This window comes from Ruminococcus sp. 5_1_39BFAA, from assembly GCF_964240875.1.
In the GTDB taxonomy this organism is placed as follows: Bacteria; Bacillota; Clostridia; order Lachnospirales; family Lachnospiraceae; genus Blautia_A.
Window position 1 is genome coordinate 346,028 of sequence record NZ_CAXSVO010000003.1, and the last position, 56,448, is coordinate 402,475.

The following is a 56,448-nucleotide window of genomic DNA, read 5'->3' on the forward strand; positions in this document are numbered from 1 at the left end:
TGTAATATAGGAATCAATATTCTGATTCATCTGATGGATGATGGTCCGTGTGTACACCACTGCATTATCGTAGATGGAGGACTGTGTATACCGGATCGATACCATGGTCACAATTATCACAGCGCATAGTACCAGCAGGGAAATTGCTGCAAAGATGGAGCTTTGTATACTTTTAAAGCGCCCCAGGACTCCGGTTCTTTTTTTTGTTTGATTCATTTACGTTTCTCCCTGGCATATTCCGTGGGTGTTTTTCCGGTCATCTTTTTAAAAGATATCCCGAAGTAGTGAGGATCGGAAAAGCCTACCTTTTCTGCAATCTCATAGTTTTTCAAAGTTGTGTTTTCCAGAAGCTCCTTTGCCTTTTCCATCCTGGTCCGGCTCAGCGCTTCAATAAAGGTTTCTCCCGTCATCTCTTTAAAAATGGTACTGAAATAGCTGGTACTGATATTCAGGTACGAACAGATTCCATTCAGGCTCAGATCCGGATCCATATAATTGTTCTGAATATAATCGATTGCCAGCGCTGCCTGCCGCTGTCCGCTGGAGCTGTTCATCTGGGACAGCTCATCAAAAACCTCTCCGACATACTCCTTCACAAGAGCGATTGCCCGCTGGAACACCTTCTGCTCCGTGATCTGCCGGATCAGATCGTCTCTTTTGTCTGCTCTTTCCTCATTTTCAGAAGAAATGCTCTCCCGGCAGCTTTCCGCAGCACGGACGATCTGCTGAAGGCAGACACACGCCTGCGTCTTTTCCACCATGGCATCCTTGATATCCTTCTCCATTCGGGCAAGGGCTAAATTCATGCCCTCACGGTTTCCTGTTTTCAAAGCTGTTGTCAGGCTGTTCAGGGAATCTTCCAGGGATATTCTGCGATCCGTGCGCTTTTCTTCCATGTCGATCAGCAGGTTGCCTCCCAGAAGATAACGATACCGGATGGCTTTTTCCGCAAGATTGTGGGAATGCAAAAGCTCTGTGGGGCTTTTTACCCAGCCTCCGATGCCGGCAGATACCTCTATGCCAATCACCTCCCGGACTTTCTGCTGGATTTCCCGGCAAATATTCATGATCTTGTCCGAAAAATCCCTGGAATGGTTTCCCATAAAAAGGATACATACCCTGTTATTCCCTTCCTGATAGGCGATTCCTGCATTTTCCCGGGTAACGATCTCATTTGTCACATTAAAAAGTACAAACGCCATAAGTGCGCTCTCCTGACGTTTCTCCACATCCACCTGGTAAATGTCTGAGTAAAGGTCCATATCAAAAACTGCCACGCGGTAGGAGGGAGCATCCAGAACGATCCCCATTTCCCCAAGCTGGTCCAGACTCTCCTGTATATCCCGTGTACAGCTTACCAGGGCTTCAATGGCCTTGGAACGGATAATGTGCGCATTTTTCCGGTAATCCTGTGAGGTTCTGGTAAGGGTTTCCAGCTTTTTCTTTTCCTTCCGCCGCTGGTCAACCTTTTCCTTCATTTTTTCGATCACACCACGAAGCTCCATGGCTGTAATCGGCTTCAGCATGTATTCGCTAACATTGTACTGGATCGCCTTTTTGGCATATTCAAATTCCCCAAAACCGCTGAAGATCACGATCACAATATCCGGATAATTGTCATGGAGAAAATGGCTCAGCTCCATTCCATCCATGTAAGGCATACAGATATCAGTCAGAACAATATCCACGTGATGATTTTTCACAAATTCCGCAGCCTGCTGCCCGTTCTCGCAGTCTCCCACCAGCTCGCAGTCCATTCCCTTCCAGTCTATATTTTCTCTGATCGCATCACGCACCAGAATCTCGTCATCTACCAGTAAAATATGATACATCGGCTGTAATCCTCTTTTCTTTTGATGTTTTTATGGTATCATGCTTTGACCTAATTTACAATGAAAATTCATATTGTCCCCCTGCCCCTCATGGGGTATAATGGGTAAAAACCAAACATGGAAAGGGGAATTCCTATGAAAATCAGCGAATTTGCAACGGGCGTACAGCATCTCGGCATTCCTACAAAGGATATGGCGGAAACCCTGCTTTTCTATACAGAGCTTGGCTTTGAGATCGCCCATGCAACACAAAACGAGGGAAAAGCCGTAAACTTTTTAAAGCTTGGAAATCTGGTGATCGAAGCCTATGAGAGCGATGATGCCGCTATGTGCTACGGCGCAATTGAACATGTGGCTCTTGATGTGACAGACATTGAAAAGGTTTATGACATTATCTGCAAACGTGATCTGAACACCCTGAATGACGAGATCCATTTCCTTCCGTTCTGGGAAAATGGCGTGAAGTTTTTCACCATTGAGGGGCCTAATAAAGAAAAAGTGGAATTCAGCCAGTATCTGTAATACCAGCAGGACCGTGCGCCTGACCGCGTACGAAAAGGAATCTCCGCGGAGCTTTCTTTCCCATGCTTGACAACTGGCAAACGCCCGGGAACTGACCTCAGCCCCGGGCGTTTGTAACCTGTTATTTTATTTTACGATCACACCGTCTTCATCCCAAAGGTCGTGCCAGTCTCCTGCGCCTTCCCACAGGAACACGTGACCTTTGATCAGACGGTTATTTTTATCTAAGGATCTGATGGTTTCCATCTCTTCAGCAGTCAGCGGATCCTCGGTGACGCACTTCAGATTCATGGTATAATTTTTCTCCTTCAATGAGAAGGGAATCGGGCTCTGCCCTCTCTGGACAGCCCACTTGATGCAGATCACTGCCGGATGTACACCATGAGCCTTTGCAATCTCCTTCAGCTCTGGCAGCTCTATATCCGCAACATCCTCCGGCATCTTATCTCGCTCCGGTCTTTCCGGGGAACCGATGGGGCAGAAGCCTACCACTTCGATTCCTTTCTCTCTGCAGTATTCAAACAGCTCCGGCTGCTGGAAGCAGGGATGAAGCTCCATCTCAATGGCTGCCGGCTTGATCCTGCAAAGAGGCAGAACAGCTTCCAGCTTCGGAATGGTCATGTTCGACATTCCGATATGCTTTGTCAGACCCATGTCCACCAGACGTTCCATCTGTCTCCAGGTCTTCATAAAACGCTCCACTGTAAATGGCTTGGAATCCGGATTTCTGGCATCCACATCACAATGGGGTGCATGGTAATTTGGGAATGGCCAGTGTACATAGTACATGTCCAGATAGTCAAGCTGAAGATCCTTCAGCGTTTTTGCACAGGCAATGAGAACATCCCCGTCCCCGTGCATGTCGTTCCACACTTTGGAAGCAATAAACAGCTCCTCTCTTTTTACGATTCCTTCCCGGAAAGCATCCTGGAATACCCTTCCGATCATATCCTCGTTTCCATAGCAGGCTGCACAGTCAAAAGAACGGTAGCCTACACGGATGGCTCCCGCCACGGAAGCGGCGACCGCATCCGGATCCGCATGGTCGCTTCCAAAGGTTCCCATTCCTACAGCCGGCATCTTTGCCCCTGTGTAAAGTGTTCTCTGTGGAACTGAACTGGGCTCAATAAATGTCATAACAAAACCCTCCTGTTTTTTATTATCTGATTTTTTTAATCTGTATCTGAGGAAGCAGTGCTTCCATATCTTCTTTCACAAAAAAACCTGTTTCCATTCTCATGGCATTTGCCGCTGAGACAGCGCTTGCCAAACGGATGGTGTCTTCCATGGAAAGTCCTCTGGACATACCAACAGCAAAGCCTGCGATCATGGAGTCTCCGCATCCCACCGTGTTCACAGCTTCAATTTTTGGCACCTTCACATCGTACACGCCCTCCTGACAAGATACAAGTGAGCCTTCCCCGCCAAGGGAAATTGCCACGATTTCAATTCCGTCGTCATGGAGATCTCTGGCTGCCCTCATAAGCCCCTCACGGCTGTTCATGGGTTTTCCTGTCAAAGCCCGTATCTCATCGATATTCGGTTTTATCATAGTAGGCCGCTCCAGCAGGCAATCCTCCAAAAGCTGTCCACTGGTATCCAGAATCACCGGCTTACCCGCCTCCCTGGCAGCATGGATCATTCTCTTGTATAGATCTGATCCCGCCCCCTTCGGAGCACTGCCGGAAATGGTCACCACCCTGCATTCCGGCAAAATGGATGTAAACTTTTCCACCAGCCTGTCGCAGTCTTCCTTTGTCACGGAAAATCCCGGTTCCAGAAATTCTGTCTGCTGCTGGTTTACCTCGTCCCAGATGTTGATGCAGGTCCTGCTTTCTCCCTCGCACCACACGAAATCGCTCTTGATGCCTCTGGCCTCCACGCGCTCGGAAATAAATTTCCCCGCATGGCCGCCCAGAAAACCGGTCGCGGTCATTTTTTCCCCGGCAATGGACGCTACACGCGCCACGTTGATTCCCTTGCCTCCTGCGTTGGCTGCGCAGGATTTTACACGGTTTACATTACCCACGCCATAACGCTCCACCACATAACGCTTATCGATGGCCGCGTTAGCTGTTACTGTCAAGATCATATTTCCTGCTCCTTAATCCTCATTTACCAGCAGAATCTTTCCTTTTACAAGACCAGGTGTCTTATAAAGCTGGAATGCCTCCTGCGCCTGGCTCATGGGAATCTTTTTGTAGATAAAGCCCGGATCAAATTTTAACTGTCCTGTTGCAAAATAATGCGCGGTCAGACTCCACTCCTTTCCCGGGAACGGAGAGCTGTAGGACATCCAGGACCCGGTAAGCTTAAACTCCTTGCGGTTCATATTTTCCCACTGCTTCGGCGTAAAGGACAGATCAACATGGGGCGTGCCGATGAAGCACACATGCGCCTTGTTTGCTGCAAGCTCAAATGCCATGTGCATGGTAGGTACCTGCCCTGCTGTCTCGTATACGAATTCATAGCCCTTGCCGTCTGTAAGAGCCATTGCCTCTTCCATGTAATTCTCTTTTGTGGTGTCGATCACTTCGTCAGCCCCAAGACGTTTTGCCAGTTCCAGACGTTCCTGGCTGATGTCAAACACAACTACCTTTTTGGAGCCGAAAATTTTTGCCCACTGCATGGTAAACATACCGATGGTTCCGCCGCCCAGGATCGCCACACATCTGCCGCCCTGGTAATCGTTCTGCAAAAGTCCGTGAAGAGCCACAGTAGACGGCTCAAACATAGCGCCCTGCTCGTAGGAAACAGATGGGTCAAAGGGAATCACATTCTGCTCCGGCACTACTACATAGTCTGCATTGCTGCCCTGCTGCCTGGAACCGATGAAGCTGTAATGCTTGCACAGGGAAAAGTTTCCGTTCTGGCAGTCATCGCATTTCATACAGGGAAGAAGTGGCGCAGCGGTAACTCTCTGTCCTACCTTCACTTTAGTAAGGCCTTCTCCAACCTCTGCCACATCACCGGAAAATTCATGGCCCAGCACGATAGGGTAAAAATGTACGCCGTGGTTTAAAACACGGGGAATGTCAGAACCGCAGATACCGGATGCTTTTACCTTTATCTTCACCCAGCCCGGCTTTGCCTGCGGCTCTTCTACTTCCTGATATCTGACATCTTCGTTTGCTACTACAACTGCTGCTTTCATGTCTTGTCTTTCCTCCTGAACTATTTTTTCACCATCAAAGTTTTTAATCTCTTGTATAACTGAAGATATGTATTGTAATTTTTTTCATAAATTTCTCTGTTTTCAGGATTTGGCTCATGGCGTCTTGTTTCCTTTACCGTAAGTGCCACTGCCTCCTCATAGCTTTCATAAAAGCCAACGCCCACTCCTGCCAAAATCGCTGCACCCAGAGTGGTAGCCGTATCAGAAGACGGCACTACGATTGGTTTTCCTGTCACGTCCGCCTTGATCTGTGTCCACAAAAGTGAGTTGGCAGAGCCGCCCATGGCGCGGAGAACCTCGGCCTCCGCCCCGGCTTCCTCCGCAGCATCCAGATTATGGCGCAGTGCAAATGCTACGCCTTCCATGCAGGCACGTACCATATGGCCCTTTGTTTTTGCAAAATCCAGCCCATAGAATACGCCTTTCGCATATGGATTCCACACTGGTGAACGCTCTCCTGACATGTAAGGCAGAAAAACAAGGCCGTCGCTTCCCGGACTGACCGCCTCTGCGATCTGGTTTAACTGAACCAGAGAGGATTCCCCGATCTCTTCTTCCCGGGTTCTCTCATAGTCTGCGAATTCCTGCTCAAACCAGCGCATAACCCCTCCGCCGCCTGTGGTTCCCCCCTGTAAAAGCCACTGGTCCGGCACCACGTGGTAGCCCAGGATCAGTCTTGGGTCCGCCTTGTAGGTATCCATGCAGATGCTCATGCCTCCTGCCTGTCCGCCCTGCTCCTGGGTTTCACCCGGATGGATCACCCCTGCGCCAAGTGTCCCGCAGGCTGCGTCAAGTCCTCCTGCCACCACCGGGGTTCCCTCTGCAAGCCCACACTGGAAGGCAGCTTCCTTTGTCACCGCTCCCACTACCTTGTCGCAGGATACGATATCCGGCAAGAATTCCAGCGGAATACCAAGCTTTGTGCACATCTCTTCATTCCACGTCCCAGTTCTCATGTCAAAGCAATGAAGCCCGTATCCCTGAGATACATCCTGGGTTATAGCTCCTGTCAGTCGGTATACAATGTAACTGTTTGACTGCAGGATCTTATGTATTTTTTTGTAGATTTCCGGAAAATTTTCCCGATACCAGATGATCTTTGCCGTTGTGTAGGATGGCTGGAGTGAATTTCCCGCCACCTGGAAAATCGCCTCTGCTCCCACTTCCTCATTGATCCTGTCGCAGATATCCTGTGCCCTGGTATCCATCCAGATCGGGGTGTTGGCAAGCACCTTTCCCGTTTTGTCAATGGCAATGGCTGACCAGCTCTGTCCGTCAATTCCCACTCCGGCAATCTCATCAGCCGGGATATCCCCGTTTTCCAGGCATTTTTTTGTGGCAAGACACACAGCCTCCCACCATTCGTCCGGGTTCTGCTCTGCCCAGCCTTCCTGGGGGTAATAGACCGGGTAGTCTCCGCTTGCAGTTGCTACAGCCTGTCCCTCCCGGTTGAAAACCGCTATCTTGCAGGCACTGGTTCCAATATCGATTCCCAGTAAATACTTTTTGCTCATATTCTCCTCCCTCAGATTCTTCCTATGGATCTTCCCATAAAAATCTCCGTCTGAAGCTTCTCTGCAACTCTTTCCCCATTCTCCCGGCCATCTTTGCCGCTCTCCAGCCGTTCCAGAATGATCCGCGCCACTTCCTTTGCGATTTTTTCCGTTGGCTGGGAAATGATGGTGAGCTTTGGGCTGCACGCCCGGGCAAACTGCAGATTGTCAAAACCGATCATGGACAGCTCTTCCGGCAGATGGATTCCCATTTCATTGATGCCGATCACAGCTCCCATGGTCATTTCGTAATTGGTCACAAATACAGCCGTCATGTCCGGATTTTTCTTTACCAGTTTTTCCAATGCACGGACACCGCCCTGAATGGTGTAGTCTCCGTGGCAGATTAGATCCGGCTCCACAGAAAGTCCGTGCTTTTCCAGGGCTTTACAGTATCCGGAAAGTCTCTCCTGGGCAGTAAAGATATCCCTGGGGCCTCCGATGATGCCGATGCGTCTATGTCCGTTTGCAAAAAACAGCTCCATGGCATCCTCCGCCGCCTTTTCGTTATCCACCAGCACACAGTCGCAGGGAATCCCTGTGATCTGACGGTCAATGAGCACAATAGGCTTTCCCGTTTTCCGAAAGCTCTCCAGATGCCTTCCGCTTCCGTCCACAGGCATATTGATCAGGCCGTCCACTCTTTTCCTTACAAGGAAATCAACGGCTTCCTTTTCCAGCCGTTTGTCTGTCCGGCAGTCACATACAATGGTCGCATAGCCGTGGTTCCGCAGAATGTCTTCCATTCCGCTGATAATTTCCGTACAGAAGATGTTGTTAAGCTCCGGGATCACCACACCCACAGTCTTTGTCGCGTTGGTCTTCAGACCGCGGGCAACCTCATTCACCTCATAATGAAGCTCCTCAATGGCTTCCTCGATCTTTATCCTGTTTTTTTCCCGAACATTTCCTCCGTTAAAGTAGGAGGAAATGGTTGCCAGGCCAAGTCCTGTGCGCCTGGCAATATCCTTCATGGTCGCCGCCATATTGTCACTCAGCTTTTCCGTCGCAGCCGCACACCTTCATACGTGCCATTACCAGCTCCTTCACAGCTGCGATTCCGGCTTTTCCGTATGCTTTCGGATCAAATACTGCTTCATCGGCAAGGGTTTCTCTCACTGCCTTTGAGTATGCAGCGCGAAGCTCTGTGGCAAAATTCACTTTGCAGATACCCCGTTTTACGCAGTCCATAACATCCTCGTCTGTCAGACCGGATGCGCCGTGAAGTACCAACGGAATATCCACAACCTCACGGATCTCGCTCAAACGCTCCTTGTCAAGGACCGGAGTTCCCACATAAAAGCCATGCGCAGTACCGATGGCTACTGCCAGGGAGGTAACGCCTGTGCGCTCTACAAATTCCTTTGCCTGCTGCGGATCTGTGTTTGTGTCTGCCTCTGCCTCCAGGTCATCCTCTTTGCCGCCTACTTTTCCCAATTCGGCTTCGCATGGAATTCCCATAGCCGCTGCCACATCTGCCACTTTTTTGCTCACTTCTATATTGCCCTCAAAATCCAGCTTGGAGCCGTCCATCATAACAGAAGTGTAGCCTGCTTTTAAAGCCTTCATAGCCAGGTCAAAGCTGCTGCCGTGGTCAAGGTGCAGGCAGACCGGAACGGATGCTTTTTCAGCCTCTGCTGCAACAATAGCGCTGTAGGTTTCCAGAGTGCCGTATTTGATCGTGGATGGTGTGGTCTGGATCATGACCGGAGCCTTCAGCTCCTCTGCTGCCTGAATGATCGCCTTTACCATCTCCATATTCTCTGCATTGAATGCGCCTACTGCATAACCGCCTTCCTGGGCTTTTAATAACATTTCTTTTGATGTAACAAGTGGCATCTTTTTATCCTCCTCAGGTATTTTTTCTCCGAAACCGAAACGTTTCTGTTTTAGATTATCATACCCTCTCTACAGGTATCTGTCAACCGTAAATTTTTCATCTTTTATCGAAAAAAATTCCCTTGAAAATCATTGCTTACTAAGGTATTCTGTAGGATAAGATCATCTTATTTAGAAGGGAGACAAATTATGTTAAAAGGAATTCCTGAAATATTATCACCTGAGCTTCTGAAGGTTTTATGCGAGATGGGACACAGTGACCGCATCGTGATCGCAGACGGCAATTTCCCGGTTGAATCCATGGGAAAAAACTGCAAGGTTGTACGCTGCGACGGACACGGCGTACCGGAGCTTCTGGATGCCATTCTTACCGTTATCCCGTTGGATACATATGTGGAAAAACCAGTAAACCTGATGGAGGTTATGCCTGGTGATAATGTTGCAACTCCGATCTGGGACACCTACAAAGAGATCATCGCAAAGCACGACGAGCGCGGCGCGGCTGCTGTAGGAAACATTGAGCGCTTTTCATTCTACGATGAAGCAAAGACTGCTTACTGCATCATTGCTACCGGCGAGAAAGCCGTTTACGCAAACGTTATGCTGCAGAAGGGTGTTGTAATCAACGACTAACGACTAATAAAAAAGAATCCTGCTACGCAGGATGGAGTACGTTCCTATGAAATAAAAATGGGGCTGGCGCATCTGGTGCGCTGCCCCGTTTTTTTATTTGCTGCGACTCTGCATGATATGTCCCAGACCTTCAGCTGACAGCAACAGATAAATCGGCACAAACATAAACAGATACTTAGCCCTGCCTTCAAACAGCAGTGTATAAACGGAAACTCCCAGAATAACCAGCCTCAGAAACAAAAGATGCTTATTTCCCCAAAGAGACCGCACTGCCCCGTACAATACCAGGGTAAGCACAAGCAGCCACATAGTCTGTTCCATCAGCGCATAGAGGTGGTAATAGGGTTTTCCCATAATAAATATTTTCTCTATAAACGAATCCCCGTACTCCTCCTCCTTGACTGTCTTCTGCATAGCGGCGAAACAGCCGTCATCATAATTTTGGAAGTTTTTATATGTATAAAACAGAATGTTATTCCGGATTCCTCTGTTTATGATTCTTTTGATTCCTTCCGCCCGGTTTGCAGCATTGCGTTCCGCAAGGGTTTCAAATCCTGAAGAATAGTCCCTGTCTTTTCCCCATCCTCCGCCGAGGGTTTCTTCATTTTGCCCCATCATGAAATAGTGCCAGGCTCCCCACTTTGTGTCAGTATCGTCCACAAAGCCCGCATTTTTCAGGCACACGCTTCTCCCCGCAGTCAGACCTCCGAACACACAGGCAAAAACCAGTACAGACAGCAGGCTGTCCTTCAGAAACTTCTTTTTTTCAGAAGGCTGATACAGAATGACCGCGAGAATCCCTGCAATCAGAAGAATGGCACATGTGATTTTTATAAAACAGCCCACCGCTATAGCGGCTGCGCTGATAACCTTCCATTGCTTTGACTCCTTTTGGTTAAAATATACATACAAAGGAATCATCAGCCACAATACTGAATAATTATCCGTATACGGCACAAACGTGCGGTAGGAAAAGTCAAACAACAGGATTCCGATGACCAGCTGTCCTGCCAGCAATACACTGATATTTACCATCAGGATTCCATCTCTCCTTTACCTCCAGGTATGCTTTTGACAGATAGACTCCTAAAATGCCTGTGCAAAAAAGCTGAAGCCCGCCCATCAAAAGTATGATGCACACCATAGAGGGCCACCCAAAAGCGGAGCCGCCAAACAGAAGCTGACGCACAATGATAAACAGAATTGCAATCCCTCCTACTCCCAGCATCAGCACTCCCAGCACAGAGGCGATTGCCAGCGGCCCGGTAGAAAATGCCACAATTCCCTCAATCGAATACAGGAACAGCTTCCAGAATGACCATTTCGTTTTTCCTGCCACCCGCTCCTTGTTTTCATATTCCAGCCATTTTGTCTTGAAACCCACCCAGCCGTACAATCCCTTGGAAAAGCGGCTGTACTCTCTTATATCCAGAAGGGCGTTTATAAACTTCCGGTTCATCATACGGTAATCCCTGGCGCCGTCCACAATCTCGGTCTTTGATATTTTGTTGATGATCCTATAGAACATCCGCGCAAAAAAAGAACGTACAGGCGGCTCTCCCTGTCTTGTAACACGCCTTGTTGCTACAGAATCGAATCCCTCCTGCGTAATAGCACGGTACATTTCCGGCAAAAGGGAGGGTGGATCCTGCAGATCCGCATCCATGATGACCGCTATGTCTCCGGAAGCATTTTTTAATCCGGCATACATGGCCGCTTCTTTTCCAAAATTTCTGGAAAACGATATGTATTTCACCTTTTCATCTTTTACCGCCAAATCTTTCACGACCTCCAGTGTCCGGTCCCCGGAACCGTCGTCGATAAATATCAGTTCAAATTCTGCATATGGCATGGCTGCCTCCGTCTTTTTTATTTCCTCATAGAAAAAAGGGAGTGCCTCCTCCTCGTTGTAGCAGGGGACAATTACCGTCAGCTTCATCAAAATCTTCCTCCATCGTATCACAGTTCCTTTTGATTATACTCCCGGAATAATCCTAAGTCAATTCTATAGAATATATTTATATACTCTATAGAATATTTTTATTAATGCTATATTTGCTACACTTAAATCACAGTGAAAGGAACAGGTGTATTGATGGAACTTGACAAAGATTACAATCTGACAGTAGGGTTACGGATACGGGAAGTAAGAGAAGTCCTAAATATGACACGTGAAGAGTTCAGTGAGAAATGTGATATATCCAGCAGCTTTCTGGCAGCTGTGGAAAATGGCAAAAAAGCTGTTACTTCTAAAACATTATATAAAATATGCACGGTTTTTAATATTTCTGCGGACTATATCATACGAGGCAATAAAGATACGTTTGAGACAGATATGATTCTGGAGATGCTGAATTCTATGGATGCCAAAGCGCGTGAACATGCGCTGCGCATACTTCGGGAATATATTGAAGCGATCCATACTTTTTCCCAATAAAAAAATTTCCAGAAAATATACAAGGGCATTGTAAAATTAACTTTACAATGCCCTGTTTCTTTAATTCTCCTGATTCTTCTTTTTCACCAGATAAATTACAACGCCAAGTGCGATCAGAACTAACACGATGAGAACCCAGATTACCGGATTTTGGATCCAGGATGCACTTTCTACTTCTGTGCTGGAAGCTTCTTTCTCCTCTGCTTCCTCGGTAGGTGTCGCCTCTGCCGTAGGAGTAGCCTCCTCGGTAGGTGTCACCTCCTCAGTCGGAGTAGCTGTTGGTTCTTCAGTCGGTGCCTCTGTCGCTTCTGCTGCCGCCTCCTCTGTTGGAGTGGCTGTTGCCTCTGCTGGCTCCTCTGTCGGAGTGGCCGTTGCTTCTGCTGTTGGAGTCGCGGTAGGCTCCTCTGTCGGAGTAGCTGTCGGCTCCTTGGTAGGTTCTGCGGTCGGGGTCGCAGTGGCTGTCGGCTCCGCTGTTTCCGTTGCCGTCGCAGCAGGTGTTGGTGTTACAGTAGGTTTGGCAGTCGGAGTCGCCGTAGGTTTCGGGGTCGGAGTTGCGGTTGCAACAGCCTTTCCTGTATTTCCTGCCGTACCTTCCTGTGTACCGGCCTCCGCTGTATCTACCAGTTCTTCTGTATCTGTCACCATCTCAACAGGACTGCTGTCTTTGCCAGTTGCCTCCGTGATATTTACCCATCCGGAAATACCGTTATAGGTCGTCTCGCCCCAGACACCGCCTTTACCAGTATCAACCTCGCTGGTAACTGCAAGCTTCTGTCCATTGGCAATGTTTGTAGCGCCAGATACGGTGCCGTATTTTTTGCCCGGTCCTTTATACAAAGAAACAGAACCTTCTTTTGCGTTTACATCAATGTCATATTCCACATCTTTTCCGTTGAAAAGGTTGTACTCAGACTGAATGGCTTCTGTAAGCGTGGCAGGCTTTAAGTCATCCATGGGGATAAAACCGTACATTCCCTGATACTGACCATATGCCCAAAGCTTGCCATCATCCGTTTTGCGCTCTCCCTCTACGTGAATGGCTGTACCGTTCGGTATCAGCTCATCATTGAGCTTGGAGCTGTCCAGCCTCGGCTCAGAGTACATATCCACTCCTCCCGCACTGGATTCCACGATCATATAATAATCTGTCTTATAATCCACATTTTGCGGCATACCTGCATCCGCCCATACACCAATTGTCATACATAAGCTTAAAACCAGCGCCAGCAAGACGCCTAATTTATTTTTCATAATCTTCCCCTTCAACTACTGCTACAAATCGCGCAATATACCTATTTTTAATGCTATATTTCCTATTGTACCACGCATTTTGAAAGTTGCAATCATTTTTTTGATTTTTTTGTTAAAAAATAGCCATCCGGATCTTGAATAAGATAGATTTCCTTCTCCTTTTTGCTCCGGCATGATATCATAGCTTGTCACTGGTTTATCGCCGTAATATATGTTAAAAAATTTGTCGAATGATTTTTCTTTACCTTTTATTTATGCTGTGTTACCATAGATTTACCAAAATCTATAAGCGAACAGTTAGCTTCTCTCTTTATCTTTAAGCATCTCATTTCCCGCTCCCAGTCGGAGCAGATATTCAAGTAAAACATTTCAGTCAGGAGGATTCGTATGCAGAACAAACTACAACAGATATTTCCAATGATTAAAAACCGTCAGGAAGTGATGGAAGAAATCCGGAATGATCCAAATTTAATGAAAATATTTAAAGAATGGTCGAACCAACAACAGGAATATTTTCTGAATTTTGTCACAGGCGCCAGGGCGTAAAGTTGCTCTATGACTCCTTTTTCAAAGAAATCATGAACCCGGAAACAGTACCGGAGCGGATGAACCGGCTACTTTCCTTAATTCTGAAAAAGGACGTAAAAATACTACAGGTCCTACCCGTTGACAATACCCGTCTGGGAGATGAGGCATCCCTGGTCATCATGGATATCGTCGTGAAACTGGAGGACGGCAGCATCGTCAATGTAGAGGTACAAAAAATCGGCTACCTTTTTTTTCGAAAAAAGTCCCAAGGAATTTCACTCTTTCCCCAATATATATCTGCACAATTCCAGTCAAAAAACCGATACCGGTCTAAAACTTGAACTACTTCAGAACTTCGTCTTTATTCCCCTTGACATTTTCCGCAAGAATCTGCACAATAAACATATTACAAACGATTTGGACGCATGGCTTGCATTCCTGAGTATGGACGATCCGGAAATAATTCTGGAATTGATCCATTACCACCCGAATTTTAAAGCCATGTACAGCCACCTGTATGATATATGCCGGAATATTGAAAGGGTGATGGATATGTTTTCAAAGGAATTACAGGAATTAGACAAAAATACCGTTCAGCTTATGATCGATGAAATGCAGGATACCATTGATGCTCAGAAGGGCACCATTGACGTTCAGAAAGACACCATTGATGCTCAAAAAAAAGCCCTTGATGATAAGGACAAATTAATCCATGACTTACAGCAAAAATTAAAAGCTTTGTAGCCGGGCAGCCTGCATTGTAAAAACTAAAAAAGGGGGCGTGTCGCACGAGGGATAAAATCCCCCGTGCGATACGCCCCTTGCTGTAATAGGAATCTTTATTTGTAAAGAGGTCCGTAGTTCTTGCAAGCTCTGAAATCTGCGCCTTCTTTGTCCATTCCGAAAGCGTTCCATGCTGCCGGACGGAAGATCTTCTCTTCCGGTACGTTGTGCATGCAAACCGGGATACGAAGCATGGAGCACATGGTAATCAGGTCAGCTCCGATATGTCCGTAGGAGATTGCGCCGTGGTTAGCGCCCCAGTTGTTCATTACATCGTAAGCAGTCTTGAATGCACCTTCGCCATTGCATCTTGGTGCAAACCAGGTACATGGCCATGTATAGTCAGTACGTTTCCAAAGTTTATCAGAAACTTCCTCTGGAAGATGTACAGTCCAGCCCTCTGCGATCTGCAGAACCGGTCCAAGTCCTTTAACAAGGTTCAGACGGATCATAGTTGCAGGCATTTCTGCTTTTGTCTCAAATCTGGAGGAGAATCCGCCGCCACGGAAGTATCCGATATCAGCGAAGTTCCAGGTTGTATTTTCCATAATTGCATTCTGATCTTCTTCTGTTACTTCATACCATGGTTTCATAACAGGATTTCCGTCAGCATCCTTTGCTGCGCCGTTAGCGTCCAGACAGCATGCGCCGGAGTTGATCAGATGGATAAATCCGCCTGCTTCTTTTGCAACGCCTTCCAGATCATAGCCTGTAGCTTTCTTAACAGCCTCTGGGCTCCAGTATGTACGAACGTCTGCGAACATCTGTGCACGGTTGGTCAGAAGCTTCATGAACATCATGCCAAGTCCGTTAAGAACGTCATTCTCGGTAGCCAGGATGTATGGCTCTCTTGCTCCGTTCCAGTCAAAGGAAGTATTCAGCATAGCTTCCGGGAAGTCACAGTTCGGATAGAAGTCTGTCCACTGTCTCTGGCCCTGGAAACCTGCAGCGATGGCATTGTGTCCAACCATCTCTTCTTCTCTTCCTTCCGGAAGGTTCTTATTTCCGTTCATCAGGTCTTTGATGATAACTGCCATCTTAACTACAAACTCAAACTGCTCTTCTTTCTTCTCATCGCTCATCTGAAGCTCAGCCGGGTTCTTGTCAAAGCCCATAACACATTTTTCTTTTGCCCAAGCAAGTGCTTTCTGATATTCTGCCTCATCATAGATGCCTTCTGTCATACGACGGATGATCTCTACCTCGTCAACAGACTCTACACGCATTCCAAGATAGGACTCGATAAAGTCAGAATCAATGATAGATCCGCCGATACCCATACAGATGGAACCGATCTGCAGATAGGATTTGCCTCTCATAGAAGCTGCTGCAACTGCTGCACGTCCGAATCTTAACAGTTTTTCCTGAACGTCTGCCGGAATGGATGTGTCGTCTGCTTCGCAAACGTCATGTCCGTAAATACCAAATGCCGGAAGGCCCTTCTGTGCGTGTGTAGCAAGAACGGATGCAAGGTAAACTGCGCCAGGTCTTTCTGTTCCGTTGAAGCCCCATACTGCTTTGATGGTCTGCGGATCCATATCCATGGTCTCAGAGCCATAGCACCAGCAAGGAGTTACGGTTACAGTAATGTCAACGCCTTCTCTTCTGAATTTGTCTGCACAAGCTGCGGATTCTGCAACACGTCCGATGGTTGTATCTGCGATTACTACCTTAACCGGCTCTCCATTGGAATATCTGATGTTGTCTTCAAATAATTTTGCAGCGGATCTTGCCATGTTCATTGTCTGGTCTTCCAGAGACTCACGAACCTTTAATGCTCCGCGGCGTCCGTCGATTGTAGGTCTGATACCAATTACTGGATAGCTTCCGATTAATCTGCTCTCTGCCATAATTACAAATTACCTCCTAATAAATTATAAGTTTTCGTTTCATGCTGTGGGGTTTCTGTTACTTTTTCCCACCCCTATGTTTGTATTATACGATTGAAAACCGGAAATTACTTGTGTTATAATAGCAAATAACAGGACAATATTCACTTTTTCTGACATGTTTCATAAATTCATGCAAATTTTTTAAAGGAGGGGATTTTTTTGCACGATTTAGATCGAAACGAAGACCGCCGCCGTGGAACCTATGAATTTCCTTTTGAATTTCACCACATAGACACCACACACCCCAGATATGTCATGTCTTATCACTGGCACGTAGAATATGAAATAATTCGCATCCTAAAGGGCCGCCTTACTGTCACTTTAGACGAAAAAAGTTTTACGGCAGACCCCGGCGATGTTATTTTTGTCCATAGCGGAATCCTCCATTCCGGAATCCCTGATGATTGTGTGTACCAGTGCATTGTTTTTGACATCAATGCTTTTTTGAAATTAAATTCTGTCTGTGCTGATTACATGCAGAAGATCATTCATCAGGAAATTATGGTGTATCATCACTTTACGGAAAAACAACAGGAAATCATTCAGGCTGCCACCGCTTTTTTCGATGCTATGTGGAAGCATCCCGACGGCTATGAAATGATTGTGATTGGACAATTTTACCACTTTTTTGGTATTGTTTTTGGTAATCATTACTATCTGGACAGTATACCCAAGGCACGCCGCGACTATAAGCGTATTTTGCAGCTCAAACAAGTGGTGGAATTTATAGAGAAAAACTACAGCAGCCCCCTTACTCTCCAGCAGCTTTCCTCCTCCGTATCCATGTCACCTAAGTATTTCTGCCGTTTCTTTTCGGAAATGACGCACCAGACTCCAATGGATTACCTGAACCGCCAGCGGATCGAACAGGCATGCTTTCAACTTTCCACAACGGACGATTCTATCACGGAAATCGCATACCGGAACGGCTTTAATGACCTGAGCTATTTTATCCGTACCTTCAAAAAATATAAAGGTATCACACCTGGGAAATATAAAAAGCACTGATCCATGAATGAAAAAGATGAATGCTTTAAAGAGCAGAAGCCTCTGCATTTTCCTGCAGGGGCTTCCCATATGGATTTTAGAATCGCAATAGATCGATAATTCGCCACAGCGAATTATACATTTCTTGTCAGCAGGAATCGCCGACAGATAAGAATTTTCTGCAAAACTTCTCTTTTGTTTACTATATTCTATCAAATAAATCAATAAAATACAATAATAACAAAAACAATAAATCTTGCATATTTCGACACCTATATTCTGTTTTTTCGCTAAATTGTATAATTAATAAGTTTCATAGAGGTATTATATACTAAAGTATACTGCACTTTTTCTTTTTCGTGCTCTGCAACAAGGACCACGATCGCATAATCCGCTCCATCCTTTGACTGTCCTGCCACAGCGCATTTTCCAAATTCCGTAAAGCTGCCCTTTTCCTCCAATAGTGCCAGATAGCTGTTGTAAGTGTCCTCTGTGAGAGATGCCTGAAGCGAAGGGTCAAATCTCTCTTTCCACGCCTCATAGTCACCGCTCTCCCCTGTCGCCACATCCTCCATAGCCTGCTGTTCTACGGTGTCCTTATCAAAGCTTCCTGAAAGCTTGCTTCCGCAGCCGCCCATTGTCAGCATCGCCATTACCAGCAAAAAAATCACACCTGCAAATTTTCTTTTTTTCATAGTCCTTCCTCCTTTAGATCCAATCTCTCTTTTTTGTCTGACCATTGCTTTTTCAGCCGCAAAACATAGATCAAAGCCGCCACTCCTTCCGCTGCTATCAATCCCTCCAGAATCCATACGTTTCCGATGATGATCAGAAAATCTACTGCCGTATGAAGCCCGATTGCCAGGAACAGATAGGTTCGCTTCTTTTTCCTCAAGCTCTGCAGTACCACAAATGTCAGCCCAAGCTGCACCAGCATGGTAAAAATACGCTCAAAAGCCCCTAACGCTGCTCCCATTGTCTGAAGCTGCCCTGCCATAGCCGCCGGAAAGATTTGTGTAAAGAAAAGCCACGCCGCCTCACAGCCTCCATGCCCCAGCCCATATGCCAGTCCATCCATCCATGACATTCTGCCCTTTCTAAAAAATCTCATGCCAAACCATCTTGCGCTCTCCTCAAACAGTCCTGCGGTAAATGCCAGAAACAGGAAATACAATCCCCTGTTTGTGTAAGGCAGCACAGCGAACCACTCAGCCTGTGTCCGCAGCAGGCTCAAAAGAGGAAGCCTCAGAACCGGCTGTGAAATATAGAATCCCAGCACGCCCACCAGAAAGCCCCAAAAGGTTCCGTCCCTCCTCCTCCAAAAATAAACTGCTGCTCCAAGCGGGATTCCAACCTCCACAATAAAAGCAACCGCTGCCATCTCTCTCACTCCTTTCCCGGAATCATCAGATTGACTCTATACTCCTTCTCCGTCATAGACACTTCCAGTGTTCCGTGATATTTTTCCAGTGTCTGTCGTACATTTGGAAGCCCCAGGCCCATATGCCGTTTTTTCTTTGGAGCAGGTACTTCCCCCGAGCTTACCTTTCTGGAATTGCAAAGCTGTACCACACGGAAATCCTGGATCCTGTCAATCTTAATCTCCAAAAACGCATCTTTCCCACAATCTCTGCACGCCTCCACCGCGTTATCCAGAAGATTGCCAAAAATGATGGTGATATCCATATCCTTCATGTCATCGAATCCCACCTCTCCCACCTGGACCTTTACCTGGATTCCAAGACTTTGAGCCAGCGAAAGCTTCTCATTTAGAATAATATTCAGCATATGATTGGAACTGTAATATTTTTCCCCAAGTACATTGATCATGTGATACAGATCCTTTACATACGTGTCTCCCGCCTCTTCCTTCTGCTCCTGGTAAAGCTGCTCTACTGCTGCCAGATGGTTTTTCATGTCATGCAGGATTTTTCGGGATTCCCGGTATTTTCTCTCCAATACCTCATAGTAACGGTACTGCACCTCATTTTTTACCTCTGCCATCCTCATCTCCTGTTCCAGTTTATTTGCCTTAAACAGATACCGGAACAGGTAAAGGAAATATACATTTAAAAGTACCAGAGCGCCAATATTTGCCAAGATCAGCCAAAGCCCCTGGAGCTGATAATACAGGCTGCTGACTTCAAGAAAGGAATATAGGAAAAACAGGGAAAACACGGGCAGCACCAACACAGTAAAGGTCTGGCGCAGGGTCAGCGGTCCTTCCGAATGGCTTTTTCTCCACTTTATCATAGGCAGGGCGAGAACCAGCATCAGTATGATCTTCAGTGCCATCGCCATACAACCAAAACATGCCGGATATGGGAAACTGTTGATTTCCACCTGAACCACGACCACATTAGAAATAAAGATCCCGCATTCCATTCCCAGAAAGAGCATGGTTTCAAATACCAGATCCATGATCAGCGCCAGCCATTCCCTGTGAAACAAAGTTACGCCCCCGATCAGGGTCATGACTACCTGAACCGCCACGCTTCCCCAACTGTTTGGGTGGTACAAAGCATAAAGATATGCCGTCCCTCCTGCCAACAGCGCGCCCAGAATATACCAGATCCTTTTTCGGTAAATGGTCCTGCTGTTCACACTCATGAAATGCCAGATCAAAACCCATACAATAGTTGTTTCGGCTATAGACATCAGTAAATTTAAAATTGCCCAGATCATTTTTCCCTCCTGCTGCTTCCCCTATCACATTGTGCAGCTAAATCTGCGATGCCAGATAGGATGCCAGTTTCTTGCGGAATTCCGCTGATTTTTTCTGCGACAGCGGAAGGGTGCTTCCCTCTGTCAGAAAAATATCATACCCCTTCAGGTTCCGGATATGGTAAAGATTCACAACAAAACTTTTATGAGGCATGAGAAACCCGTAAGGCTCCATGCGCATTGCAACCTGTGCGATAGTGCCCTTCTGCCACACCTCTCCTGCTTTTGTCACCATACGGATGCGCCGTGACTGGTATTCGAAATAATAGATATCCCGGGTATCCATTTCCAAAAGGCCATTCTCTGTCTCAAACACCACCTTTTGTCCGGTATCCTTTTCCTCAGTATATGCCAGCGCCTCTTTCAGGATCTTCTGGATGATCTCCTTATTGACTGGCTTCACCAGATAACCAAAGGCGTGAACGGAAAATGCGTAATCCTTGAAGTCATCATACGCCGTGACGTAAATGATCTTCACCTTTTTATCTTTCCGGCGCAGATACCTTGCGGTGTCAATACCAGACATTCCCTTCATATCAATATCAAGAAAGATAAAATCATAGTTTTCCCCGGAATCCAGCAATGCTTCCCCGCTTCCGTAACTCTCCACCTGGAAAAGCTTTTCAAAGTCCTTCAGATAGGACTGCATCTGAAGCCTCATAATTTTATCATCCTCGCAAATCGCTATTTTTAACATACCCCGCTCCTCCTTGGATAAACCCAGTATATAGCTGGTTTTCCAAAGGTGCAAGAAAGTTGGAATGAAAGACAGATTTTTTGTCTGAAAGACAGATAAAAGACATGCTCCTGAAGCATGCAGAAAGGGACTGCCGCACCAATGATTGAACAATCAACGGTGCGACAGCCCCTAAAACCATTTCTGTATTACAAATTCGCAGCTATTACAGTACCTCATTCAGCACGGAAAGCCCGTACTCAGCCAGACTGTGATCCTCCTCGCCTGTGCCGCCGCTGACACCCAATCCGCCGATGATCGTATCACCGACTTTAATGGGAACACCGCCGCCAAAGATGACGATCTTTCCGCCATCCATCTTATCCACGCCATAGAAGGTGCCGCCGGGCTGTGCCAGCTTGGACAGCTCCATGGTGGACATTTTCACAGCCACAGAGGTATATGCTTTTTTCAGTGCAACATCGAAGCTTACCAGAAAAGCGCCGTCCATAACGTGAACTGCAATCGGATTGCCGTCCGGTCCGCAAATAGCGATAACTGCTTTTTTGCCCCGGCGGTTCGCCTCCTGCTCAATCTTCTCAGTCAGACGTTTTGCGCTTTCCAGAGTGATTCTTCCCTGGATGCCCATACGCTTTAATACTTCCTGGATCACGGCCTCATCGGCTGCCCCTTCCCTGTTATGCTCCATTGCTGCAGTCCTTCCTGAAGCCTGTGCCTGCGCAGGAGATGCCTGGACTGCCCCGCCGATAGCGGCAGCGGCCTCTGTCTCCTTATTTGCGCCGATCCCGGCTTCCTTTGCATCCGTAAATCTGGCAAGTACATATAAATAGTCAGCCAGACGGTTCATGTATTTCTTTGTTCCGGTGTCTGTGCCAAACTTCACGCTGACAACGGCCAATGCGCGCTCAGCTCTTCTCGCTACAGTGCGGGCCACGTCTATTTCCGCGGAAAGCCTGCAGGCACCCGGAAGGATGAATTTCTTTGGACGGTCAAACAGGCCTTCCAGACGGTCAATTTCCTTTTCCAGAAGCTCTGTTTTGTCATCGTTTATTTTGTACTCTCTGTTGTATGGGTCAGCCACTCCTGCCATTACAGTAATGAGAGTTGCCTGGATTTTCTCCAGAAAATGGATGGTATCTCCGTCGCTCAGCATGGTTTTCACCAGGCCGATATGGCTGGTCAGCTCATCTATAGTCCCAACAAGCTGGATTCTGTCATCCGACTTGGAGACATTTTTCGTATGAACAAGGCTTGTCGTGCCTTTATCACCGCCCTTTGTGTAAACATTCATAACGGCATGTCCTCCATTTTAAATGGCATTTTCTTAATGGCTCTTGCACTGTTTGCTCCAAGATTCCGGCACTGCCGGAAACTTGGCTGGTTTAGCTCAAAAACGTTTTTTCCTTTGGGAAGCTGCTGCATCTGCATAGCCAGCCTTGCACCGGAAATCCCGATCCCTGAGCCAAGCATGGATTCCTTGGCAGCCTCAAAAGCCAGAGTGTCCAGATCCCCCTCATGGGACGATACCTGATAAAGCACTCCCTCTTCCTCAATCCCTGCGCAGACCTCCTTTAAGAAATCCTGGTCCGGCTCATTTGTATAAATGATAATTGCAGGTCTGTTGACTACCATATTTTCCTCCCGTCGCAAGTAAAGCGGACATTCGCATTCCGCTTTGCTACATGCTCATGAACGCAGGTCGCTGCGTTCAAATAGCGTTTTTTGTTCTATCTCTTATCTGTCACTCAGATAAGAAAGCAATAATCCTGTGGCAACTGCATTTCTCGGTCCAGCACAGCCGCGGATATTTCCCCGTCCGCATACAATGCGGTATTCGGAGAGCGCTTCCATCAGCATCTCCGGGATTTCAAAGTCCTCGGCAGAGCCGCCTACCAGCACCACATTGGGTATTTTCCGTAAATCATGTTCCGGTGCCACTGTGCGCAAAGCGCGAAGTGCATTCCGCACAAACACCTTTTTCTTTGCATCCCTTCTCACTTCCAGGATGCGCTCCATAGGAATGTCTTCCTCAACCTTCAGCATCTCACCTGGTGCCAGAAGAACCACATGACCGTAATACCTGGGGTCAATGGATTCCTCAAAAAACTGCATAGCGCCGTTTTCCAGGCGCATATGGAACAGGCTCTCCACCTTTCCCATGGGATATTTCTTGATCTGCTCTGCCGTTACCCGGCTGTGCAGTCCGAGCTCCGTCTGGATCAGCATGGAAACCAGCTCACCGGCGCCTGCCTGATGTGTGGTCCGAACACTTCCGTCCGGCTCCAAAACCGCAGCATCTGTGGAACCGCCGCCCATATCCAGAATAGCCAGGGGCAGCTTTGTGCCCGGTGTGGTCATGGCGCCAAGGGAAGCCATCACCGCCTCCACGCCTGCCACAACAGCCTTTACGTGAAGTTCTTTCTCCAGACGTTCCGCAATCTGCTGCATGGGCAGATGCTGCGTCTTTACCATAGCGGCAATTCCGACTGCCTTTTCCATGCAGGTTTCTCCGGCAAGAGAACCAGAGATTTCCACCGGTGCCAGGGTATCCACAGCCAGGATATCCGTGATCCTGATATTTTCCCCGTGTGCCTGAGCCACATCTGCCATGCTGGTCTTGATCCTGGTCAGCATGTTTCCTACATTGGTGTTCGGCTGACCGTCAATATCCCGGATCTCACCTGCATCCTGCAGCGCTGTCATGATATCATCTGCTCCGGCGTCAATATTGATATGTATGTCCCTGTCGCCGTGAAAGGTGATCTCTCCGGCCGGAAGGACGTTTTCTCTGATATTGCCGTGGGGGGTCTTGATCACCACCGCACTTCTTTTTCCCACAAGGCTTTTTGCAATAGGCGTGACCGCTCTGGTCTCCTCTGCGTCAAGCCCCAGAAGGGTAGCAATTCCGTAAGGATTGGACAGCATACGGATGGTCGTTCCGGGAAGCGCCACCTCAATGGCAGCAAGCTTTCCTTCCGGAATCTTGGTGATATGGCGCACCTCATCCACAATGGGGATTGCCTTATTCAGCCTGTTTTCCACAAGAACAGCCTCATCCGCCTGGAGGATCAGCCCTCTGATGTCCAGCTCCGGAATGTGCTGGTTCATCCTGGCAGCAACCTCTTCATAGGAAAACTTATTGGCAGCAGCAACAATGTAGGGTACTCCGGGTTTTCCCTTCCAGATATTTTCCAGGAGGAGAAGCTCTCCCACCGCTTCCCCCGCACCGGCCGGCGTAGAAGGATTATGACCGATCATCGAGGATTCGGTAATGATCGTCTCCGTGATGGTCTCCATCGCCGTATCACCGATAACGGGCGCTGCTTCATTTAAGCGCACAAGGTCAAGGGCGCTCAGTGGCTGGCGGATCTTGTCCATCGCCTCCAAAAGTGCCGCTTTGATTCCGTGCACATTGGGCAGAGTTCCCTTTGTTCCGGTGGTCATACGGGCTGCGCTGGAGAGAAAATGGAAGGTTCCATTATCCTCCACGCCCCCGATACATACTTCAGTTGTGGAATTTCCTATGTCAACACCAGCAATCAGCTTCAAAGAAGAATTCCCCTTTTTTCATATATTTCTGCTGCTTCCAGTACCAGCTTCGCGCAATGGGGAGCCTGGTATTTTTCCAGAAGCTCCTTTGCCATCATCACCAGCTCCCTCTTCGTGGAACGGTTCGGGCGAAGCTTGTTATACATATTCAAAATCACGTCGTCAGGTACATTTACCAGCTCAGAAGCACGCTCAAAGTTTGCCTCCATCTGGGGATTGTCAGCCTCGGCTGCAACCTTGCCCTGACGTTTCAGCATTTCGGAAGAAATCTTAATGTCTTCCGCAGTCACATTCCCCCGCTTCACCTCATCCAGTGTGATCTGGTCCAGTTTTTTTCCTGTTTTGGAGGTGATGGTATCGGCTTCGTTAAGCCCTAATGGATAATTGCTCATCTTGTGCCCTCCCATTCGATCATGCCCATTTCCGGGTCAAGCTGCTCTGTCTCAATGATGTGCATCAGAGCTGCCTTTACCTGGTATTTCGCCCGAACCATCGGGTCGTTGGTACACGCAATAGGAGTTACCTTTTCACCCTTTACGTATTTTGCGGCATTACGGCCGATCTTACGGTAGGTGTCAAGGGTCATCAGCGGCGCCTGAGGGAAAAGCTCAAGGTTTGACAAGGGATAAAGATCCTTCTGGTGAATGACCGTGGTACCCTTTGACTGGATTCCGATGCCGATGCCGGAGCCGGAAAGCTTTGCAGCCTCCAGTGCCATAAATCCGACATCCGAAGTATCCAGAACCTTAACCACACGTGAGGTCATACCCTCCTCCTCGATTCCTGCTTTTACATTGCGCAGTACCTCTTCCAGCGGAATCCCGCCCATTGTTGCACGGATCTCTGTCTGGAAAGCAGCACCTACACCGATGACAACTTCCTTGGGGTCTGTTCCTTTTGCAGCCCGCACCGCGCCTTTATAGGAGCGCTTTGGGTGCATTCTCGTCCTTCCGGCAAGGGAGGCGGTACCTGACGGCTGACTGCTTCCTGCCTTGGACGGAACCTGGGGCTGCCCATTACTTTTCTGCAACTGCTCCACAACCGCTTTGGTTATGGCCTGTATCAGTTGATCATTTATCTCCATGGCACAGCCTCCTAAAAATCATTTGCATTGATCCTGTGAGGAATCGCTTTGATCTCCTCCCAGCGTTTTCCAGTTACACGATATCCGGTTCCCGGTCCCATGTAATCATTTGGGGTATTCACACCTGACATTACCTGGAAATTCTCATCCAGGATCGCCGCTGTGTGCATATAGTCTCCGATGACACGCTGCTTCAGCATATTCAGCACACTCTGGGCAAGCTCCTCAAAGCCGCTTTCTGCCAGCGCCTTCACCACATCAATGCCTGTGATGCCTCTCTTCATGAGATCATCAGCAGCCATAATGTCCGCCGCAGAATCACGGTTCAGAGTATCCTTGCTTCCATGTGCATAGGTAACTGCCTCAACCTGCTCATCGGTTACTTCCGTAAGACCCAGATATTTGAATACAGCCTGAACTGCTTTTCCTGCCTCCCTGCGGACACGGATCACTTCTTCCTCCGTTACCGGGCGCAGACCGCCGTCAACCTGCATATCTCTCTGCATAACATTGTAATCGTCAAAATCTTCCGCATCAAAGTTGGAACCTGCAAACATATTGTCATAGTTTGGCTCTGCTGCATATCCGGAGAAAATAAAGTCTGTACCCGGCATGAACTGCAGCATGGTCCTGGCAGTCCTTCTCATATCGGAATTGGAAAAGCTCTGGTCATTGGATGATGCGCATTCCAGTCCCAGAAGGGCAGCCACAAGGTTCTCTCCGATCACCTCACGGATTCCGGCAGGAACGCCTGCCGCAACACCGATACAGCTTACGGAACCATTCTGGATTCCCTGGGAACCGGCGCCCTTTGTCACATACAGACAGCGGCATTCCAGGTAAAGCATAGACTTTTTCTCACTGCTTCCCATCAGGACCTCAGAGCCTGCACCGGAGGTAAATCTTACCTTTAAGCCTCTGGATGCGTATGCGGAGTTCAGAAATGCCTTGGAATATGGGGTATCATCGCCGTCCACAAACACCTTCTCCGTACCATATACGGAAAGTGTCTCTGCATAGGTGGTAAAGCCTCGGATTCCCAGCTCCAGCTCCGTAGCCTCCTCAGCGGAACACTGGGTAAGCACACCCTTTCTTCCTGTCTGGGAGCCGATCAGAAGTGCAATGGAGCTGAATGGCGCGTATCTTGCCACGCCCATTGTGGTCTCCTCCTCGCTGAAACCGCGAAGAGCACCTTCTGCTGCGTCCGCTGCGATCTGAACCGGATCATCCTTCAGGTTTGTGATGTGAGCCTGGTTGCCCGGCACCTTTCTGGCACGCATTTTCTGCATACCCATCATCATTTCCACTACATTTAAGTAGTTGATGACCTCCTTCATCTTTGCCGGTGTAATACCGGATACGATGGTAAGGATCTCTTTTCTTGTTGTCTGGATATCCACGATCTTTCTCGCAATCTCCAGGGAGGGAATCTTCATGGATTCCTCAGTTCTGTCTATACGAATGGCATAATCTGCAATAAACTGATCCAGAAAGTCGAAATCTTCTCTCTTTTTTCCATCCAGCTCTGTGATCACACCGTTCTCAACTTTTACAGAGGGCTTTGGATCATAGGGACTATCCATGGCCACAAATCCCATCTCCGGCCACTCGTCAATAAACCCGTCTTTGTTGACAGCCCTGCTATCCAAAGTCTCAATTCTTTTTGATCTTTTCATAGCTTCTACCTTTTCTATAAAAAAGACTTTTTTCAGAAAAATCCCTTTGTCAGAAAGACCACAGCTTCGTATAAATCTTTACGATATCTTCCTTTGTGGGAACTCTGGGATTGTTCGCTGTACAGGTATCCGCAAGCGCTGCATCAGCCATCTTATCGATTGCTGCAAAATAAGCATCCGGAGTAATGGTTCCCAGCTCCTGAATAGTCAGAGGAATGTTCATTTCCTTCTGCATAAACTGGATCCAGTTTACCAGAGATCTCACAGTCATGACCTTATTGTAATTGCTCAGTCCCAGGATATGGGCGATATTGGAATACCGTTTTACTGCCGGAAGATATTCCTTCTGGCTTCTGCTGTGTTTGTTGATATCTGCATTAAACTCAACAATGTGCGGAAGAAGCATTGCATTGGCACGTCCATGAGGAATATGGAATACAGCGCCAAGCTGATGTGCCATACTGTGCGTGATTCCAAGACCTGCCGTATTAAAGGAAAGACCTGCCAGACAGGATGCTACGTGCATTTTATTGCGGGCGTGCATATCGTTTCCGTCCAGATAAGCCCTAAGCAGGAATACACCGCAGATCTCAATGGCTTTTTCCGCGAGCGCGGAAGAAAACTCATTATGTGCTGTACTCACATAGGATTCCAACGCATGGGTGAAAACATCCATACCTGTGTCTGCCGTAATAGACGGAGGCACGCTTCTTACCAGCTCTGCGTCCAGAATCGCTTCATCCGCTGTCAGACTGTCTGAAATCAGCGGATATTTTACATGTGCATCCGTATCATTTACTACAGCAAAGGAGGTTACCTCAGAGCCTGTACCGCTTGTAGTCGGTATGGCGATCAGTCCAACCTTTCCATAGTTATTGATCTTCAATGCAAACTCACGGATTGCCTTTGAAGAATCGATCGCGGATCCTCCTCCTACGGCCACGATTGCTTCCGGCTGATACTGCAGAAACTTTTTAACGCCTTCTGCAATTTTTCCTACCGGCGCATCCGGTACCACATCGCTGAAAATATCATACTCGATACCGCCCTTATCAAGGGGTCCCGTAATCAAGTCAATCATACTTCCTTTTGCAATAAACGGATCTGTAATGACCAGCACCCGTTTATACGGAAGATTTCTCAGTCTGTCCAGTGCATTGTCGCCGAAATGGATGACTGTTCTCATTTCAAAGGTATTCATATATGATGCTCCTTTTCCGTTAGACGCTATGACGGATATCTGCATTCCACGCCGCTCTCTTCAAACAGCTTCAGCCATTTGTCGGAGGGCTTTGTGTCCGTCACAACGATCTCCACGTCCCGCAGATTTCCGGCAACAGAAAACGCGGTTTGGTCAAATTTTGTACTGTCTACAACCAGAATCTTTCTCCGTCCGGAGGCTATCATGGCCTTTTTTGCTGAGCCGAAGGCTTCCTGGGATTCCATGATCCCCCAGCTCGTGTCAAGGGCCTTGCAGGAGAAGATCGCCGTATCCACATAATAAGAACGGATCACTTCTTCTGTTCTTGAACCAAGGAAAGCCAGATAGCCTTCCTTCATCATGCCTCCCGTGGAAATGATATTCCATCCGGACACGTCAGACAACTCCAGAAGTATCTCCATGGAATTGGTAATAACGGTCAGACGCTCTTTTTCTTTCAGGGCCTTGGCAACAAAAACGGCTGTGGTGCTGGCATCCAGGAAAAGATGCTCTCCCTCGTGCACCAGCGAAGCCACGATCTCCGCCATTCTCTGCTTGCCCGCTACATTCTGGTTTTTTCTGACATTGAAGGGCAAATCAATACTGACATCCTCATTAATCACCGCGCCGCCGTAGCTCTTGATAGCCAACCCTTCTTTTTCCAGCTTATCAAGATCACGTCGGATGGTTTCTTCAGAGACATTATAAAGCTGGCTCAGTTCACTTACCACAACCCGCTTTTCTTCCTGAAGTTTTTCCAGAATCAAATTCCGTCTCTCTAATGCTAGCATAATCTTCTGCCTCCTTTTGAGGTGTCAAGGTATGACTAGAGAAGGCTGTCGATCATACGCCTGTCAGGATGGGCGATAACGGAAGAATCCAGATACATGCCCTTTTCTGCAACAAGCTCTTTCGCTCTCTGAATAGATGCTTCCACTGCGGAAACTTCTCCGGTAATCATCATATATGATTTACCGCACATACCTTTTGCGATACGAAGTTCGATCAGATCAACGATTGCCGTCTTTGCAGCCTGATCTGCCGCCTCGATGATAGAAGCAGCATCATAGGTCTCCAGGATTCCCAAAGCACTGATTTCTTCCACCTGAGTGGTTCCGTAGATAGCCGGGAAAATGGAGTCATGGGGATTACCCAGCACAAAGCTGTCAATACATTTATCCTCATATGTTGTCACAGCCGCGTCAACGGCAGCCTTTACCGCACTTAAATCACCGGTAATAATTGCAATATATTTGCCCGGACACACGGTCTGCGCCTCGACGATCTCTACTTCAGATGTCTTTACCATTGCATCTGCTGCAGTAACGCCGGTGGCTGTGGTTTTGAATTCAATCATTCCGATTGCTTTACTCATGTTCTGCACGTCCTTTCTAATTCTTTGCAATTATAATGTGGCGGTCTGTCACTTCGGTTACCTTTCCACAGATCGTTGCGTGGATTCCCACACTTAATCCGTTGGCAGGCTGCGCGATCATCTGCCCTCTTGTCACTTCATCGCCTACTTTTACAATCGCCTGGGCCGGTGCTCCGATATGCTGGCTTAAAAGGATCTTTACTTTTGGAACGCCAACTAAGGTTTCGTCCATCGGTGCATCCTTATCGTACCTGGTCAGGCCAAGACGTGCCATCAGTCGTTCTTCCGGTACTTTGCGGTAAGCCCTGGATTCCTGAACAGGTGCCGGCTGTACTCCCTGAGGCGGACGGACGCCGCCTTTTCTGAGGCCGGCTTTCATATCTGCCAGAAGTGTTCTTGGAGCAAGACTCTGTGGACAGGAATACATCTCACATACACCGCAGGAGCTGCAGAAAGCTGCGTCAATATATGGATTCAGATCCCTGAAATCCTGGTTGGAGGCTGCTCTCATAAACCTTGCCGGGTCAATGGGATGTCCAAGGTTGTTACGCGGACAAAGGTCCGTACAGGTGTTACACTGGCAGCAAATGGATGCTGCACGTTTTAAATCTATGGAAGAAGTACGCATCTTCTTCTGTACAATCACATGATCCTTTGGAAGAACCAGGATCGCGTTTGTTGTCTTTGTTACCGGCTCAGAACCTGTGCCGATGCGGCCCATCATAGGTCCGCCGATAAAATATACCGGATCCTTGATCGTTACGCCACCTGCCTGGGCAACAACATCATCCATGGTACAGCCCAGAGGAACCCGAACTGTTACAGGGTTGTTTACTTCTGCCACAACAGAAACGTATTTATCGGTTACCGGTTTCTTTTTTTCTACTGCGCGGTAAACATTGTAGATGGTTTCCACATTGAACACTGCTACTCCCTGCTCAATGGGAAGTCCGCCAGGTCTTACCACGCGCCCGGTTGCCTCGTAGATCAGGACAACCTCATCTCCCATAGGATATACCTCATCCAAAAGGTGAATCCGCATATTCGGGAATTCTTCAATATGCTGGTTTAAAGCATTCACAGTCTGTACATAAGATTTTTTGATTCCAATGATGGCTTCAGATGCACCAACGGTCTCTGCCACCAGATTGAAAGTCTTCATAATCTCATATGCGTGCTTTTCTAATAACTGTCTGTGTAGTTTCAGTAAAGGCTCGCACTCTGCACAGTTCATGAGAATAGTATTCGCCTTGTCGCTGAGCTTCATATATGTAGGGAAGCCTGCGCCTCCGGCACCTACTACACCATTCTCCTGTATAATATTCTGTAATTCTTTGATATCCATGGCGTTACTCCAATCCTGCACCGTCATCGACGATACCAACAATGGCAGCATCTACCGGTGCTGTTTCTACGCCGCAGCCAATTCTTGCTGCGCTTCCTTGTGCCACCAATACATATTCACCGATTCCTGCACCAATGATATCGATTGCAACAATCTGACTGAGGTCACCCTTCATATGATGCAACGGCTCCACAATCATGAATTTACTTCCTATCAGTTTTTCACTTTTCCGTGTGGAAACCACGCTTCCTACCACTTTGCCTACAATCATATGAGCCTCCGAAATTTTCTGATAATCCTCCACTGCCGATGACAGAAACTGCCATCGGCTATGGGGAGGAATTTATTCATTTTATTTAATGATGGTAACTGTATTGCCTGTGGCGATTTTTGCTGCGTTTGCTTCATCGGTATCGATGTGCATTTCCAGAGTAAAGCTGTCATGCACACGGATCTTTACCTGATTGAAAATCGTTCCACGCTCATTGTCAGCTTTTACGGAAACGATATCGCCGTCCTTGACACCTGCTGCCTGCGCATCCTTCGGAGACATATGTATATGACGCATAGCCACAATACATCCCTCGTTCAGATAGATCGCACCTTTCGGTCCTACGATAGCGATCGGAGCACTGCCCTTTACATCGCCGGATTCACGAACCGGAACCTTCATGCCAAGCTTGATGGCATCTGTAGCAGATACCTCAACCTGGGATGCTTTGCGGACCGGTCCTAAGATTCTGACGTTTTCGATCGCACGAAGCTTCAGCCCTACAATCGTAACAGTCTCGTTAGAAGCAAACTGTCCGCCCATCAGCTCTTTCTTTTTGGTGAGCTGATATCCGGGTCCGAATAATGCTTCTACATGCTCCTGTGTCAGGTGGATATGTCTTGCGGAAACTCCAATCGGCACCATAAAGCCTTCGCCTTTTGTTTCATTCTTATTAATTGCCTCGATTACCATTTTAGTAATGAGTTCGATATTATTCGTTTCCAAGAGTACACCCGCTTTCTTTCCAGTTTTTTCCTGCATTCAGGCCAGATTACTTGCGGAAACAGATTGGCCCGGCCAATCTGGGGCGAATAACCTCACCTTGTTCGGTTATTCTTATTTAAGAACCGGAAGGATTTTCTCAACGTCAGTGTGTGGTCTCGGGATTACATGGGTAGCTACCAGCTCGCCAAGTCTGGATGCTGCTGCGCTTCCGCTCTCAACTGCAGATTTAACAGCTCCTACATCTCCGCGAACCATAACAGTTACAAGACCGGAACCGATCTTCTCTGTGCCAACTAATGCAACGTTAGCTGCTTTGCACATCTGGTCTGCTGCCTCGATAGCTGCTGTAAGTCCTCTGGTTTCTACCATTCCTAATGCTTCCTGTGTCATAATTCTTTCCTCCTTATGATTTGCTGAGCTTTCAGCGTTTACTTTTTGGGATTCTGTACTTTTTACCTCAGCCGGTGCTGCGTCTGCTGCTGCGGCCTGGGTTTTTGTAGCTTTTGCCGTTCTTCTGGGAGCGGCTGCCTTTTTAGGGGCTGCTTTTTTCGCTGTTTCTTTCTTTTCTTCGTCAGCCATCGTTCATCCCCCTATTTTTTCTTGTTTTTCCATCGACTTGCGCTTAATTCCACCATCTTGACGATTTCCTCATGGGGACGGGCAATTACTGCGTAGCTCGCCGGTTTTTTAATGGCTCCTGCTGCCGCTGCTTCCACAGCTTCCGTGACAGCAGCCACATCGCCTTCTACAATAATGGTCACCAGTCGTCCGCCCAGCTTACGCTCCCATGACGCCAGCTCAACGTCTGCCGTTTTGCACATGATGTCCAGGGCATCCATAGCTGCCACAACACCTGTGATTTCTATAAAACCATATGATTTACTCATGAGCGAACTCCTTAATACCTTTCATCCATTAGATGGTAGGCAGGATCTTTTCCACGTCGTTATGCGGTCTCGGGATTACATGGGTAGCTACCAGCTCACCAAGTCTGGATGCTGCTGCGCTTCCGCTCTCAACGGCTGCCTTAACAGCTCCTACATCTCCGCGAACCATAACAGTTACAAGACCGGAACCGATTTTTTCGGTGCCAACCAGGCTAACCTCTGCTGCTTTTGTCATTGCATCTGCTGCCTCGATTGCAGCGGTAAGTCCTCTGGTTTCTACCATTCCTAAAGCTTCCTGTGCCATGATGAATTCCTCCTGAATTTAACCTCAATTAATAAAAATATCTTTTAAACCATCCATACAGCGCTAGTTTTTATCCAAAGCGCTGATCTTCAGCATTTTCTCCGTACCGGATTCCGGATTGGCGATCACATAATGCTGAACCACTCCGGTCATTCTGTTTGCAGTTTCTATTCCGGCTTCCACAGCCGCTGTCACGTCTGCCACGCTTCCGCGGAATTTGATGCAGACAAGAAGCGGTACCGGCAGGCTGTCCGCATTTGCAGGTTTATTTTTATCAAAAACCTCCAGATGGACATTTGCTGCCTTACAGCCGGCATCGGCCGCTACGAAAGCTGTGGTAAGTCCGAATACCTCTAAAATTCCTACAGCTTCTGCCATCTTGCTTCTCCTTTATCCTGCAACTATTTGTTGATAACTGCAATCTTCAGACCTGTCATAGCAAGATTGGTCTTCAGAGCCTCGTTGATCTCCTCTAACGGGAATCTGTCTGTGATCAGCTCAGACATCGGAAGTCCGATACCCTTTGCTCTTCTCAGGAAATCAAAGGTTGTAACATAATCTCTCAGGGTGTATACCCAGGAGCCTACGGTCGTGATCTCTTTGGAGCAGATATCAAAGTGCGGGTTGATGGTAGCATCTCCGCCGTTGATGAAGAAACCAAGCTCGCAAAGTCCGCCGCCGTTGCGGATGAATTTATAAATGTTAGAGTGTGCAACAGGAGAACCTGTACACTGGAACGCAAAGTCTGCCAGATGTCCGCCGAATGCATCCTTCACTCCGCCTGCAAGGGCTTCGATTCCCTTGAAGTCCTGGAAGTTTACGGATACCTCTGCGCCCATTCTCTTAGCGAAATCAAGACGCTGCTGATTTCCGTCTACTGCACAGATATTCTCGATACCCATGGTACGGAGAACTGCGATACAGATCAGACCGATCGGTCCGCATCCCTGTACAACAACTCTGCTGTTGAAACGAAGGATACCGGTTGTTTTAGCTCTCTCAACTGCATGTACAAGAACTGCACACGGCTCGATCAGGATACGGGAATCAAGATCCAGGTCGCTTACATTAAAGAATGTGGAACCAAAATCTCCGCCGCGGATGAAGATGTAATCGGAGAACCATCCGTTCAGATGAACGTCATCATCTGGAAGAAGTCCGTATACATCAGCGCCGCCTACGTTTTTCTTATTCAGGTCGAACATTGTGATCTCAGGATCATCCTTGAAGATCATACAGGTGACAACTTTATCACCGACCTTAACCGGTTTGCCTGCGGTGTCAGTCTTTACGTTTTTACCCATAGCCACGATTTCACCGGTTCCCTCATGTCCAAGCGCTACCGGGATCAGGTTAAACGGGTCTCTCTTAAACTCATGAGCGTCTGTACCGCAAACGCCGCAGCCTTCTACCTTAACAAGAATATCGTCATCGCCTACAGGAGGGATCGGGTATTCTTTTAAGTCGAAGTGCTCTTTCTCTGTCAGGACTGCAACTCTTGCAGTTTTCGGGATTGCTCCGCCTGCTGCCGGTGCTGCTTTTGCCGGTGCAGTAGACTCAGAAGTGGTTCCTGTCATACCAGCAAGTACCTGTTTTACAATTTCTTCAATATTTACATTATTCATATCCATTATTCTTTATCCTCCTGTCAACGAATGCAAAGGCTGTCTGACATTACGCAGCGTCTTCTCTTAGTAAAGGTACTTGCACTTGTCAGACCCTCACCTGTACGGCTTGCGATGGTAAAGGTGCAGTAGCCTTCTCCTCCGAATCCAAGTGCTGCATAGGAAGGTGCATTCTTTACAAGGATTGCGGTGTCGATTGCTTTCGCATATTTGGTGATATTGTCAATGTTCTTGGAATGGATGTGTGCAGAATGGCGGTTGCCATGCTCAAGCCATACAGCCTGCTCTACCGCATCATCAAAATCCTTTGCTCTTACAACGCCCAGGATCGGCATCATAAGCTCCGTAGTGATCAGCGGATGCTCCTTCGGTCCCTCGAACACGATACAGCGGATGTTTGCCGGAACATTGACTCCGATCATGGAAAGTAATGTTCTTGCGTCACGTCCTACGCATTTACGGTTCAGCTTTCCGCCTGCCAGAACAACATCTGTCAGCTTCTTCTGCTCTTCCTCAGAAGCCAGGTAGCAGTCGTTCTCAGTAATAAGATAGTGCATCAGTTCATCCACGATCGGTGAAACTGCTACGATCTCTTTTTCTGCGATACACGGAAGGTTATTGTCGAATGTACATCCGTTTACGATATCCTGAGCAGCCTTACGGATGTCTGCTGTCTCATCCACCAGTGCCGGCGGGTTGCCTGCACCTGCGCCGATGCCGCGCTTTCCGGAGGAAAGGACTGCGGTTACAACGCCTGGGCCACCTGTTGCGGCGATGAGCGGGATATCTTTATGTTTCATCATGATATTGCTTGTCTCTAAGGTTGGTTTTTCTACCGTTACCGCAATGTTATCCGGTCCGCCTGCTTCCAGGGAAGCCTCGTTCAGAAGATTGATCGCGTAGATAGATGTTTTGATAGCAGCCGGATGAGGATTGAATACAACTGTATTTCCTCCTGCCAGCATGCCGATCGTGTTGCACAGGATCGTTTCGCTTGGGTTTGTACATGGAGTAATTGCACCGATCACACCGAACGGTCCCATTTCAATAAGGGTAAGTCCTCTGTCGCCGGACCATGCAGTTGTGGTGATATCCTCAGTACCTGGGGTCTTGTCCGCTACAAGATGATGTTTCAGGATCTTGTCGCCAACATTTCCCATACCGGTTTCGTCCACACCCATGCGGGCAAGAACTTCCGCATTTTCTTTTGTCTTTTTGCGGATGCAGGTGATGATTTTTTCTCTCTGGTCCATGGACATTCTCTTTACGATCAGTTCAGCCTTCTTAGCTGCCTCGATCGCATCGTTCATGTCTTTGAAAATGCCATGTTTACCGGCCGGAGCTGCTGCAATCTGCATTTTTGCCATTACTTCCTGTACAATATCCTGTACCATGCTTTCGCTAATTGGCATGAGATTGTTCCTCCTTACGATTCACAGGTAATTATTTCAGTCCTAACTGTGCCATAACCTGTTTTGTGATATTTGCTACCAGTTCTGCGTCAGAAGCTTTCGGAGCATCGCTTGCGTCCTTGCCCACGAAATCATACTGATATCCCGGGAACTGTTTGTATTCTTCGCTGTGGCATGCGCCGCCGCAGTTGTGGCAGTTCTTTCCGTCTTTGTTCAGGCAGATGCTTGCCGGATGTTTTCCTGGCATACCAAATTTACGACGGATCGCATACAGTTTCTCGATATTCTTCTCATCGAATTCCTTCGGGCCGCCCAGAAGCTTGGACTGATACAGAAGCTGTGCATAGAATTCAACGGATTCCATCTTCATGTATGCAGCGTTCAGATCTGTGCTCCAGGTAAGTGCTCCGTGATTCTCAAGAAGAACTGCGTCGAAATATGGAAGGTATTTTTCCAGATTGTCCGGAATTTCCATAGTGGAAGGTGTACCGTACTCAGCGATCGGCACGCATCCTAATGCGATAACTGCCTCTGGCATGATCGGCTGTGTCAGCGGGATGCCTGCAATTGCAAAAGAGGTTGCGTAGATAGGATGAGCATGTACAACGGAACCAACATCCGGTCTCTTCTCATACACTCTCATGTGCATTTTGATCTCAGAGGATGGTTTGAAGCCCGGGTTAGCCTGAATCACATTACCCTTTGCATCTACTTTACAGATGAACTCAGGTGTCATAAATCCTTTGGATACACCTGTAGGTGTGCAAAGGAATTCATTGTCGTTGAGCTTTACGGAAATGTTTCCGTCATTTGCTGCAACCATGTTGCGATTGTAGATTCTTCTTCCAATGTCGCAAATCTGTTTTTTGATTTCAAATTCGTTTACCATGCTTTTCTTCCTCCTTAAGCGCATTTGGATACGGCTGCCCTCATTTTTTTACAGCCGTATCAGGTAACTTTTTTTATGGCCGCGCACTGGCAGCCTTGTTACTTTTGTTTCTGATGCAATTTTACCGCATCCCACAAGATAAGTCAAGTATATTCCGTTGTTTTGTGTTGTTTTCTGTGGAATTTTAGTGTTGTTTTTATTGTGATTTCTCATTTTCTTGTTCCCAGGGCATCACATCGCCTTCTTCTCTCAGGTATTCCAGTATTTCCGGAACACCTTCATGGGTTTTGGAATCCACATAAAAAATCTTTTTGCAGCCGGCAAGTCTCAGCCATGAGGTTGCCATATCTCTGCGCGCATCCGGTTCGTGGATCTTCGTCACGATCCCGATCACCTCGCGGTTAGCCATACAGGTAATGCAGGGCGGGAACAGACAGTAGGGTTCTGTTGCCGAAACAAGGAGTCCCACAATATCAGACTCATATGTATACAGCGCAAGGGCATGTCCAAGCCCTTTCGTCTGGGCATATTCTCCCGGCGTATCCACAATTACATCAAAATGATTCACATACTGGGTCTTGTGATAATGTATCTTTTCTCCCCGCAATGCCTGGGTCAGGGTCGTCTTACCCGCTTCACTGCGGCCAATAAGAACCATTTTTTTCATAATTCCAAGCCAATCCTTTCCAATCGTATAACGGGGTATCTATTCTGATAAAGTATCACGTTCTGGTGATCGGACATACGACGAATCCCAGTTTTTCGCCAACATACTCCAAAATCGAATTAGTAGACGATTCAACCTCCGAAACTGTGCCCGTGATAATCAGGCTTCCGCTGAACCGGTCCACAAATCCCAGTTCCACACCGGATGACTTGAGGGCGATGTCTGCCATGATAATGGCTGTTTCCGCCGGACTGACTGTCATAATGCCGATAGCAGCCCTGGAATAATCAATCGTCGGATCAAGTCCCAACTTTGTGTAAAGAATCTTGTCAGGATTTGCGATGATATGGGCCAGCGAGACCTGTTTGCCCGGAACCAGTTCCTGTACAATACGCTGCTTCATCTCTGGAGACATATTGTCCGTGTATCCCATCTTTTAACCTCCAATCTGACAGAAAAATCTAAGATTCTCCTGTCTTAGTCCGCTCCCCCGCCAGCAGGCGCGGCAGCGAAACGGCGAATGTGTTTCATGTATTTTATTATACTCTTTGTACATATTAATGTCAACAAAAAACAACATGTTTTTGCCATAAAAATGTGGTTTTTGTTTGTTTTTTATTGTGGTTTTTGTTTGTTTTTTTCAAACTTCTTAATTTTTATGTTGACAACCTTATTTTACTCTGTCATACTTGATTTAAATAGAAATTTCAAAGCGAAAGGAGACGGTTTTATGTACCTTTCCGATATGCATACGCATTCCATTGCCAGCGGTCATGGAACCTCGTGCACCATCAGCCATATGGCAAAAAAAGCTGCCGAGAGAGGCCTTAAGCTTTTGGGCATCACAGATCATGGGCCCGCTACTCTCGCTGCCGGAACGCCATCTTATTTCCGCAGCCTCACCTTCTCTCCCAAGAGGCGGTTCGGCGTAGATTTATTATTCGGTGTGGAATTGAACATTTTAGATACAGACGGAAGGATCGATCTGGAAAAGGAGCTGCTGGACAGACTGGATTATGCTATTGCCAGTATGCACACTCAGAATTTTCGCCCGCTGACCCGCGAGGCGAACACTATAGCTTTTATAAACGCCATTAAGAATCCTTCTGTAAAAATTCTGGGTCACTGTGATGATACCCATTATCCGTTAGACTATGATACCCTGATAAAAGCCGCCGGGGAATACGGCGCTGTCCCGGAGATCAACGAGGCTTCCCTCGCCCCTTATGGCTACCGCGGAGACACCAGGGCAAATGTACTGGAGATCCTCCGCTGCTGTGTAAAATATCAGGTACCTATACTTCTTTCCAGTGACAGTCACGGCACCGCACATGTGGGCGACTTTACTCATGCGGCAGAATTTGTCCATCAGGCCATGTTCCCGGAAAGTCTGATCCTCAATAATCAGCTTCCCAGACTGAAGGTATTTTTACAGACGCGCTGACTTGTTTAAAAAAAATCTCAGGGTCAGGTGTGGCTTATGCAAGTCACACCTGACCCCACTTAGAACTATCTATTTCACAATAGCCCTTCTGTTGTTACTTTTCGTTCTCTTCTTTTAGTCTTTTTACCGTTTCCAGGGATAAGCCGATCCGTTCGGCAATGGTCGCTTCATCCAGTAAGTCCAGAAGGTTTCTGGCACTTTCCAGTTTAGTCTTTTCAGTTCCCTTTTCGATTCCCTTCTCGATCCCCTTCTCGATTCCCTTTTCGATCCCATCATTCACCAGCATCTGTCCCAGCTTTGTCACACTGACCGCCTCCTTAATCTCTTCCATACTAACATTGTCCAGAAATTTGTCTGCCATTGTATATATCACCGCCTCTATCTTTCGCTTTTCCTCCGGAGAAATCTCCGTTGCTTCTTTTGTGATTTCGTATGCAGCCTTGATGCGATCCTTCTGGCATGTTTCTCCTGCCATTAGTGGGCACAGGGTTAGCTGGACCAGATCCGATTTCGTAATCTCTTCCCCTCTGGCTGCTTTTTCTTTCAGTTTTCCTATCAGAAGATCTGCATTTCTGTCCTGCATGATGATCGGCACTATCCGATATGTATTTACGCCCTCCCGCAGCTCTGTCACAGGAGACTTGATCGTTCCGGAATACAAAACATATGTGGTGATTTCCACACCGTGCTGATAGCTTGCAACTGCCTCATAGGAACGGAAACGCCTTAATCCTTCTTTTCCCTCATTCGTACTCTGGAATTCAAAATGCTTCCATGTCCCGTCCTCCATGACGAGATTGAAATCCTCATACAGTTTTTTCAGCTCCAGATAGACATTCTCTGTGGGACCGAAGGCTTTTACCTTACCTTCAATTCCAAACTGCTCCAGCAGCTCATCCGCAAAAAACTGCATCATCACCTTCATGGCGGCATCCTCGTGCTGGGCAGCATGAGACATGGCTTCTGATTTTTTCTCTTTTGTCGTTTGCATTTCTTCCATATAGCATCCTTTCCGTGGAAGCTATAAAGAGAAATCCTCCGATTTAACTATAGCAAAAACAATATGGACAGACAATGGCTTTCCACTAAATTATTATAAAACAACAGGTTGGAATTTTCCTGGAATACAGGATATGAATTTCATTTAAGATGTTTTAGAATTGAATTGCCGGATGATCTCTCTATAGCACGCATCATCTGTAGAAAAATCTTAGTATATCTTTGGCATGATGTCAAGCATAAATGCATACAGACGCACCTCAAAACCAAAGGAAGCCTTTGAAGCTGCTATCCTCTCCAAAGACTTTCCTATTATACTCTTTTATTGTGCTGTTTGATCCGTAAAAAGCAACGGAAATCAAAATTTGTTTTCATCTTCTTTTATTTTTTTCATCATATCGGCAAGCTCCCGGTATTTCCCGGTCACATAGCCGTAATTCTTTCTCTTATGAGGAAGCTGGCAATTGGTGCAGTCTTTGATCCCCGAATCTGTGTACCGGAAATTGCCCCCGCATTTGTCGCCCAGCGCATACAGTGGGCAATAGCAAAAAAGACAGTTAAAATCATCCGGATTCGCTCCCTTATGGCATGGAAAATATTCGCATTTTTTATGGCTGAAAAAAGAATATTCCTTATCTTCCCAGTATTGCTTTTCCATTCGTTGCTCCCCTTTCCTGTACATTCGCCAAAAACAAAAGCCGCTGATGCGGCCAATTTTTCTTTCTTATTATAAAGAGGGAGCGATGCTACTTCGGGGTAGAATATGAACCGTTCATATATACGCGGAGGGAACGGATACATCCGAAGTAGTATCGCCTGCCATTTAATCTTGTATAATTCATATGAACAGGCGCATTCCATAAAAAATGCCTGCTTCTGTAGAGCAGACAACGTTCCGGGGCTGCGGATTCCCCAAAATTGGTTGTTACACTTTACACGGAAGTTTAACCTCGCCATACTAAGCAGGTTTCCTGGCTCCAGAATCATCGTATCATCTCCCCTTCTCATGCTTGCGCACAATGGACTACGAGACTCACTCCTCTGTTACAGTGACCGGATCGCTCAGGTTTCGCACCTGATTCCCTCTTTCTGCCAGCCTTCTTCTCAGGCCGTCAGCACTTAATATGTTCAATATGGAATTATACTGACATTATAGTACCACCCCATCGCCCGGATGTCAACCCCATAATGATAGATTCCGGCAAAAAATCCCAGCGAAGTTTTAACAGCAAAAAAGCTGTATGAAAAGTTTTCACACCTTTCATACAGCCATATGTTTTTAACTATACAAGACGTCTTACAGAGGTAATGGTTCTGTAAGCAGCGTTATCGCTGATCTTGATACCGTCTACAGAGTTGGAAGCATGAACGATTTTTCCATCGCCCATGTAGATAGCTACATGACCGCCGTAGCAGATCAGGTCACCCGGCTGTGCATCAGCATAGGATACCTCAGTTCCTGCATTCTGCTGCTCGTAAGAGGTTCTCGGAAGACTTACGCCGAAGTTTGAATATACACTCTGTACGAAACCGGAACAGTCAGCACCGTTTGTAAGGCTTGTACCGCCCCATACATACGGATTTCCAACAAACTGTGTAGCATAATCAACTACAGAAGAGCCGGAACCGGAATAACTGCTGGAGCTGCTGGATGAAGAACTGCTGCTGTACTCGCTGGCGTCCACAGTATTTGCTGTGTCGATCACATTTCCGTACTCATCATACTCATATTCTGTTTCACCGGACCCGGAATCGTATTCCTCACTTCCGCTCTCATCATATCCGGTTTCTTCATAGCTTGCAGCCTCGGCTGCGGCTGCAGCGGCTGCTGCTTCAGCCTGACGCCTTGCTTCTTCCTCCGCAGCGATTCTCTCAGCCTCTAATCTCTCGATTTCAGCCTGCTGCTCTGCAAGAAGATTTGCATATTCGGTAGCCTGCTGCTGTGCATAAGCGATCTCATTCTCACAGTCAGCGGAGTTTGCACGTTTTACATCAAGCTGGTACTGCAGGTTAGCAGATTCTGCTTCATATTCCTGCTTCATGCTTTCAAGTTCTGCTTTTTCCTGTGTATACTGGTCTTCCAGCTTCTGTACCTCTGTGATAGTGTTTGCGTATACCTCCAGGCTCTTTCTGTCCTGTTCATACATTTTCTGGGTATATTCCGCTCTGGTAAGAAGGTCTGCCAGGTTGTCAGCATTCATCATCATCTGGAACCATGCATCGCTTCCTCCTTTTTCATAAAGGTACTGGATACGCTTTTTCATAGCCTCGTACTGCTTGTCTTTTGCTTTCTGCGCTTTTTCAAGATCACCCTGTGTCTTTACGATGTCAGCCTCTTTGTTTGTGATGTCGCCCTCAAGTGTCTGGATAGAAACCATTACATTCACAAGGTTTGCATCGAGAGTGGCAATTTCACTTTCAAGCTGCTGTTTCTGATACCAGAGCTGATCGATGCGGGCATATGTAGCATCCAACTGTTGGCTGGTCCATGCCTGTTCTTCTCTTAAATCATCTTCTCTTGAAGCGCTAACGCTCACCACCTGAGTACCAAACATCATAAGTGCAAGTGTCAGACATACAATTCTTTTTTTCATGATTATTCACCCTCGTAACTTTTAAACTTATTTGTAACATTTCTGCAATAGTCTTCTTAATTCTTTTACATATTAACACATCGTTACAAGAAATGCAACCCTGAATCGAAATAAATTTTAAACTTTTGTAACATTTACATATTATTTCTTAAAAAAAGAGAAGAAACCGATCACCAAGATTGATTTCTTCTCTTTCAACTCTTCTTACTTTCCGAACAGATCGTAAAGAATCTGATCAGCTGTCATATTTGCGTATCCCTCCGGATCTGAAAGGGTACTGCTGTTCCATCTCAGATAGTTACCGTTACGGATATAGTTTCCGCAGGACGGATGATACTCAAATTTCGTGTAACCGGAATACATGGACATGTATTTTTTCGCCAGTGCTACTGCCTCGCTGTCGTAATCGCCGCTTGGAGTAGTTGTTCCGGAAATCTGGCAGCCAGCCTGCGGAGTGGAATGAACGATCACCACGCTCTTGTCACTGCACTGCCCCAGTACAATCCATGTATGTCCGCTGTTGTAGCCGATATCCCCAGGCTTCAGTGTCCAATCATGTTTTGACAGATAAGACTGGTTTACAATGCTGCCCCATTTCAATGTGCTCTTATAATAGGAGCCGATATCTCCGGAAACCACAGTATAACCGGATCCTACATTCGATGCTGTCTGCATTACCTGATATGCCGCCCATCCCACAAAGCCGGAACAGTCAAGACCCTTCGCTCTGTTGGTAGTGCTCAGATCACGGTAATTGTTATAATCATAGCCGCTTGGATTAGATGACCATTTGTTATACCACTTTGTCCAGGTAGGACTTACGCCCTTTCTGGTGGAATCGTTCCAGCCGCCGCCCCAAATGTAGAGAGCCTGTCCTACCGGCTGCAGCGCTCCTGCCAGATAATTCTTAATGGTTCTCGTTCCTGTGCCCGCAGAAATACCCGGGTCATCAGCTACTGTGCCAACATAAACGCCCTTATCTGAAAACTCCTGTTTCACTCCGTCTATCGTTATTACTCCGGTAGCCATCTCGCCAGTGCTGGGATCGAAATAATACTTGGTACCGTTTGCTGTATTTTCCACCCAGCCGGTTGCCATAATACCGCTTCCGCTGTAGAAGTAGTAAGTAACACCGTCAATCGTATTAAATCCGGTCGCCATTGCTCCATCTGTAGATGTCTTGGATGTTGTCTTAAAATACCGTTTTTCACCATTTGAACTGGTAAGCCAACCCTTTGCCATCACGCCGCTGGCACGAAAATATCTTGTATTTCCTTTGCTGTCCTTCAACCAGCAATTAGCCGCCGCTATACCCGACTTTGAATAGAAATAGAAGGTTTTCGTCTTACTCATTTTCAGCCACCCAGTGGTCATAACCCCTGTCTTTTTGTTAAAGTAACGCTTCTGGCCTTTAGAGTTCTTAAGCCACCCTGTCACCATAACGCCTGCTTTGCTGGTAAAATAATATTTCTTTTTGCCTATTGTCAGCCAGCCTTTTACCTGGACGCCATTTTTCTTTTTAAAGTAATATTTCTTTCCGTTTAAAGTGAGCCAGCCTTTGTGCTTTGTGCCATTGGAATCTATGTAATATGTTTTACCCTTGCTTGTCCGAAATCCCGTCTTTGTCGCAGCCTGTACTTCCTTCGTTGTAGCAGTGCTGGTCAGCCCCGCCATCACTAACAGAAGAAATAGAAGAACTCCCCAAAACTTAACCTTTTTACATCTGTTCCGCATGATTACCTTCCTTTTTGCTATTAACACTTTATTTCCATTGGCATTAAGATTTTACAATCTTATTACAACTTTATGTAGTTAATTATATATCATCATAAGCTCTTCGTCAATAAAAAAGTATAAAACTGTAAACATCCCACAATAATCCTCGTAAAATCTTCATAAAAAAAGGACTATCTTCCCATATGGAAGTCGTCCTTTTTTTGACATCTGTAATATTTATTAAATATTTTCTAAAAATTACAGCAGATGCTTTCTCAGTTCCTCGCCGCTCATAGCGCTCAGATATGCCGGAGCTACATCAAATACTGTCTTGCAGCCCTTCTGTCCCTCCTGATTCATGCGGTATGCTGCTCTGGCATAGGCAATGATAACAGAGGAAGTAAACTCCGGGTTGGAGTCCAGCTTCAGGCTGTATTCAATCACATGGCTGTTCTCATCGTTCCATCCGGTCTTTCCGCTGCGGATCACAAAGCCGCCGTGAGGGATACCGCTGTGGTCGCGTTTCAGCTCCTCCTCGGAGATGAAGTGTACAGTAGTGTCATACTCATCAAAGTAATTCGGCATGGTCTTGATTTCCTGCTCAATAGCAGCAAGATCAGCGCCCTCCTCTGCAACCACAAAGCATTCTCTCGTATGCTTTTCCCTTGTGGTAAGCTCCGGATTTTCACCCTTTCTCACAGCCTCCAGTGCAGCCTCCACAGGAATGGTATACTGCTTTCCATCCTTTACACCTTTGATACGGCGAATCGCATCAGAATGCCCCTGGCTTACACCCTTACCCCAGAAGGTATAGTCCTTACCGTTTGTCAAAATCGCATTTGCATACATACGGTTCAGTGAAAACATGCCCGGATCCCAGCCAACGGAAATGATTCCCACATGTCCGTTCTCTGCTGCCGCCTGATCCACAGCCGCAAAATGCTCCGGAATCTTTTTGTGAGTGTCAAAGCTGTCCACCACGTTAAACCACTGAGCAAATTTCGGTGTCTGCTGCGGCAGGTCCGTAGCACTTCCGCCGCAAAGGATCATAACATCAATTTTATTTTTCAGTTTTTCTGCATCATCTACAGAATAAACCTTAGCTGTCTCTGTCAGAATTTTTACTGTGGCCGGATCGCGGCGTGTAAAGACTCCCACCAGCTCCATGTCCGGGTTATGTTTAATGGCGCATTCTACTCCGCGTCCAAGATTTCCGTAACCCAGGATTCCAATACGAATACTCATTGTCTGTTTCCTCCTCAAATCTTTTGCATTTTAGCACTTTAATATATTAATATTTCCTGGCATCAATGTCAATATTTTCCCAAAAGTTTGTTTCTAATGTCAACAGCATAAAATATGGCTTCCCGGGCAGCACAGACTGATGGCGCAGTTTGCCAGACACAGATTCATGCACATATCGCCTCCTGCCACAGGCATCCCGCCGAAGGGATTCTGCTGTTCCCGGTACCAGGTTCCGCCTCCCTCCATACGGTTCAGAAGCATTCTGTACTGAGAGTTATCAGGCTCCAGCCGGACTGCCTCCCGTATATCATTCAAGGCATTCACATTATTTCCCAGCCCCATATTAGCCATGGCTGACAAATAATACCACTCCCCGTTTCTCATGGAAAGAGAACTCAGCACGTTCATGGCTTCCTGATAATGTCCACTCTGGACATAATTGGCTGCAGCTCTTCTGCGGATACTCTCCTCATCCTGATAACCGGAGCTTTGCTGTCCTCCGAATCCTCCGAACCCACCATAGCTTCCATATCCGCCGGCATCAGAACCGTATTCCCGTTCCTTCATGATCTGCTCATACGCCTGCTGCACTTCCTTAAATTTTTCTTCCGCCTGGTCCTTGTTGGGGTTGTTGATATTTGCATCCGGATGGTATTTCCTGCTTAAACGTCTGTACGCCTTTTTAATTTCATCATCTGATGCGTCTCTGGATACTCCCAGCACACTATATGGATCTAACATGTTCTTTCTCCCGTTCTTCCCTCCGTTGTTTGCTTACGGTCTCAAAGCGGCACCAAACACCGGAGTATAAAATATTCCGCAGAATATCTTCATACTTTATAATAGGAAGTTTCTCAAACTCTCTGCATGTTTCCGCCAGCATCATGATCAGGATCTGACGTATTTCTTCTTCGAACCCTTCCATTGTATATCTTTCGGCAAAAGGATTGTAACTGCCACTTTTCGCATCCTTTTCCACATCGTCATAGGCATCCAGCAGATAAATAAACTTTCCCAGGAAAAAGCCCATACGGCGCAGGCCTGCTTCCCAGTTATCCTGCTTATACGCCAGAATCTCTGCCATGATTCTGCCGAAAACGCCGGACATTTTATCAATATCCTTCTCCCTGGATTTTTCCAAAGCCGAAAGCTCATCGAGAAGAGAAACAATTCTGTTTATCTTATCCGGATACCGGACCAGAAGCCTTTTGTTATCCCCTTCCAGCAGCTTCGCAAAGCCCAGCCCCAACAGACTGTGCTCATCCTGCCAGTCATCCCTGCATTTATAATAGGTAAGGATCACATTCATATCCGCTGCATATTCTGTAATCTCGTTCTTCCGTACCGTCTGCTTCCTGACAGGATGAAGGGCGCAGCGGCTTGTCCCCTTTTTCGTTCCGGGCTCGTAAAGACCGCTTAACAGAAGGATCACAAAGGTCATATCGTAGGTCAGGGAAATCTGACCCATAATACCGTATTTTTCCCGCAGTTCCCTGCATAAGCCGCAGTAAAAGGATTTATACAGGTCAAAATCCTTGAATTTAATCTCCGGCTTGTTTAATATAATGTAACCGAACATTTCAGCTCCTCTTTATAAACTTTGTATGACATTTCGGACATTCTATCTCAATCTTTCCCTTCCCTTTTGGAATGCGGATCTTCTGTCCGCAGCTTGGACAGGAATAGATATGATGGGTCTTGCGCTGTTTCATCAAATTTTTTTCTTTGTTAAAGCGCAGGCGCAGTTTGCTGGTCATGGAAAGATATTTTGCATTTTCCGCATAGCGCTTCTGAATATTTCTGGAAAAAATACGGAAGTAGGTATAAATGATCGCAGCCAATCCCAGGGTATCCAGCAATGATCCAACAGCGCTTCCCGGCTTCACAAAAATCGCCAGAATGATGGATACCAATGCCACTCCCATAGTAAACTTGGAAAACTGATCCACTCCGTAACGTCCCTGCATAAATTTGATAAATTTGTCTTTCATGAAATCCTTCTTTCTTTTTGTTTTTTGATGACTCTAACGCTCTCTTCCCCTGTCTATCTCCTATCTGTCGCTGCATACCTGGAAGATATAGAACTTCAGATAATAGGATTCATCTGCCGCCCACAGGATCGGATGATCCGGTGCCTGGGTTCTGTATTCCACCTGACGAAGACGCTTATGTACATTTTTCGCCGCCTGCCCGATGGTCTGGGTAAACAATTCGTAGTCCATAAAATGAGAACAGGAACAGGTAGCCAAAAATCCGCCTTCCTTCACCAGCTTCATGGCACGAAGATTGATCTCTCTGTATCCTTTCACTGCATTTTTGATGGAGCTTCTCGATTTTGTAAAAGCCGGAGGATCCAGGATCACCACATCAAACTTTTCTCCCCGTTCCTCAAGCTCCGGCAAAAGATCGAACACATCTGCACAGAGAAACTCCACTCTGTCAGAGAGACCGTTCAGTCTGGCATTCTCTGTGGCCTGATTCACAGCCAGTTCAGACGCATCCACACCGATAACGCTTTTCGCCCCTGCAATCCCTGCATTCAAAGCAAAAGAACCTGTGTGGGTAAAGCAGTCCAGCACTCTGGCGCCTTTACACAGCTTCTGGATGGCAAGCCTGTTATACTTCTGGTCCAGGAAAAAGCCTGTCTTCTGTCCATCTTTTACATCTACCTGATATTTTACCCCATTTTCCTCAATTTCCACAAGAGTCGTGAATTCTTTTCCTATGAAGCCCTTTGTCAGCTCCATGCCTTCCTGACGGCGCACCTTCACATCGCTCCGCTCGTAAACACCGCGGATCTGAATGCCGTCCTCAGCCAGCACCTTTTTCAGAAGATCCACGATCATTTCTTTATATCGGTCAATTCCAAGAGCCAGAGACTGCACTACCAGCACATCGGAAAATTTATCCACCACAAGTCCCGGCAAAAAGTCTGCTTCCGCAAAAATCACACGGCAGCTTCCTGTATCTACAACCTTTTTGCGGTATTCCCAGGCATCGCGGACTCTCTTTTCAAAAAACATCTCGTCCACAACCCTTCTCTCATCCCGTGTCAAAAGACGGATGGTGATTTTGGAATTTGTATTAATAAAGCCCTTTCCCAGAGGGTATCCGTCAAAATCACGGACAAGCACTATGTCTCCGTTTACAAAGCTGCCCATGACAGAGGCAATCTCGTTATCAAAAACCCACATACCACCGGATTTCAAAAGTCGTCCTTCACCTTTTTTCAGGGTCACTACCGCCAGGCTCATATATTTTCTCCTTTACTTCTCTTTGCGATTTAACCTACATTCTATCATAGAATTTTTTATTTTTCCAGTCATTCCCTCCCACTTGCGGAGATATCACAAAAAATTCATAAAAAGCCTGAAAAACCTCCTTTTTTCGGAGCATCTTCAGGCTTTCTTTCATATTAATACGATTCATCTATTTTTTAGTACATCTGCCACCGGATCAGTTTTTTCTGCAGCCATGCCACAAGCTTGTTCAGAACAGTTACAACCACTCCCACCACCATGATTCCAGCCACTACGTTGGTATAGTTGCCGTATGTATTATAGTTCACAATATAGTAACCCATACCACTGGTGGCTCCCATCATTTCCGCAAAAGTCAGCATCATCACTGCCGTTGTCATGGTCACCTTCAGACCGCTTATCACTCCCGGAAAGGCGTAGGGAAGCAGGATCTGGAAAATCATAGACCGGTTGTTCAGATTCAGCGCCCTGGCAGAATCCAGGATTCTTTTCTCAATGCCATCCACCCGGATGATCATATTCAAAAAAGTAGGCCAGAAAATCCCGAGAACGATCACCACCATCGAAGCACTGCGAAAAGAAGGCATCAGTGCCACAATATAAGGCGCAAACACAATGGACGGAATGGGTGCCAGCACATTTGCAATGGGATAAAACAGATTGCGGAGTCTTGGTATCCATCCGCACACAAGTCCTGCCACCACCCCGGCTGCCAGACCGCCGAACACTCCGGCGAACAAAAGCTTCAGAGAAGACCAAACTCCCTTCAGCAAGATCACAGGCTGCTCATAAAATACATAAAACACATTCTCCGGCGCCGGAACAAGCACAGGGTGCATCATGTTCTTTTTGGTAACCACGATCTCCCACAGCAAAAGAAATGCCCATACGATCATCATCAGATCCGATGCTGCCGTCAGGTTTTCTCTTTTTCTGACAATATATGTCAGGTAAGCAATCTCAAAGATCAGTATGGCTGCCGCCATAGGACAGGGACCCTTGATCTGTTTTTCACCCGGCAGGAACAAACAGATTCCCAGGCATAGAAACAACATCTGGTTGATAAAGAGGGTTGCAGGAATCCTTTTATTCTTTGCTCTCATTGAAACCACGCCTCCAGGGAAGCCCGCAGAGCCTTGCAGTCATCGTATTTCAGGGACTTTGCACAGCATTGGTTGATCCGTTCCGAAATACGCAGTTCCTTATCCACTCTGCCATTTTTGATAAATACAATTCTTGTTGCCAAAAGCATGGCTTCATCCAGATCATGGGTTACAAAGATCACCGTCTTTTTGTCCTCCAGCCACAGCTTCTGCAAAAGCCTCTGAAGCTCCCCACGGTTCTGGTAATCCAGTGCGCCAAATGGCTCATCCAAAAGCAGCACATCGGAATCCATCGCCAAAGCTCTGGCAATGGAGGTGCGCTGGCGCATTCCGCCCGAAAGCTGGAAGGGGTATTTGCCCCTATGCTCTGCCATTCCTACCTTATCAAGAAACAGCTCCGCCCGCGCTCCGGCCTCCTCCTTTGTAAAGCGCCCTGTTTTTACAGTTGGAAAGACTACATTCTTTTTCACGGTCATCCAGGGGAACAGTGAATAATGCTGAAACACAACTGCCCTGTCCGTCCCAGGCTTGTTCATGTTTTTGCCATCCCTTAAGATTTCGCCCTCCTGAACCTTCTCCAGACCTGCCAGAAGGTGTATCAACGTACTTTTTCCACAGCCCGAATGACCGATCACGCAGAGAAACTCACCGTCTTCAATTTTTAAATTTAAATCCTTCAGCACCTTTTCTCCGCTGTTTTCATAAGCAAAGGTGAGATTTTTCAGTTCGATCATGATCAGTTGTTATTTTCCTTAAACTCTTCCATAAGCTGCTGATAAATTTCATTTTCACCGTCACGTTGGATCAGTGTGTTTAACGCAGTCTCATATACGCTGGTATCCACAAAATCCGCCATATCGTAAGGTGTTGAAGCATCGATGTCGCCGTTTGCCTTCATGATCTCATAGAAATCCACGACCTTATTCTTGTTTGGATCCAGTGAAATGATCATGGCATTGTCATAGTCCTCTGCTCCGTACATAATGGCTTCCACGTAAGCCTCCTCCTGCCCGGAGTATGCGGTGAGCTTATCAACCGTTGTCTCATGGTCATTCATATAAACGTCATAGGCGCGAAGCACTGCTGTCTCAAATTTTACCAATGCATCTTTTTTATTTTCCAACGCATCCCTTGAGGTTGTCTGGCGGCAGCATGGAAAATCAGAAACGTAATCACCTACGGCAAATTCCACCTCCGCGCCGGACTGCTTTGCAATATAGCCATAGCCGCTGTTTACAAATCCAAGGTCTACCTCTCCCTTCAGTACCGCCTCCATAATGGATGCCTGGGAATCCAGGTAAATAAACTCTACGTCCTTTTCAATGTCAAGCCCAGCCTCCCGCAGCCAGCCCTTCATTACCATATGTCCGGTTTCCATACGGAAGCAGCCGATCTTTTTTCCTTTGAAATCCTCAGCCTCTTTAAAAGTATCTTTATTCTCAGCCTTCACAATGGCTTCGCTTCCCTCGGAGATGGTGCCGCCAAAGACAACCACATCTGTTCCCTGGGAAACAAAGCTGCAGCTTGGGATCACACCGTAAGGCAGCACATCAAGCTTTCCTGTGCTCACCGCTGTAAGCCCCTCCGGCAGAGAGGATACCTTCTCAAAGTTCACCTCCAAGCCCTCTTCCTCATAGTAGCCCAGCTCATTAGCCAGGATCACGCAGGCTGTCTTAATATCCGTTCCAAGCATTGCCACATTCAGTGTTTCCATCTCTTCGGCTGCAAAAGCCTCCCCTGCAAAGCCACTCATCGCTGCGACTGCAAAAAATACCCCTGCCAAAACCCCTAATCTTTTTTTCATCTGAAACCGCTCCTCCTTCTCGAATTTTATTAGATAATGTCTAATAGATATATTCTATATATAATATAAATCCAAATTTATTGCAAGTCCCTGGTTCCAATCCGCAAAATAAATACAAAAAAACCATAAAAAATACAAAAAGCGCTTCCTGATTTCCAAATCCGGAAAATCAGGAAGCGCTCTACGGCTCACCTATTTTTTATTTCGCCTGCACTGTTTTATTTGTGTGGATCTCAAGAATATTCATCTTGATCAGAGCCGGGCGCAGGGCATTATAGATAAATGCAACCAGGATGACTGACACCACCGCATTGATGAAGGTAGCGACTGCGCTCATCTTTGCCAGCGCATCAGCCAGCTCCTGCGGCTGTCCCAGCACATACCGCTTATAAAAATATCCCACAATCGGATCCGCAACCACATTAAACGCAAGTCCTGCTATGGAGGAAATTACGCTCCACTTAAGTACATATGCCTTGTCTGTACTTTCGTTGATCTTTGCGATCCTATGGGCCACCAGACCTGTGATCAGACCAATGCAAAGCTTCAGAACAAAGGTTTTCGGAGCCCCGGTGATATAAACCGGATCCATAATATCTGCAATCGTCATTCCGATGGACCCCGCCAGTCCGCCGTACCAGCCGCCCAGAAGCAATGCTCCCAAAACGCAGAATGCGTTTCCAATATGAAGAGACGTTGCATCTCCGCCCGGAACCGGGATCTTAATCTGTAAAAATGTAAAAGATACATAGCAGAGCGCTGCCAAAAGCGCTGTCTCCGCAAGCTTCAAAATAGTGCTGTTCTGTTTGTTCATATAAAACCACTGCCTTTCCTTAATCTCAGGCATATCATACTCACAGACTGTCATTTTTTCAATGTCCAATTCCAACTATTTTTCGGGGGACAGTTCCTTCATCAGGATATATCGCTCCAATCCCCCGTAGCACAACACCTTCTTTTGAATGGTAAAACCGTTATTCTGCATATTATGAAGGCTGAACTGGTTGTCCGGATGGATGGTACAGAGCAGATACCGGTACTTTTCCCGGTCGATCTGTTTTTCCACCTCCTGATAAAGCCTGCTTTGCAGATGATGCCCCCGATATTTCACCGCCACTGCTGCTGTATCCATGATCATCACCCTGGAAAGCTTCTCCTCGTCAAAACCCAGCCTGATCCCCAGATTTTCCTCTCTGTCAGGCCTCTTTGCCAGGAAAAAGCCGGCAAGCTCCCCGCCTTCCGCCTCTGCCACCAGTATAAACCCGTTGTCTTCCAGGTGGTTTCTCACATATTTCTCATCATCGCTCACAAACCACTGAGCATGAACGAGGGAAGCTTTCGCTTCCCTCATAATGTCCATAATCTGTTCCACATCTTCGGATGTGGCTCTTCTGATCAAAAACTCCATATTATTCTTCAATGATCTCGTCCGTATCTCCGGTTTCCTCTACGGGTTCCTCTGTGATATCTACGTTATCCTCTGTGTATGAATCATCGATAACAGGTTCCTCAACCGGTGTTTCTGCGATTCCTGCTGTTGCAGTATCGGCTGATTCATCATAGCTTTCGTAGGACTCACCGTACAGTTTCTCAAAGAATTTCATAGTATCGTTGTAAAGGGTGTATCTGTCATCCGGTGAAAGAAGCTCGCCCAGGATCGCTACGCCTTCTTCTAATTTTTCTTCTTCCGTCACATCGATACCGAAAATCTTTTTCAGGTCTTTTTCCAGCATGTTCAGCTCTACGGTAAGGTACTTCTCGTCACCTGTTGCCACATAGGAGCCAGTGCCATTTCCAAGGATTCCCAGGAACTCCTCCAGAACTGCATCCGTAAGCTTCTTTGCGTTCTCGCTGTCAAGCATGGTAACGTCACAGTATGCATCCTCGCCCATAACTTCCTGCAGAGCGGCTGTGTCGCCCTCGTACTCGCCCTTGCAGAAGGTCTTTGCTTTTTCAAACAGAGCCTTGGACTCTTCACCCAGGAAATCTGTACTCATTTCAGAAATATTAGTTTCTCCTTCTCCGCCTTCGCTGGTGCCATCGCCTGTAGCGTCCGGGATTTCATCGGAACCGGACTGCTGAACCTCTGCCTCACTTGCACCGGAGGTTTCTGCTAAAGTCGGATCCTCTGTGGAGCTTGCCACAACATCGTCTCCCAGCACGCTCTCATCCAGATCACTTACAATGCTGTCCGGGTCTTCCGTGTCATCGATAGCCTCTGCCTGTCCTGTTACGTTGTCATTTACGCGCTCCAGAGTCTCCTGCATTTCTGAGTAATCGTAATTCTGCTGTGCGATCTCCTGAAGGAGGTTTACGATGGTGTTGATCTGATCCTCTGAAATATAAACGCCATTGTTATCTGCAGCGTTAATTACGATGTTGTAAATCTCGTCGGCATTCTGTACATTGTCGGCAATGACCTGCATTTTCGCCTGGTTGATGACTGTGGTGGCGTCATTCTGTCCAACCTGGTCTGCCAGATTTCCTGTTACTACCATCTCTTCGGTAGCGATCTGTTTCTTTGTCTCGTCAAGCTTCTGTCCGCTGGCAGTTTCGTATGCCATCTGGATGCCGGTCAGCGCGCCTGTACCGGATACCTCAAAGGGGCATGCGGCAACGACTTCACAGTTGGTTACGCCGGAGGTGGAAAGGGTTGTTGCGATCATGTTGCAGGTAACCCAGTTCAGGTTCGCGGTGCGGACCTTGATGCCGCCGGAGGTGGTTGGTTTTACGTAGGCGCAGCTTACAGTACGTGTACCGATCTGCTCAAGGGGTACGTATGCGCTGAGGTGATCTCTCTCATCCTGATTGGTGATGGTGAGGATCTGTACTTCGCTGGAGCTTACCTTGAAGTATTTCAGCATGGTGTCCTTCTGGGCCTGGCTCAGGTCGGCGCCCAGGGTTACGACTTTCATGGAGTCTGCCATTGCCGGAACTGCGGATGCAAGGTTTCCGGCGAGCATGGATGCGCTGCAGAGCAGTGCGGCTAATAATTTTGCTTTTTTCATAACGATTCCTCCGTTTTTATTTTACTGTGTATAAATTACTTTTTGGGTTCGTTGGTTTATTATAGCATATTTTGGGGGGAGTTTGTAATTTTGATTGATTTTTTATATTTTTTTAATGGCGGAAGTTTTGCGAGGGGGCAATCTCGGAGTTGCGAAGGCCGAATGCCCCCTCGCGCTCCCCCTGTTGGCCCCGCCGTTGCCCCGCTGCTGACTTCCCCGTTGGTTCCGCTGTTGACTCCCCCGTTGGTCTCGCTGTTGGCTCCCCGTTGGCCTCGCCGTTGACTCCCCCCGTAGGCCCCGCTTTTGGCTCCCCGTTGATTCCGCTGTTGACTCCTCCGTTGGCCCGCTGTTGACCCCGTTGGTCCCCTGTTGACTCACCCCGTTGGCCCCGCTGTTGGCCCCGTTGTTGGCCCCGTTGTTGATTTCCCCGTTTGTTCCGCTGTTGACTCCCCTCTTGGCCCCGCTGTCGAACGGGAATTTTAGTAAAAATAAAGAACAGAGCTGGTGTGGGCAGCTCTGTTCTTTGTTGGTTAGGTTAGTTTGGGGTTAAGTCCAGGTTTGGATGGCTTGGGTGATCATGGACTTGCATTGGGCGACTTTGGGGAGGTCGGCTGGGGTGATGGGGGTGAGGGGTTTGCGGACCTCGCCTGGGTTTACTCCGTTTTGGCGGAGGATTTCCTTCATTACGGAGTATAGGTTTCCGTGGCAGGAGCACATCGCGTAGATGATGCGGTCAATGTCGTACTGGATGTTTTGGGCTTTTGGGAAATCGCCTGCTTCTATGGCGGCGTTTGCTGCCAGGAATAGTTCGGGCATTACGGCGTAGGTTCCGCCGATCCCGCCGTCGGCGCCCATGATCCTTCCGGCTACGAACTGCTCATCAGGGCCGTTGAATACTACGCTGTCCGGGCCTTTTACGTCTTTAAACAACTGGATGTCCTGGACGGGCATGGAGGAGTTTTTAACGCCAATTACTCTGGGGTTTTTTAGCATTTCTTTGTATAGGGATACGCTTAAGGCGACACCGGCGAGCTGGGGGATGTTGTAAATGATGAAGTCCGTGTTCGGGGCTGCTGCACTGATGTCATTCCAGTATTCCCGGATAGAATAGTCGGGAAGATGGAAGTAAATGGGCGGAATGGAAGCGATTGCATCCACGCCTAAGCTTTCTGCATGGGCAGCCAGCTCTGCGCTGTCTGCTGTGTTATTGCAGCCTACATGGGCGATCACTGTGATTTTTCCCTGGGCTTCTTTCATTACATTTTCCAGGATCGTTTTTCGTTCTTCCTTGCTCTGGTAGATGCACTCCCCGGAGGAACCGCCGACATATACGCCCTTTACACCTTTTTCGATCAGATATCTGGTTAAATCCCTGGTGCGTTTTGGGTTGACAGCTCCATCGTCCCCGTAG

At 47.3% G+C, this 56,448-nt stretch carries 62 protein-coding genes and 1 riboswitch (2 of these 63 only partly in view); of the genes, 8 read left to right on the forward strand and 54 right to left on the reverse strand.

The window, feature by feature from the left end:
• Both ACESZH_RS06530 and ACESZH_RS06535 read right to left on the reverse strand, forming a co-directional pair.
• On the reverse strand, nt 1–216 hold the 5' portion of the coding sequence (locus ACESZH_RS06530; protein ID WP_373212956.1) for a cache domain-containing protein. Its footprint begins 1,578 nt before the window's first position; the window shows 216 of its 1,794 coding nt (coding positions 1–216); its start codon is at nt 214–216; its stop codon lies beyond the left edge, outside the window.
• Nucleotides 213–1,832 carry a response regulator gene (locus tag ACESZH_RS06535; protein WP_373212953.1) on the reverse strand — a complete coding sequence of 540 codons (1,620 nt, stop codon included), beginning with the start codon at nt 1,830–1,832 and terminating at the stop codon, nt 213–215. Before ACESZH_RS06535 ends, ACESZH_RS06530 begins: the two co-directional genes overlap by 4 nt.
• 135 nt (nt 1,833–1,967) lie before the next feature.
• Between ACESZH_RS06535 and ACESZH_RS06540 the strand changes: the two genes are divergently transcribed.
• The gene (locus ACESZH_RS06540) at nt 1,968–2,354 is read left to right on the forward strand and encodes a VOC family protein (RefSeq protein WP_373212950.1); all 387 of its coding nucleotides are present in this window, start codon (nt 1,968–1,970) and stop codon (nt 2,352–2,354) included.
• A 126-nt stretch (nt 2,355–2,480) separates the two neighbouring features.
• Here the strand turns inward: ACESZH_RS06540 and ACESZH_RS06545 are convergent, their stop codons facing one another.
• The 6 genes from ACESZH_RS06545 to ACESZH_RS06570 are packed head-to-tail and all read right to left on the reverse strand — an operon-like array spanning nt 2,481 to nt 8,921.
• Nucleotides 2,481–3,491: an aldo/keto reductase gene (locus tag ACESZH_RS06545; RefSeq protein ID WP_373212947.1), complete on the reverse strand. Its 1,011-nt coding sequence runs from the start codon at nt 3,489–3,491 to the stop codon at nt 2,481–2,483.
• Nucleotides 3,492–3,513: 22 nt separating this feature from the next.
• Entirely contained in the window at nt 3,514–4,446 is a 933-nt protein-coding gene (pfkB, locus tag ACESZH_RS06550; RefSeq protein ID WP_373212945.1) for a 1-phosphofructokinase, read from the reverse strand.
• A gap of 12 nt (nt 4,447–4,458) precedes the next feature.
• A complete protein-coding gene (locus ACESZH_RS06555) occupies nt 4,459–5,508 on the reverse strand; it encodes a galactitol-1-phosphate 5-dehydrogenase (protein ID WP_373212942.1) in 1,050 nt (349 codons plus the stop codon).
• Nucleotides 5,509–5,528: 20 nt separating this feature from the next.
• Nucleotides 5,529–7,043 (reverse strand): xylulokinase, encoded by a 1,515-nt coding sequence (xylB, locus tag ACESZH_RS06560; protein ID WP_373212940.1) that lies wholly within the window; start codon nt 7,041–7,043, stop codon nt 5,529–5,531.
• A gap of 11 nt (nt 7,044–7,054) precedes the next feature.
• Complete coding sequence (locus tag ACESZH_RS06565; protein ID WP_373212937.1) at nt 7,055–8,068, reverse strand: LacI family DNA-binding transcriptional regulator; 1,014 nt, start codon at nt 8,066–8,068, stop codon at nt 7,055–7,057.
• A gap of 4 nt (nt 8,069–8,072) precedes the next feature.
• Nucleotides 8,073–8,921, reverse strand: a complete 849-nt coding sequence (locus tag ACESZH_RS06570) for a ketose-bisphosphate aldolase (protein WP_373212934.1) — start codon at nt 8,919–8,921, stop codon at nt 8,073–8,075.
• A gap of 189 nt (nt 8,922–9,110) precedes the next feature.
• On the opposite strand from ACESZH_RS06570, the gene ACESZH_RS06575 reads away from it, so the two are divergent.
• On the forward strand, nt 9,111–9,554 hold the full coding sequence (locus ACESZH_RS06575) for an RbsD/FucU family protein (protein ID WP_373212931.1): 444 nt from the start codon (nt 9,111–9,113) through the stop codon (nt 9,552–9,554).
• A gap of 93 nt (nt 9,555–9,647) precedes the next feature.
• On the opposite strand, the gene ACESZH_RS06580 is transcribed toward ACESZH_RS06575, so the two are convergent.
• Both ACESZH_RS06580 and ACESZH_RS06585 read right to left on the reverse strand, forming a co-directional pair.
• A complete protein-coding gene (locus tag ACESZH_RS06580) occupies nt 9,648–10,589 on the reverse strand; it encodes a hypothetical protein (protein WP_373212928.1) in 942 nt (313 codons plus the stop codon).
• Nucleotides 10,531–11,496 (reverse strand): glycosyltransferase family 2 protein, encoded by a 966-nt coding sequence (locus ACESZH_RS06585; protein ID WP_373212925.1) that lies wholly within the window; start codon nt 11,494–11,496, stop codon nt 10,531–10,533. The genes ACESZH_RS06580 and ACESZH_RS06585 overlap by 59 nt, the downstream gene beginning before the upstream one ends.
• A gap of 153 nt (nt 11,497–11,649) precedes the next feature.
• Between ACESZH_RS06585 and ACESZH_RS06590 the strand changes: the two genes are divergently transcribed.
• Nucleotides 11,650–11,991, forward strand: a complete 342-nt coding sequence (locus ACESZH_RS06590) for a helix-turn-helix domain-containing protein (protein WP_373212923.1) — start codon at nt 11,650–11,652, stop codon at nt 11,989–11,991.
• 60 nt (nt 11,992–12,051) lie between these two features.
• Here ACESZH_RS06590 and ACESZH_RS06595 read toward each other — a convergent pair whose 3' ends face one another.
• Nucleotides 12,052–13,242, reverse strand: coding sequence for a GW dipeptide domain-containing protein (locus ACESZH_RS06595; RefSeq protein ID WP_373212920.1), 1,191 nt, complete (start codon nt 13,240–13,242; stop codon nt 12,052–12,054).
• Between the two features lie 21 nt (nt 13,243–13,263).
• Entirely contained in the window at nt 13,264–13,434 is a 171-nt protein-coding gene (locus ACESZH_RS06600; protein WP_373212917.1) for a hypothetical protein, read from the reverse strand.
• Nucleotides 13,435–13,629: 195 nt separating this feature from the next.
• Here ACESZH_RS06600 and ACESZH_RS06605 point away from each other — a divergent pair, with 195 nt between their 5' ends.
• From ACESZH_RS06605 to ACESZH_RS06615, 3 genes are all read left to right on the forward strand, one after another.
• Nucleotides 13,630–13,788: a hypothetical protein gene (locus ACESZH_RS06605; protein ID WP_373212915.1), complete on the forward strand. Its 159-nt coding sequence runs from the start codon at nt 13,630–13,632 to the stop codon at nt 13,786–13,788.
• Nucleotides 13,731–14,111 (forward strand): PD-(D/E)XK nuclease family transposase, encoded by a 381-nt coding sequence (locus ACESZH_RS06610; protein WP_373212913.1) that lies wholly within the window; start codon nt 13,731–13,733, stop codon nt 14,109–14,111. Before ACESZH_RS06605 ends, ACESZH_RS06610 begins: the two co-directional genes overlap by 58 nt.
• Before the next feature lie 103 nt (nt 14,112–14,214).
• The gene (locus ACESZH_RS06615) at nt 14,215–14,514 is read left to right on the forward strand and encodes a hypothetical protein (protein WP_373212910.1); all 300 of its coding nucleotides are present in this window, start codon (nt 14,215–14,217) and stop codon (nt 14,512–14,514) included.
• Between the two features lie 95 nt (nt 14,515–14,609).
• Here the strand turns inward: ACESZH_RS06615 and ACESZH_RS06620 are convergent, their stop codons facing one another.
• The gene (locus tag ACESZH_RS06620; RefSeq protein ID WP_373212907.1) at nt 14,610–16,403 is read right to left on the reverse strand and encodes an L-fucose isomerase; all 1,794 of its coding nucleotides are present in this window, start codon (nt 16,401–16,403) and stop codon (nt 14,610–14,612) included.
• Nucleotides 16,404–16,604: 201 nt separating this feature from the next.
• On the opposite strand from ACESZH_RS06620, the gene ACESZH_RS06625 reads away from it, so the two are divergent.
• Complete coding sequence (locus ACESZH_RS06625; RefSeq protein ID WP_373212905.1) at nt 16,605–17,453, forward strand: AraC family transcriptional regulator; 849 nt, start codon at nt 16,605–16,607, stop codon at nt 17,451–17,453.
• 269 nt (nt 17,454–17,722) lie between these two features.
• Here the strand turns inward: ACESZH_RS06625 and ACESZH_RS06630 are convergent, their stop codons facing one another.
• From ACESZH_RS06630 to ACESZH_RS06750, 25 genes are all read right to left on the reverse strand, one after another.
• A complete protein-coding gene (locus ACESZH_RS06630; RefSeq protein ID WP_373212903.1) occupies nt 17,723–18,127 on the reverse strand; it encodes a DUF3887 domain-containing protein in 405 nt (134 codons plus the stop codon).
• Entirely contained in the window at nt 18,124–18,813 is a 690-nt protein-coding gene (locus ACESZH_RS06635; RefSeq protein WP_373212902.1) for a YhfC family glutamic-type intramembrane protease, read from the reverse strand. Before ACESZH_RS06635 ends, ACESZH_RS06630 begins: the two co-directional genes overlap by 4 nt.
• A 5-nt stretch (nt 18,814–18,818) precedes the next feature.
• Nucleotides 18,819–20,117 (reverse strand): sensor histidine kinase, encoded by a 1,299-nt coding sequence (locus tag ACESZH_RS06640; protein ID WP_373212899.1) that lies wholly within the window; start codon nt 20,115–20,117, stop codon nt 18,819–18,821.
• A gap of 37 nt (nt 20,118–20,154) precedes the next feature.
• Nucleotides 20,155–20,853, reverse strand: coding sequence for a LytR/AlgR family response regulator transcription factor (locus tag ACESZH_RS06645; protein WP_373212897.1), 699 nt, complete (start codon nt 20,851–20,853; stop codon nt 20,155–20,157).
• A 205-nt stretch (nt 20,854–21,058) separates the two neighbouring features.
• A complete protein-coding gene (locus ACESZH_RS06650) occupies nt 21,059–22,144 on the reverse strand; it encodes a cob(I)yrinic acid a,c-diamide adenosyltransferase (RefSeq protein WP_373212895.1) in 1,086 nt (361 codons plus the stop codon).
• On the reverse strand, nt 22,141–22,485 hold the full coding sequence (locus ACESZH_RS06655) for a glycerol dehydratase reactivase beta/small subunit family protein (RefSeq protein ID WP_373212893.1): 345 nt from the start codon (nt 22,483–22,485) through the stop codon (nt 22,141–22,143). The genes ACESZH_RS06650 and ACESZH_RS06655 overlap by 4 nt, the downstream gene beginning before the upstream one ends.
• Nucleotides 22,486–22,587: 102 nt before the next feature.
• Nucleotides 22,588–24,402 (reverse strand): diol dehydratase reactivase subunit alpha, encoded by a 1,815-nt coding sequence (locus ACESZH_RS06660; RefSeq protein WP_373219869.1) that lies wholly within the window; start codon nt 24,400–24,402, stop codon nt 22,588–22,590.
• A complete protein-coding gene (locus ACESZH_RS06665) occupies nt 24,399–24,794 on the reverse strand; it encodes a diol dehydratase small subunit (protein WP_373212889.1) in 396 nt (131 codons plus the stop codon). Before ACESZH_RS06665 ends, ACESZH_RS06660 begins: the two co-directional genes overlap by 4 nt.
• A complete protein-coding gene (locus tag ACESZH_RS06670; protein ID WP_373212886.1) occupies nt 24,791–25,486 on the reverse strand; it encodes a propanediol/glycerol family dehydratase medium subunit in 696 nt (231 codons plus the stop codon). Before ACESZH_RS06670 ends, ACESZH_RS06665 begins: the two co-directional genes overlap by 4 nt.
• Before the next feature lie 11 nt (nt 25,487–25,497).
• On the reverse strand, nt 25,498–27,162 hold the full coding sequence (locus tag ACESZH_RS06675) for a propanediol/glycerol family dehydratase large subunit (RefSeq protein WP_373212884.1): 1,665 nt from the start codon (nt 27,160–27,162) through the stop codon (nt 25,498–25,500).
• A gap of 49 nt (nt 27,163–27,211) precedes the next feature.
• Entirely contained in the window at nt 27,212–28,363 is a 1,152-nt protein-coding gene (locus ACESZH_RS06680) for a 1-propanol dehydrogenase PduQ (protein WP_373212883.1), read from the reverse strand.
• A gap of 26 nt (nt 28,364–28,389) precedes the next feature.
• Nucleotides 28,390–29,154, reverse strand: coding sequence for a DeoR/GlpR family DNA-binding transcription regulator (locus tag ACESZH_RS06685; protein ID WP_373212881.1), 765 nt, complete (start codon nt 29,152–29,154; stop codon nt 28,390–28,392).
• 35 nt (nt 29,155–29,189) lie between these two features.
• Nucleotides 29,190–29,738, reverse strand: coding sequence for a BMC domain-containing protein (locus tag ACESZH_RS06690; protein ID WP_373212880.1), 549 nt, complete (start codon nt 29,736–29,738; stop codon nt 29,190–29,192).
• A 16-nt stretch (nt 29,739–29,754) separates the two neighbouring features.
• The gene (locus tag ACESZH_RS06695) at nt 29,755–31,083 is read right to left on the reverse strand and encodes a 4Fe-4S dicluster domain-containing protein (RefSeq protein ID WP_373212878.1); all 1,329 of its coding nucleotides are present in this window, start codon (nt 31,081–31,083) and stop codon (nt 29,755–29,757) included.
• Nucleotides 31,084–31,087: 4 nt separating this feature from the next.
• Complete coding sequence (locus ACESZH_RS06700) at nt 31,088–31,354, reverse strand: EutN/CcmL family microcompartment protein (RefSeq protein ID WP_373212876.1); 267 nt, start codon at nt 31,352–31,354, stop codon at nt 31,088–31,090.
• 81 nt (nt 31,355–31,435) lie between these two features.
• Nucleotides 31,436–32,047 carry a phosphate propanoyltransferase gene (gene pduL / locus ACESZH_RS06705; RefSeq protein WP_373213674.1) on the reverse strand — a complete coding sequence of 204 codons (612 nt, stop codon included), beginning with the start codon at nt 32,045–32,047 and terminating at the stop codon, nt 31,436–31,438.
• A gap of 144 nt (nt 32,048–32,191) precedes the next feature.
• Nucleotides 32,192–32,470, reverse strand: coding sequence for a BMC domain-containing protein (locus tag ACESZH_RS06710; protein ID WP_005427721.1), 279 nt, complete (start codon nt 32,468–32,470; stop codon nt 32,192–32,194).
• A 200-nt stretch (nt 32,471–32,670) separates the two neighbouring features.
• Entirely contained in the window at nt 32,671–32,967 is a 297-nt protein-coding gene (locus ACESZH_RS06715; protein ID WP_373212874.1) for a BMC domain-containing protein, read from the reverse strand.
• Between the two features lie 28 nt (nt 32,968–32,995).
• Nucleotides 32,996–33,271, reverse strand: a complete 276-nt coding sequence (locus tag ACESZH_RS06720) for a BMC domain-containing protein (protein ID WP_373212872.1) — start codon at nt 33,269–33,271, stop codon at nt 32,996–32,998.
• 63 nt (nt 33,272–33,334) lie between these two features.
• Complete coding sequence (locus tag ACESZH_RS06725; protein WP_373212870.1) at nt 33,335–33,649, reverse strand: BMC domain-containing protein; 315 nt, start codon at nt 33,647–33,649, stop codon at nt 33,335–33,337.
• Nucleotides 33,650–33,672: 23 nt separating this feature from the next.
• Nucleotides 33,673–34,902: a zinc-binding dehydrogenase gene (locus tag ACESZH_RS06730; RefSeq protein WP_373212868.1), complete on the reverse strand. Its 1,230-nt coding sequence runs from the start codon at nt 34,900–34,902 to the stop codon at nt 33,673–33,675.
• Nucleotides 34,903–34,919: 17 nt separating this feature from the next.
• The gene (locus tag ACESZH_RS06735) at nt 34,920–36,308 is read right to left on the reverse strand and encodes an aldehyde dehydrogenase family protein (protein WP_373212865.1); all 1,389 of its coding nucleotides are present in this window, start codon (nt 36,306–36,308) and stop codon (nt 34,920–34,922) included.
• A 31-nt stretch (nt 36,309–36,339) separates the two neighbouring features.
• Entirely contained in the window at nt 36,340–37,197 is an 858-nt protein-coding gene (locus ACESZH_RS06740; RefSeq protein WP_373212863.1) for a class II aldolase/adducin family protein, read from the reverse strand.
• Nucleotides 37,198–37,393: 196 nt separating this feature from the next.
• Nucleotides 37,394–37,864: a EutP/PduV family microcompartment system protein gene (locus ACESZH_RS06745; protein WP_373212860.1), complete on the reverse strand. Its 471-nt coding sequence runs from the start codon at nt 37,862–37,864 to the stop codon at nt 37,394–37,396.
• 55 nt (nt 37,865–37,919) lie between these two features.
• The gene (locus tag ACESZH_RS06750; protein ID WP_373212857.1) at nt 37,920–38,297 is read right to left on the reverse strand and encodes a BMC domain-containing protein; all 378 of its coding nucleotides are present in this window, start codon (nt 38,295–38,297) and stop codon (nt 37,920–37,922) included.
• 297 nt (nt 38,298–38,594) lie between these two features.
• Between ACESZH_RS06750 and ACESZH_RS06755 the strand changes: the two genes are divergently transcribed.
• Complete coding sequence (locus ACESZH_RS06755) at nt 38,595–39,308, forward strand: phosphatase (RefSeq protein ID WP_373212855.1); 714 nt, start codon at nt 38,595–38,597, stop codon at nt 39,306–39,308.
• A 94-nt stretch (nt 39,309–39,402) separates the two neighbouring features.
• On the opposite strand, the gene ACESZH_RS06760 is transcribed toward ACESZH_RS06755, so the two are convergent.
• The 16 genes from ACESZH_RS06760 to ACESZH_RS06835 all read right to left on the reverse strand — a co-directional run.
• A complete protein-coding gene (locus ACESZH_RS06760; RefSeq protein ID WP_373212853.1) occupies nt 39,403–40,308 on the reverse strand; it encodes a hypothetical protein in 906 nt (301 codons plus the stop codon).
• 357 nt (nt 40,309–40,665) lie between these two features.
• Nucleotides 40,666–40,989, reverse strand: a complete 324-nt coding sequence (locus tag ACESZH_RS06765) for a cysteine-rich small domain-containing protein (RefSeq protein WP_373219871.1) — start codon at nt 40,987–40,989, stop codon at nt 40,666–40,668.
• Nucleotides 40,990–41,250: 261 nt separating this feature from the next.
• Nucleotides 41,251–41,445, reverse strand: a riboswitch (cobalamin riboswitch).
• 145 nt (nt 41,446–41,590) lie between these two features.
• Nucleotides 41,591–42,901, reverse strand: a complete 1,311-nt coding sequence (locus ACESZH_RS06770) for an NlpC/P60 family protein (protein ID WP_373212849.1) — start codon at nt 42,899–42,901, stop codon at nt 41,591–41,593.
• A gap of 204 nt (nt 42,902–43,105) precedes the next feature.
• Entirely contained in the window at nt 43,106–44,635 is a 1,530-nt protein-coding gene (locus ACESZH_RS06775; protein WP_373212847.1) for an N-acetylmuramoyl-L-alanine amidase family protein, read from the reverse strand.
• Nucleotides 44,636–44,875: 240 nt separating this feature from the next.
• Nucleotides 44,876–45,862: a diaminopimelate dehydrogenase gene (locus ACESZH_RS06780; RefSeq protein WP_373212846.1), complete on the reverse strand. Its 987-nt coding sequence runs from the start codon at nt 45,860–45,862 to the stop codon at nt 44,876–44,878.
• Nucleotides 45,863–45,961: 99 nt separating this feature from the next.
• A complete protein-coding gene (locus tag ACESZH_RS06785) occupies nt 45,962–46,603 on the reverse strand; it encodes a DnaJ domain-containing protein (protein WP_373212844.1) in 642 nt (213 codons plus the stop codon).
• A complete protein-coding gene (locus ACESZH_RS06790) occupies nt 46,587–47,441 on the reverse strand; it encodes a DUF5685 family protein (RefSeq protein ID WP_373212841.1) in 855 nt (284 codons plus the stop codon). Before ACESZH_RS06790 ends, ACESZH_RS06785 begins: the two co-directional genes overlap by 17 nt.
• A gap of 1 nt (nt 47,442) precedes the next feature.
• Entirely contained in the window at nt 47,443–47,853 is a 411-nt protein-coding gene (locus ACESZH_RS06795) for a hypothetical protein (protein ID WP_373212839.1), read from the reverse strand.
• A gap of 60 nt (nt 47,854–47,913) precedes the next feature.
• Nucleotides 47,914–49,116 (reverse strand): class I SAM-dependent rRNA methyltransferase, encoded by a 1,203-nt coding sequence (locus ACESZH_RS06800; RefSeq protein ID WP_373212837.1) that lies wholly within the window; start codon nt 49,114–49,116, stop codon nt 47,914–47,916.
• A gap of 182 nt (nt 49,117–49,298) precedes the next feature.
• Complete coding sequence (locus tag ACESZH_RS06805; RefSeq protein ID WP_373212836.1) at nt 49,299–50,225, reverse strand: ABC transporter permease; 927 nt, start codon at nt 50,223–50,225, stop codon at nt 49,299–49,301.
• The gene (locus tag ACESZH_RS06810; protein ID WP_373212835.1) at nt 50,222–50,959 is read right to left on the reverse strand and encodes an ABC transporter ATP-binding protein; all 738 of its coding nucleotides are present in this window, start codon (nt 50,957–50,959) and stop codon (nt 50,222–50,224) included. Before ACESZH_RS06810 ends, ACESZH_RS06805 begins: the two co-directional genes overlap by 4 nt.
• 2 nt (nt 50,960–50,961) lie before the next feature.
• A complete protein-coding gene (locus ACESZH_RS06815; RefSeq protein ID WP_373212832.1) occupies nt 50,962–52,029 on the reverse strand; it encodes an ABC transporter substrate-binding protein in 1,068 nt (355 codons plus the stop codon).
• A 199-nt stretch (nt 52,030–52,228) separates the two neighbouring features.
• Nucleotides 52,229–52,843, reverse strand: a complete 615-nt coding sequence (locus ACESZH_RS06820; RefSeq protein ID WP_373213671.1) for an ECF transporter S component — start codon at nt 52,841–52,843, stop codon at nt 52,229–52,231.
• A 75-nt stretch (nt 52,844–52,918) separates the two neighbouring features.
• Nucleotides 52,919–53,449, reverse strand: a complete 531-nt coding sequence (locus ACESZH_RS06825) for an N-acetyltransferase family protein (RefSeq protein WP_373212829.1) — start codon at nt 53,447–53,449, stop codon at nt 52,919–52,921.
• Complete coding sequence (locus ACESZH_RS06830; RefSeq protein ID WP_373212827.1) at nt 53,439–55,037, reverse strand: DUF1002 domain-containing protein; 1,599 nt, start codon at nt 55,035–55,037, stop codon at nt 53,439–53,441. Before ACESZH_RS06830 ends, ACESZH_RS06825 begins: the two co-directional genes overlap by 11 nt.
• Before the next feature lie 546 nt (nt 55,038–55,583).
• Nucleotides 55,584–56,448, reverse strand: partial view of a dihydrodipicolinate synthase family protein gene (locus ACESZH_RS06835; RefSeq protein WP_373219068.1) — the 3' portion only. 50 nt of this gene lie beyond the right edge of the window; 865 of the gene's 915 nt are visible here — the last part of the coding sequence; the start codon falls outside the window, past its right edge; it ends in the stop codon at nt 55,584–55,586.

Bases quoted from the DNA above. Each gene is read 5' to 3' on its own strand.
- ACESZH_RS06575 (WP_373212931.1), top strand. From the start codon at position 9,111: ATGTTAAAAGGAATTCCTGAAATATTATCACCTGAGCTTCTGAAGGTT.
- ACESZH_RS06640 (WP_373212899.1), bottom strand. From the start codon at position 20,117: ATGATCTGGGCAATTTTAAATTTACTGATGTCTATAGCCGAAACAACT.
- ACESZH_RS06775 (WP_373212847.1), bottom strand. From the start codon at position 44,635: ATGCGGAACAGATGTAAAAAGGTTAAGTTTTGGGGAGTTCTTCTATTT.
- ACESZH_RS06630 (WP_373212903.1), bottom strand. From the start codon at position 18,127: ATGAAAAAAAGAAAATTTGCAGGTGTGATTTTTTTGCTGGTAATGGCG.
- ACESZH_RS06785 (WP_373212844.1), bottom strand. From the start codon at position 46,603: ATGTTAGATCCATATAGTGTGCTGGGAGTATCCAGAGACGCATCAGAT.
- ACESZH_RS06830 (WP_373212827.1), bottom strand. From the start codon at position 55,037: ATGAAAAAAGCAAAATTATTAGCCGCACTGCTCTGCAGCGCATCCATG.
- ACESZH_RS06535 (WP_373212953.1), bottom strand. From the start codon at position 1,832: ATGTATCATATTTTACTGGTAGATGACGAGATTCTGGTGCGTGATGCG.
- ACESZH_RS06750 (WP_373212857.1), bottom strand. From the start codon at position 38,297: ATGGGATACACGGACAATATGTCTCCAGAGATGAAGCAGCGTATTGTA.
- ACESZH_RS06790 (WP_373212841.1), bottom strand. From the start codon at position 47,441: ATGTTCGGTTACATTATATTAAACAAGCCGGAGATTAAATTCAAGGAT.
- ACESZH_RS06700 (WP_373212876.1), bottom strand. From the start codon at position 31,354: ATGATTGTAGGCAAAGTGGTAGGAAGCGTGGTTTCCACACGGAAAAGT.
- ACESZH_RS06720 (WP_373212872.1), bottom strand. From the start codon at position 33,271: ATGGCACAGGAAGCTTTAGGAATGGTAGAAACCAGAGGACTTACCGCT.
- ACESZH_RS06745 (WP_373212860.1), bottom strand. From the start codon at position 37,864: ATGAAAAAAATGGTTCTTATTGGCCGCAGTGAAGCGGGTAAGACGACC.
- ACESZH_RS06620 (WP_373212907.1), bottom strand. From the start codon at position 16,403: ATGGCAGAGAGCAGATTAATCGGAAGCTATCCAGTAATTGGTATCAGA.
- ACESZH_RS06580 (WP_373212928.1), bottom strand. From the start codon at position 10,589: ATGGTAAATATCAGTGTATTGCTGGCAGGACAGCTGGTCATCGGAATC.
- ACESZH_RS06670 (WP_373212886.1), bottom strand. From the start codon at position 25,486: ATGGAGATAAATGATCAACTGATACAGGCCATAACCAAAGCGGTTGTG.
- ACESZH_RS06755 (WP_373212855.1), top strand. From the start codon at position 38,595: ATGTACCTTTCCGATATGCATACGCATTCCATTGCCAGCGGTCATGGA.
- ACESZH_RS06710 (WP_005427721.1), bottom strand. From the start codon at position 32,470: ATGACACAGGAAGCATTAGGAATGGTAGAAACCAGAGGACTTACAGCA.
- ACESZH_RS06590 (WP_373212923.1), top strand. From the start codon at position 11,650: ATGGAACTTGACAAAGATTACAATCTGACAGTAGGGTTACGGATACGG.
- ACESZH_RS06695 (WP_373212878.1), bottom strand. From the start codon at position 31,083: ATGGATATCAAAGAATTACAGAATATTATACAGGAGAATGGTGTAGTA.
- ACESZH_RS06730 (WP_373212868.1), bottom strand. From the start codon at position 34,902: ATGGATATGAATAATGTAAATATTGAAGAAATTGTAAAACAGGTACTT.
- ACESZH_RS06635 (WP_373212902.1), bottom strand. From the start codon at position 18,813: ATGGCAGCGGTTGCTTTTATTGTGGAGGTTGGAATCCCGCTTGGAGCA.
- ACESZH_RS06800 (WP_373212837.1), bottom strand. From the start codon at position 49,116: ATGAGCCTGGCGGTAGTGACCCTGAAAAAAGGTGAAGGACGACTTTTG.
- ACESZH_RS06795 (WP_373212839.1), bottom strand. From the start codon at position 47,853: ATGAAAGACAAATTTATCAAATTTATGCAGGGACGTTACGGAGTGGAT.
- ACESZH_RS06650 (WP_373212895.1), bottom strand. From the start codon at position 22,144: ATGAATGTTTACACAAAGGGCGGTGATAAAGGCACGACAAGCCTTGTT.
- ACESZH_RS06615 (WP_373212910.1), top strand. From the start codon at position 14,215: ATGGACGATCCGGAAATAATTCTGGAATTGATCCATTACCACCCGAAT.
- ACESZH_RS06765 (WP_373219871.1), bottom strand. From the start codon at position 40,989: ATGTACAGGAAAGGGGAGCAACGAATGGAAAAGCAATACTGGGAAGAT.
- ACESZH_RS06685 (WP_373212881.1), bottom strand. From the start codon at position 29,154: ATGCTAGCATTAGAGAGACGGAATTTGATTCTGGAAAAACTTCAGGAA.
- ACESZH_RS06810 (WP_373212835.1), bottom strand. From the start codon at position 50,959: ATGATCGAACTGAAAAATCTCACCTTTGCTTATGAAAACAGCGGAGAA.
- ACESZH_RS06570 (WP_373212934.1), bottom strand. From the start codon at position 8,921: ATGCCACTTGTTACATCAAAAGAAATGTTATTAAAAGCCCAGGAAGGC.
- ACESZH_RS06540 (WP_373212950.1), top strand. From the start codon at position 1,968: ATGAAAATCAGCGAATTTGCAACGGGCGTACAGCATCTCGGCATTCCT.
- ACESZH_RS06715 (WP_373212874.1), bottom strand. From the start codon at position 32,967: ATGAGTAAATCATATGGTTTTATAGAAATCACAGGTGTTGTGGCAGCT.
- ACESZH_RS06735 (WP_373212865.1), bottom strand. From the start codon at position 36,308: ATGCCAATTAGCGAAAGCATGGTACAGGATATTGTACAGGAAGTAATG.
- ACESZH_RS06760 (WP_373212853.1), bottom strand. From the start codon at position 40,308: ATGGAAGAAATGCAAACGACAAAAGAGAAAAAATCAGAAGCCATGTCT.
- ACESZH_RS06740 (WP_373212863.1), bottom strand. From the start codon at position 37,197: ATGGTAAACGAATTTGAAATCAAAAAACAGATTTGCGACATTGGAAGA.
- ACESZH_RS06690 (WP_373212880.1), bottom strand. From the start codon at position 29,738: ATGAGTAAAGCAATCGGAATGATTGAATTCAAAACCACAGCCACCGGC.
- ACESZH_RS06770 (WP_373212849.1), bottom strand. From the start codon at position 42,901: ATGAAAAAAAGAATTGTATGTCTGACACTTGCACTTATGATGTTTGGT.
- ACESZH_RS06545 (WP_373212947.1), bottom strand. From the start codon at position 3,491: ATGACATTTATTGAGCCCAGTTCAGTTCCACAGAGAACACTTTACACA.
- ACESZH_RS06610 (WP_373212913.1), top strand. From the start codon at position 13,731: ATGGTCGAACCAACAACAGGAATATTTTCTGAATTTTGTCACAGGCGC.
- ACESZH_RS06565 (WP_373212937.1), bottom strand. From the start codon at position 8,068: ATGGCGGCGACCATGAAGGATATTGCCAGGCGCACAGGACTTGGCCTG.
- ACESZH_RS06675 (WP_373212884.1), bottom strand. From the start codon at position 27,162: ATGAAAAGATCAAAAAGAATTGAGACTTTGGATAGCAGGGCTGTCAAC.
- ACESZH_RS06805 (WP_373212836.1), bottom strand. From the start codon at position 50,225: ATGAGAGCAAAGAATAAAAGGATTCCTGCAACCCTCTTTATCAACCAG.
- ACESZH_RS06815 (WP_373212832.1), bottom strand. From the start codon at position 52,029: ATGAAAAAAAGATTAGGGGTTTTGGCAGGGGTATTTTTTGCAGTCGCA.
- ACESZH_RS06645 (WP_373212897.1), bottom strand. From the start codon at position 20,853: ATGTTAAAAATAGCGATTTGCGAGGATGATAAAATTATGAGGCTTCAG.
- ACESZH_RS06680 (WP_373212883.1), bottom strand. From the start codon at position 28,363: ATGAATACCTTTGAAATGAGAACAGTCATCCATTTCGGCGACAATGCA.
- ACESZH_RS06665 (WP_373212889.1), bottom strand. From the start codon at position 24,794: ATGAGCAATTATCCATTAGGGCTTAACGAAGCCGATACCATCACCTCC.
- ACESZH_RS06595 (WP_373212920.1), bottom strand. From the start codon at position 13,242: ATGAAAAATAAATTAGGCGTCTTGCTGGCGCTGGTTTTAAGCTTATGT.
- ACESZH_RS06605 (WP_373212915.1), top strand. From the start codon at position 13,630: ATGCAGAACAAACTACAACAGATATTTCCAATGATTAAAAACCGTCAG.
- pduL (WP_373213674.1), bottom strand. From the start codon at position 32,047: ATGGTAATCGAGGCAATTAATAAGAATGAAACAAAAGGCGAAGGCTTT.
- ACESZH_RS06780 (WP_373212846.1), bottom strand. From the start codon at position 45,862: ATGAGTATTCGTATTGGAATCCTGGGTTACGGAAATCTTGGACGCGGA.
- pfkB (WP_373212945.1), bottom strand. From the start codon at position 4,446: ATGATCTTGACAGTAACAGCTAACGCGGCCATCGATAAGCGTTATGTG.
- ACESZH_RS06555 (WP_373212942.1), bottom strand. From the start codon at position 5,508: ATGAAAGCAGCAGTTGTAGTAGCAAACGAAGATGTCAGATATCAGGAA.
- xylB (WP_373212940.1), bottom strand. From the start codon at position 7,043: ATGAGCAAAAAGTATTTACTGGGAATCGATATTGGAACCAGTGCCTGC.
- ACESZH_RS06655 (WP_373212893.1), bottom strand. From the start codon at position 22,485: ATGGTAGTCAACAGACCTGCAATTATCATTTATACAAATGAGCCGGAC.
- ACESZH_RS06725 (WP_373212870.1), bottom strand. From the start codon at position 33,649: ATGGCAGAAGCTGTAGGAATTTTAGAGGTATTCGGACTTACCACAGCT.
- ACESZH_RS06820 (WP_373213671.1), bottom strand. From the start codon at position 52,843: ATGAACAAACAGAACAGCACTATTTTGAAGCTTGCGGAGACAGCGCTT.